At 43.9% G+C, this 57,671-nt stretch carries 56 protein-coding genes (2 of these 56 cut by a window edge); 27 read left to right on the top strand and 29 right to left on the bottom strand.

Going from position 1 to position 57,671, the window contains the following annotated elements:
* Nucleotides 1-916 carry the 5' end (the start) of a M9 family metallopeptidase gene (locus tag R8O11_RS13830; protein WP_054574450.1) on the bottom strand. 1,511 nt of this gene lie to the left of the window's left edge, so the window shows 916 of its 2,427 coding nt (coding positions 1-916); the start codon lies at nucleotides 914-916; its stop codon lies beyond the left edge, outside the window.
* 448 nt (nucleotides 917-1,364) lie between these two features.
* Between R8O11_RS13830 and R8O11_RS13825 the strand changes: the two genes are divergently transcribed.
* A complete protein-coding gene (locus R8O11_RS13825) occupies nucleotides 1,365-2,342 on the top strand; it encodes a hypothetical protein (protein ID WP_176311637.1) in 978 nt (325 codons plus the stop codon).
* Between the two features lie 31 nt (nucleotides 2,343-2,373).
* On the opposite strand, the gene accD is transcribed toward R8O11_RS13825, so the two are convergent.
* Nucleotides 2,374-3,237 (bottom strand): acetyl-CoA carboxylase, carboxyltransferase subunit beta, encoded by an 864-nt coding sequence (accD, locus tag R8O11_RS13820; RefSeq protein ID WP_213871222.1) that lies wholly within the window; start codon nucleotides 3,235-3,237, stop codon nucleotides 2,374-2,376.
* 141 nt (nucleotides 3,238-3,378) lie between these two features.
* Here accD and R8O11_RS13815 point away from each other — a divergent pair, with 141 nt between their 5' ends.
* The gene (locus R8O11_RS13815) at nucleotides 3,379-4,278 is read left to right on the top strand and encodes a LysR family transcriptional regulator (protein WP_115386754.1); all 900 of its coding nucleotides are present in this window, start codon (nucleotides 3,379-3,381) and stop codon (nucleotides 4,276-4,278) included.
* A 148-nt stretch (nucleotides 4,279-4,426) separates the two neighbouring features.
* Here the strand turns inward: R8O11_RS13815 and R8O11_RS13810 are convergent, their stop codons facing one another.
* Together R8O11_RS13810 and R8O11_RS13805 are read right to left on the bottom strand one after the other, a co-directional pair.
* Nucleotides 4,427-5,986 (bottom strand): methyl-accepting chemotaxis protein, encoded by a 1,560-nt coding sequence (locus tag R8O11_RS13810; RefSeq protein ID WP_031778895.1) that lies wholly within the window; start codon nucleotides 5,984-5,986, stop codon nucleotides 4,427-4,429.
* 549 nt (nucleotides 5,987-6,535) lie between these two features.
* Entirely contained in the window at nucleotides 6,536-7,612 is a 1,077-nt protein-coding gene (locus tag R8O11_RS13805; RefSeq protein ID WP_042521547.1) for a nickel/cobalt efflux protein RcnA, read from the bottom strand.
* Nucleotides 7,613-7,747: 135 nt separating this feature from the next.
* On the opposite strand from R8O11_RS13805, the gene rcnR reads away from it, so the two are divergent.
* The gene (rcnR, locus tag R8O11_RS13800; protein WP_005375370.1) at nucleotides 7,748-8,020 is read left to right on the top strand and encodes a Ni(II)/Co(II)-binding transcriptional repressor RcnR; all 273 of its coding nucleotides are present in this window, start codon (nucleotides 7,748-7,750) and stop codon (nucleotides 8,018-8,020) included.
* Between the two features lie 266 nt (nucleotides 8,021-8,286).
* Here the strand turns inward: rcnR and R8O11_RS13795 are convergent, their stop codons facing one another.
* The 6 genes from R8O11_RS13795 to ltnD form a co-directional block, all read right to left on the bottom strand.
* Nucleotides 8,287-9,780 carry a GntP family permease gene (locus R8O11_RS13795; RefSeq protein ID WP_005375369.1) on the bottom strand — a complete coding sequence of 498 codons (1,494 nt, stop codon included), beginning with the start codon at nucleotides 9,778-9,780 and terminating at the stop codon, nucleotides 8,287-8,289.
* The gene (gene denD / locus R8O11_RS13790; protein WP_005375367.1) at nucleotides 9,780-10,739 is read right to left on the bottom strand and encodes a D-erythronate dehydrogenase; all 960 of its coding nucleotides are present in this window, start codon (nucleotides 10,737-10,739) and stop codon (nucleotides 9,780-9,782) included. Before denD ends, R8O11_RS13795 begins: the two co-directional genes overlap by 1 nt.
* 61 nt (nucleotides 10,740-10,800) lie before the next feature.
* The gene (gene otnI / locus R8O11_RS13785; RefSeq protein WP_047101720.1) at nucleotides 10,801-11,577 is read right to left on the bottom strand and encodes a 2-oxo-tetronate isomerase; all 777 of its coding nucleotides are present in this window, start codon (nucleotides 11,575-11,577) and stop codon (nucleotides 10,801-10,803) included.
* A complete protein-coding gene (locus tag R8O11_RS13780; RefSeq protein ID WP_005385078.1) occupies nucleotides 11,577-12,224 on the bottom strand; it encodes an aldolase in 648 nt (215 codons plus the stop codon). Before R8O11_RS13780 ends, otnI begins: the two co-directional genes overlap by 1 nt.
* An 11-nt stretch (nucleotides 12,225-12,235) precedes the next feature.
* The gene (otnK, locus tag R8O11_RS13775) at nucleotides 12,236-13,492 is read right to left on the bottom strand and encodes a 3-oxo-tetronate kinase (RefSeq protein WP_031777204.1); all 1,257 of its coding nucleotides are present in this window, start codon (nucleotides 13,490-13,492) and stop codon (nucleotides 12,236-12,238) included.
* A 25-nt stretch (nucleotides 13,493-13,517) separates the two neighbouring features.
* Nucleotides 13,518-14,426 carry an L-threonate dehydrogenase gene (gene ltnD / locus R8O11_RS13770; protein WP_005375356.1) on the bottom strand — a complete coding sequence of 303 codons (909 nt, stop codon included), beginning with the start codon at nucleotides 14,424-14,426 and terminating at the stop codon, nucleotides 13,518-13,520.
* Between the two features lie 274 nt (nucleotides 14,427-14,700).
* On the opposite strand from ltnD, the gene R8O11_RS13765 reads away from it, so the two are divergent.
* Entirely contained in the window at nucleotides 14,701-15,459 is a 759-nt protein-coding gene (locus tag R8O11_RS13765; protein WP_005375354.1) for a DeoR/GlpR family DNA-binding transcription regulator, read from the top strand.
* Between the two features lie 177 nt (nucleotides 15,460-15,636).
* Here R8O11_RS13765 and R8O11_RS13760 read toward each other — a convergent pair whose 3' ends face one another.
* From R8O11_RS13760 to ppiC, 6 genes are all read right to left on the bottom strand, one after another.
* Nucleotides 15,637-17,391: an ABC transporter permease subunit gene (locus tag R8O11_RS13760; protein WP_372584766.1), complete on the bottom strand. Its 1,755-nt coding sequence runs from the start codon at nucleotides 17,389-17,391 to the stop codon at nucleotides 15,637-15,639.
* Nucleotides 17,392-17,395: 4 nt separating this feature from the next.
* Nucleotides 17,396-18,910, bottom strand: coding sequence for an ABC transporter substrate-binding protein (locus tag R8O11_RS13755; protein ID WP_213871223.1), 1,515 nt, complete (start codon nucleotides 18,908-18,910; stop codon nucleotides 17,396-17,398).
* Complete coding sequence (locus tag R8O11_RS13750; protein ID WP_042521553.1) at nucleotides 18,900-19,748, bottom strand: ABC transporter ATP-binding protein; 849 nt, start codon at nucleotides 19,746-19,748, stop codon at nucleotides 18,900-18,902. Before R8O11_RS13750 ends, R8O11_RS13755 begins: the two co-directional genes overlap by 11 nt.
* Nucleotides 19,749-19,768: 20 nt before the next feature.
* Nucleotides 19,769-20,530 carry an ATP-binding cassette domain-containing protein gene (locus R8O11_RS13745; protein WP_213871224.1) on the bottom strand — a complete coding sequence of 254 codons (762 nt, stop codon included), beginning with the start codon at nucleotides 20,528-20,530 and terminating at the stop codon, nucleotides 19,769-19,771.
* A gap of 172 nt (nucleotides 20,531-20,702) precedes the next feature.
* Nucleotides 20,703-22,007, bottom strand: coding sequence for an MATE family efflux transporter (locus tag R8O11_RS13740; RefSeq protein WP_042521555.1), 1,305 nt, complete (start codon nucleotides 22,005-22,007; stop codon nucleotides 20,703-20,705).
* Nucleotides 22,008-22,350: 343 nt separating this feature from the next.
* Complete coding sequence (gene ppiC / locus R8O11_RS13735) at nucleotides 22,351-22,692, bottom strand: peptidylprolyl isomerase PpiC (protein ID WP_080276970.1); 342 nt, start codon at nucleotides 22,690-22,692, stop codon at nucleotides 22,351-22,353.
* A 214-nt stretch (nucleotides 22,693-22,906) separates the two neighbouring features.
* Between ppiC and R8O11_RS13730 the strand changes: the two genes are divergently transcribed.
* A complete protein-coding gene (locus R8O11_RS13730; RefSeq protein ID WP_005385059.1) occupies nucleotides 22,907-23,821 on the top strand; it encodes a chemotaxis protein in 915 nt (304 codons plus the stop codon).
* Nucleotides 23,822-23,901: 80 nt separating this feature from the next.
* Here the strand turns inward: R8O11_RS13730 and R8O11_RS13725 are convergent, their stop codons facing one another.
* The 4 genes from R8O11_RS13725 to hutW form a co-directional block, all read right to left on the bottom strand.
* Nucleotides 23,902-24,438, bottom strand: a complete 537-nt coding sequence (locus R8O11_RS13725) for an ATP:cob(I)alamin adenosyltransferase (protein ID WP_213907580.1) — start codon at nucleotides 24,436-24,438, stop codon at nucleotides 23,902-23,904.
* A gap of 97 nt (nucleotides 24,439-24,535) precedes the next feature.
* Nucleotides 24,536-25,066, bottom strand: a complete 531-nt coding sequence (gene hutZ / locus R8O11_RS13720) for a heme utilization protein HutZ (RefSeq protein WP_005375331.1) — start codon at nucleotides 25,064-25,066, stop codon at nucleotides 24,536-24,538.
* 56 nt (nucleotides 25,067-25,122) lie between these two features.
* The gene (hutX, locus tag R8O11_RS13715; protein ID WP_005385051.1) at nucleotides 25,123-25,626 is read right to left on the bottom strand and encodes a heme utilization cystosolic carrier protein HutX; all 504 of its coding nucleotides are present in this window, start codon (nucleotides 25,624-25,626) and stop codon (nucleotides 25,123-25,125) included.
* 32 nt (nucleotides 25,627-25,658) lie between these two features.
* A complete protein-coding gene (gene hutW, locus R8O11_RS13710; protein WP_262591344.1) occupies nucleotides 25,659-27,029 on the bottom strand; it encodes a heme anaerobic degradation radical SAM methyltransferase ChuW/HutW in 1,371 nt (456 codons plus the stop codon).
* Nucleotides 27,030-27,189: 160 nt separating this feature from the next.
* On the opposite strand from hutW, the gene R8O11_RS13705 reads away from it, so the two are divergent.
* From R8O11_RS13705 to R8O11_RS13680, 6 genes are read left to right on the top strand one after another with little or no spacing between them, the layout of a single operon-like run.
* Nucleotides 27,190-27,936, top strand: coding sequence for an energy transducer TonB (locus tag R8O11_RS13705; RefSeq protein WP_085569329.1), 747 nt, complete (start codon nucleotides 27,190-27,192; stop codon nucleotides 27,934-27,936).
* Nucleotides 27,936-28,634 carry a MotA/TolQ/ExbB proton channel family protein gene (locus R8O11_RS13700; protein WP_145472135.1) on the top strand — a complete coding sequence of 233 codons (699 nt, stop codon included), beginning with the start codon at nucleotides 27,936-27,938 and terminating at the stop codon, nucleotides 28,632-28,634. Before R8O11_RS13705 ends, R8O11_RS13700 begins: the two co-directional genes overlap by 1 nt.
* Nucleotides 28,631-29,044 carry a biopolymer transporter ExbD gene (locus tag R8O11_RS13695; protein ID WP_318194224.1) on the top strand — a complete coding sequence of 138 codons (414 nt, stop codon included), beginning with the start codon at nucleotides 28,631-28,633 and terminating at the stop codon, nucleotides 29,042-29,044. Before R8O11_RS13700 ends, R8O11_RS13695 begins: the two co-directional genes overlap by 4 nt.
* A gap of 28 nt (nucleotides 29,045-29,072) precedes the next feature.
* Complete coding sequence (locus tag R8O11_RS13690) at nucleotides 29,073-29,942, top strand: heme/hemin ABC transporter substrate-binding protein (RefSeq protein WP_213885928.1); 870 nt, start codon at nucleotides 29,073-29,075, stop codon at nucleotides 29,940-29,942.
* A 9-nt stretch (nucleotides 29,943-29,951) separates the two neighbouring features.
* Nucleotides 29,952-30,989, top strand: a complete 1,038-nt coding sequence (locus R8O11_RS13685) for a FecCD family ABC transporter permease (protein WP_005375318.1) — start codon at nucleotides 29,952-29,954, stop codon at nucleotides 30,987-30,989.
* A complete protein-coding gene (locus R8O11_RS13680; protein ID WP_005385036.1) occupies nucleotides 30,989-31,771 on the top strand; it encodes a heme ABC transporter ATP-binding protein in 783 nt (260 codons plus the stop codon). The genes R8O11_RS13685 and R8O11_RS13680 overlap by 1 nt, the downstream gene beginning before the upstream one ends.
* 112 nt (nucleotides 31,772-31,883) lie before the next feature.
* Here R8O11_RS13680 and R8O11_RS13675 read toward each other — a convergent pair whose 3' ends face one another.
* On the bottom strand, nucleotides 31,884-32,345 hold the full coding sequence (locus R8O11_RS13675) for a TetR/AcrR family transcriptional regulator (protein WP_005385033.1): 462 nt from the start codon (nucleotides 32,343-32,345) through the stop codon (nucleotides 31,884-31,886).
* A gap of 607 nt (nucleotides 32,346-32,952) precedes the next feature.
* Between R8O11_RS13675 and R8O11_RS13670 the strand changes: the two genes are divergently transcribed.
* Complete coding sequence (locus tag R8O11_RS13670) at nucleotides 32,953-33,252, top strand: YfcZ/YiiS family protein (RefSeq protein ID WP_005375307.1); 300 nt, start codon at nucleotides 32,953-32,955, stop codon at nucleotides 33,250-33,252.
* A gap of 88 nt (nucleotides 33,253-33,340) precedes the next feature.
* On the opposite strand, the gene R8O11_RS13665 is transcribed toward R8O11_RS13670, so the two are convergent.
* A complete protein-coding gene (locus tag R8O11_RS13665) occupies nucleotides 33,341-33,613 on the bottom strand; it encodes a YnjH family protein (protein WP_005375306.1) in 273 nt (90 codons plus the stop codon).
* 318 nt (nucleotides 33,614-33,931) lie between these two features.
* Here R8O11_RS13665 and R8O11_RS13660 point away from each other — a divergent pair, with 318 nt between their 5' ends.
* On the top strand, nucleotides 33,932-34,531 hold the full coding sequence (locus tag R8O11_RS13660; protein WP_017821237.1) for a hypothetical protein: 600 nt from the start codon (nucleotides 33,932-33,934) through the stop codon (nucleotides 34,529-34,531).
* A 73-nt stretch (nucleotides 34,532-34,604) separates the two neighbouring features.
* On the opposite strand, the gene R8O11_RS13655 is transcribed toward R8O11_RS13660, so the two are convergent.
* Nucleotides 34,605-35,714, bottom strand: a complete 1,110-nt coding sequence (locus tag R8O11_RS13655; protein ID WP_017821238.1) for a 1-acyl-sn-glycerol-3-phosphate acyltransferase — start codon at nucleotides 35,712-35,714, stop codon at nucleotides 34,605-34,607.
* Between the two features lie 191 nt (nucleotides 35,715-35,905).
* On the opposite strand from R8O11_RS13655, the gene R8O11_RS13650 reads away from it, so the two are divergent.
* On the top strand, nucleotides 35,906-36,514 hold the full coding sequence (locus tag R8O11_RS13650) for an AraC family transcriptional regulator (protein WP_167415897.1): 609 nt from the start codon (nucleotides 35,906-35,908) through the stop codon (nucleotides 36,512-36,514).
* Nucleotides 36,515-36,641: 127 nt separating this feature from the next.
* Here R8O11_RS13650 and R8O11_RS13645 read toward each other — a convergent pair whose 3' ends face one another.
* Nucleotides 36,642-37,124: a hypothetical protein gene (locus tag R8O11_RS13645; RefSeq protein WP_017635276.1), complete on the bottom strand. Its 483-nt coding sequence runs from the start codon at nucleotides 37,122-37,124 to the stop codon at nucleotides 36,642-36,644.
* A gap of 14 nt (nucleotides 37,125-37,138) precedes the next feature.
* Complete coding sequence (locus tag R8O11_RS13640) at nucleotides 37,139-37,672, bottom strand: nicotinate-nicotinamide nucleotide adenylyltransferase (RefSeq protein WP_318194223.1); 534 nt, start codon at nucleotides 37,670-37,672, stop codon at nucleotides 37,139-37,141.
* 178 nt (nucleotides 37,673-37,850) lie between these two features.
* Between R8O11_RS13640 and nadE the strand changes: the two genes are divergently transcribed.
* On the top strand, nucleotides 37,851-38,681 hold the full coding sequence (nadE, locus tag R8O11_RS13635; RefSeq protein WP_005375299.1) for an ammonia-dependent NAD(+) synthetase: 831 nt from the start codon (nucleotides 37,851-37,853) through the stop codon (nucleotides 38,679-38,681).
* A gap of 100 nt (nucleotides 38,682-38,781) precedes the next feature.
* Here nadE and R8O11_RS13630 read toward each other — a convergent pair whose 3' ends face one another.
* A complete protein-coding gene (locus tag R8O11_RS13630; protein ID WP_213966348.1) occupies nucleotides 38,782-40,599 on the bottom strand; it encodes a hybrid-cluster NAD(P)-dependent oxidoreductase in 1,818 nt (605 codons plus the stop codon).
* Nucleotides 40,600-40,866: 267 nt separating this feature from the next.
* Here R8O11_RS13630 and R8O11_RS13625 point away from each other — a divergent pair, with 267 nt between their 5' ends.
* A complete protein-coding gene (locus R8O11_RS13625) occupies nucleotides 40,867-41,031 on the top strand; it encodes a YqaE/Pmp3 family membrane protein (protein ID WP_005375297.1) in 165 nt (54 codons plus the stop codon).
* A 155-nt stretch (nucleotides 41,032-41,186) separates the two neighbouring features.
* Nucleotides 41,187-42,215 (top strand): dihydroorotase, encoded by a 1,029-nt coding sequence (pyrC, locus tag R8O11_RS13620; RefSeq protein ID WP_206947057.1) that lies wholly within the window; start codon nucleotides 41,187-41,189, stop codon nucleotides 42,213-42,215.
* A 95-nt stretch (nucleotides 42,216-42,310) separates the two neighbouring features.
* Here the strand turns inward: pyrC and R8O11_RS13615 are convergent, their stop codons facing one another.
* The gene (locus tag R8O11_RS13615; protein ID WP_213867848.1) at nucleotides 42,311-43,216 is read right to left on the bottom strand and encodes a DUF808 domain-containing protein; all 906 of its coding nucleotides are present in this window, start codon (nucleotides 43,214-43,216) and stop codon (nucleotides 42,311-42,313) included.
* A gap of 172 nt (nucleotides 43,217-43,388) precedes the next feature.
* Between R8O11_RS13615 and R8O11_RS13610 the strand changes: the two genes are divergently transcribed.
* From R8O11_RS13610 to R8O11_RS13580, 7 genes are all read left to right on the top strand, one after another.
* A complete protein-coding gene (locus R8O11_RS13610; RefSeq protein WP_318194222.1) occupies nucleotides 43,389-44,309 on the top strand; it encodes a M14 family metallocarboxypeptidase in 921 nt (306 codons plus the stop codon).
* A gap of 761 nt (nucleotides 44,310-45,070) precedes the next feature.
* On the top strand, nucleotides 45,071-46,015 hold the full coding sequence (locus R8O11_RS13605) for an ABC transporter permease (RefSeq protein ID WP_033906772.1): 945 nt from the start codon (nucleotides 45,071-45,073) through the stop codon (nucleotides 46,013-46,015).
* A complete protein-coding gene (locus tag R8O11_RS13600) occupies nucleotides 46,012-46,965 on the top strand; it encodes an iron chelate uptake ABC transporter family permease subunit (protein WP_318194221.1) in 954 nt (317 codons plus the stop codon). Before R8O11_RS13605 ends, R8O11_RS13600 begins: the two co-directional genes overlap by 4 nt.
* A 53-nt stretch (nucleotides 46,966-47,018) precedes the next feature.
* Nucleotides 47,019-47,987, top strand: coding sequence for a siderophore ABC transporter substrate-binding protein (locus R8O11_RS13595; RefSeq protein ID WP_053307880.1), 969 nt, complete (start codon nucleotides 47,019-47,021; stop codon nucleotides 47,985-47,987).
* Nucleotides 47,988-48,081: 94 nt separating this feature from the next.
* Nucleotides 48,082-50,262: a TonB-dependent receptor gene (locus tag R8O11_RS13590; RefSeq protein ID WP_170890000.1), complete on the top strand. Its 2,181-nt coding sequence runs from the start codon at nucleotides 48,082-48,084 to the stop codon at nucleotides 50,260-50,262.
* A 264-nt stretch (nucleotides 50,263-50,526) separates the two neighbouring features.
* Entirely contained in the window at nucleotides 50,527-52,137 is a 1,611-nt protein-coding gene (locus R8O11_RS13585; protein WP_005375287.1) for an ATP-binding cassette domain-containing protein, read from the top strand.
* Nucleotides 52,134-53,825 carry an ABC transporter ATP-binding protein gene (locus R8O11_RS13580; protein ID WP_033906768.1) on the top strand — a complete coding sequence of 564 codons (1,692 nt, stop codon included), beginning with the start codon at nucleotides 52,134-52,136 and terminating at the stop codon, nucleotides 53,823-53,825. The genes R8O11_RS13585 and R8O11_RS13580 overlap by 4 nt, the downstream gene beginning before the upstream one ends.
* A gap of 203 nt (nucleotides 53,826-54,028) precedes the next feature.
* Here the strand turns inward: R8O11_RS13580 and R8O11_RS13575 are convergent, their stop codons facing one another.
* Nucleotides 54,029-54,817 (bottom strand): AraC family transcriptional regulator, encoded by a 789-nt coding sequence (locus R8O11_RS13575; protein WP_005385013.1) that lies wholly within the window; start codon nucleotides 54,815-54,817, stop codon nucleotides 54,029-54,031.
* A gap of 98 nt (nucleotides 54,818-54,915) precedes the next feature.
* Between R8O11_RS13575 and R8O11_RS13570 the strand changes: the two genes are divergently transcribed.
* The 3 genes from R8O11_RS13570 (at nucleotide 54,916) to R8O11_RS13560 (ending at nucleotide 56,869) form a co-directional block, all read left to right on the top strand.
* Complete coding sequence (locus R8O11_RS13570; protein WP_318194220.1) at nucleotides 54,916-55,821, top strand: DMT family transporter; 906 nt, start codon at nucleotides 54,916-54,918, stop codon at nucleotides 55,819-55,821.
* 145 nt (nucleotides 55,822-55,966) lie between these two features.
* Nucleotides 55,967-56,452: an acyl-CoA thioesterase gene (locus R8O11_RS13565; RefSeq protein WP_005375279.1), complete on the top strand. Its 486-nt coding sequence runs from the start codon at nucleotides 55,967-55,969 to the stop codon at nucleotides 56,450-56,452.
* A gap of 171 nt (nucleotides 56,453-56,623) precedes the next feature.
* A complete protein-coding gene (locus tag R8O11_RS13560) occupies nucleotides 56,624-56,869 on the top strand; it encodes a hypothetical protein (protein WP_005375277.1) in 246 nt (81 codons plus the stop codon).
* A gap of 367 nt (nucleotides 56,870-57,236) precedes the next feature.
* Here R8O11_RS13560 and malG read toward each other — a convergent pair whose 3' ends face one another.
* A protein-coding gene (gene malG / locus R8O11_RS13555; RefSeq protein ID WP_005375275.1) for a maltose ABC transporter permease MalG crosses the window boundary here: on the bottom strand, nucleotides 57,237-57,671 show its final stretch. It continues 456 nt past the right edge of the window; only the last 435 of its 891 coding nucleotides appear in the window; its start codon lies beyond the right edge, outside the window — the gene reads right to left on this strand; it ends in the stop codon at nucleotides 57,237-57,239.

The raw sequence follows: 57,671 nt of genomic DNA, 5'->3' as shown, positions 1-57,671 counted from the left end.
TCAGACCATTTAGGCCTTCTGGTGCGTAGTAGCTCATCATTTCAACGGCAGCAAGCCATAGTTTGTCATGCTCACTACCCAGTGGATAACGCTGCATCACCTGTTGCATTACTGCCAATGCTTTGCGTTTGGTCTCCTGATCTGGGCTCGCGAGCAAACGACCAGTTTCACGTAATGCATTGAAAACGATAAAGCTTGCATCCGTATCTAATGCCCAAGCATTATCAGATGCGAATTTCACCAACGTATCAATATGGTGTGTATTGTTTGCCATGTATCGGTAGAACGCATCGTTCGCCGCATGGCCTGCCATAGAGCGGAACAAGTTGTTTAAACCATCGACCCATTGCGTGTCCTGCGCGGTTTCACGATTAAAGTGCATCAACGCGGCCATCATGCTATCCATGGTCAGCGGCAACTGCTTAACGTTATCAACCATCAAAGTCAGGCTCTTCATTGCACCAACTTGTTCACGACCTTGATCCAAAGCATGAGGGTTGTTTAGGAATAGGTTCGTCGACTGAGCAAAACGCTGACTCAACGCTTGCGAAAACTCAGGTGTACCAGTACCAGCGTTGTAGCGAACGTAGTAGGCCGCTCGAATAAATTCGCCTAGGTTCTCTAGAATACGAGCTTGATCTGCTTCACCACGATAGCGAGCGATTTCTTGATCCAGCGCGACTTGGATACGGCTTAGGCTCGCTTCACTATAGATATCATTCAGCGTTTCTGAAGGTGCTGAAAACCAAGCGTGGTAGCAATCATACTCAGCACCAGAAACGGCAGTAGCCAGATCTCGCGATTGTTGTAAATCAGCAACAGCACACTGATTTTGTGCAAAAGAGAAGCCAGACACACTCGCTAGCATACAAGCAAGCGCCAAACGATGGCGCGGGAAAAAACGGATATGAGACATAACAACACTCATTGATTATTAACATACATTGAGTGGGGGTTTATATTCTTTACAGCTCAAACAGTGAAATCAGTGTCATAAAATTTATGAAACCGCTCCCAAAAATAGGTCTTTTACTCTAATTAAATGGGAGCAATCCCACTCCAAAAAAACTCACAATTATCAATAAAAACATTAATTTACCTTTTTCTAAATAACGACTTTATGAGGAAAATTGCCCTTAAACGCCCCCCTTAACTCTTCCAGATAGAGTTCACGACAATCAAAGGTTCTAAATTAAATTTTGATGCTTGATACCATCTATTTTTATTTGTGACTCATTCCCAATAAGTCATAGAGTGCATATCAAAAGGTTGGCATTAATGGTAAATTCTCCGCCAAATCAAACACATTTACTCCTCCAGTCATTGATGAGTGAATAAAGCAGATATTTGGCTAGGGATAATACATGTCACTTTGGGGATTTTGGGGAGCGGGGATTGCCTACTTCATGACAACGTTTGCCTTTGTTTTTGGCGGCATTTTTTGGTTATGTTCTGAAGGTAATACATTAAGAGAAACAAAGCGCCAATCATCAATAATGTCCGGGGTTATTGCTTGTACTATTGGAACTTGGGTGCTTGCTTTTGGTGTTTACGTTTACGGTTACTTTTGGGATAACTCTTCTCACTATTATTTTTATTTGCTCGCTCCATGGGGACTTGCCATTTTTGGGGTAAAACTTCGTAACCGCTGGGTTAAGCAATACGCGCGTGTAAAACACGCAAAAGAAGAACAGTGGCAAAAGCACTGGCGAGAATTATTAGGGGAAGATACTGAAGAGCTTCCACCATATACACATGATTACGAGCTCTACTCGGGCATTTGGCAAGCCAATGAAGCGCTTCAAGAACAGTGTTTTGCAGCCCTTCCTCACGGGAAAGCAGTCTACGAGAGAGTGAAAGCCTTCCAAACGATGGCCTCCCCCGCTGGTGACATAAACAATCAAGTTTTGCTGAGTAAACTCGATCAACTAGAGGATGAAATCATTCAAGTTCTTGAGCAACACTCGCAAAAGAAAGTAAGCATTGAAACTGGCGCAGGTACTTTACACAAAGAGTCAAAACGCAATGTTTATCACCATGAGAATGGCCCAACAGAAGAGCAACTGTACGACTCAATCAACCTCCAACATGATTTGGATCGAGAGCTACGCAACATTATCTATGATCGGCTCGGTTACGATGGCGAAGATGAGTACTTTTTCCTCCAAGCGCCACTCGAAGAGCTTACCGAGAATGAAACCGCAATCAACTGGATGCTCTGGGGGTTAGTAAGCGACCATTTTGCTGTTGACCCATACCAAACGGCGTTGGATCTCAGCCTAATGAATGCGGAACCAAGATGGGGGCAAAATGAACGGTTTGTAATGATTACGGCTCAATAAACGCAAGTACTAAGTCTAACTTTAATACAACCTATTCTGAGACCACCCTCGCGTTGGTTAACTTAGCCAGTAAGCGGCCAACGCGATCGCGCATTTCACGTCTATCGACAATCATATCTAGCGCACCATGCGCTAGTAAAAATTCACTTCGCTGAAACTCGTCTGGTAGCTTTTCACGTACCGTTTGCTCAATGACCCGTCTTCCCGCAAAGCCAATACTTGCTTTAGGTTCACCAATATTGATGTCTCCTAACATGGCTAAACTCGCCGAGACGCCACCATAAGTTTGGTCCGTCAATACTGAGATATAGGGTAATCTGTGCTCAGATAAGTGGTTTAACGCGGCGCTGGTTTTTGACATTTGCATGAGAGCCACCAAAGACTCTTGCATGCGCGCCCCTCCGCAAGCGGAAAAACATACTAACCCAGATTTTGTATTAATTGCGCTTTCAACTGCTCGGACAAACTTCTCGCCAACCACTGCGCCCATTGAGCCTGCCATGAAAGAGAATTCGAATGCACACGCAACAACAGGCAGCCCCAATAACTTGCCCTCCATCACCACCAACGCATCTTTTTCTCCAGTCGTTTTCTGTGCTAAAGCAATTCGCTCTTTATATCGCTTTAAGTCTTTAAAACCCAAAATATCTTGTGGCTCCAACTCACTTGCCAACTCTTGTTGTGTTCCATGGTCCAGAAAAGAGATCAACCTTTGACGCGCAGCCATTCTCATGTGATGTGAGCATTTAGGGCATACTTCCAAATTTTCTTTTAACGCGGCACGATAAAGTATTTGTTCACACTCAGGACACTTTGTCCAAACGCCCTCAGGGATAGACGCTTTGCGCGAACCTATTATATTTTTATTCTCAAATAACCGTTCTAACCAGCTCATAAATTCACCACTATTGATTACGTTCTAGCGCGATATCTCGTTGTTTGTTCGCTTAAACTTGTAAATAAAATTGTATGTAACTTAGTACAGGGATAAAGTGCGATATGCTGGCTTGATAATCCAATAAAGTGGGATAATGAAATGTTTGATAACGTTGACCAAATCTGGTTAAAAAGTTTTCACTGTGTTTATGAGAACAACAGCTTTAAGCGAGCCGCTGAGTGTTTGAATATACCAACATCAAATATCAGCCGACACATTGCCCTGCTTGAAGAAAAGTTAAACATTAGGTTGTTCAATAGAACAACAAGGCGAATGACGCCTACCGAGGCTGGAGAAGAGCTCTATAGCAGCACTCGTCCGTTATTGGAGCAACTCAACGCCGCACTAGAAACGGTAACGCGCCACTCGCACACGGTAACAGGGGAACTGCGAATTCTTATGCCAGACACACCTGTACTGGCCAAAGCGGTTGTCACCTTTTGCACGCAATACCCGTCAATCTCTTTGTCTTGCGATACAACGCTAAACCCTAAAGATGATGTTATTGATAGCTTTGATGTCATTTTGAGTTTTCATAGAGGGACTTTGTCAGACAGTAACTGGGTGGCGAGAGAGATAAAACGCTGGCCCAGTGCCATTTTAGCCGCGCCTCAACTAATTGAGAAATACGCCACCCCTTACAAAATTACGGATCTAAGTCATGTTCCCTGCATCACGACGCTTACCGCAGTAAATGGTGCACCATGGGTATTCAGAAACCCTGTTGGGGGCCATATTACTCAAACTGTGCAATCTTCATTCAAAGTAAACAGCGGTCATCTCGCCAGATATGGCGCGTTATCAGGGCTTGGATACGCAATATTGCCAATTGAGTCATGCCAAAATGAGATCAAAAATGGTGAGCTAGAAATAGTCACTCTAGAGTACGAACCTGAGGATTTAGTGCTTTACGCTTTTTACTCGTCTAGAAAACATGTAGCTAAGAAAATATCTATGTTTGTTGAACATTTAAAGCAAAACGCAAAACTTAACGCCTAGCTAAGCTTTACTCAACTAATTTATCGTATTCTGTTTTATCGTCTAGAAAGGACAAACACCGCTAAGCGATTTGAGACTCGATTTTTTCAAATAAAAAAGCCAGCAATTAACATTTACTGGCTTTTTATTAAAGAGGGTCAGTTGGCGTTTAGATTCTAAACGCTCCCACGTGACGATCGAGTGTTCGCGATAGCTCCGCGAGTTGTTGACTTGATGCTTCTAGTTGCTCACTCGCCGTTAGCGCACTTTTCACTGAGTGGCTGACGGTATCCATGTTCATATTAATTTCGTTTGCTACCGTTGATTGCTGTTCTGTTGCGGTTGCTACTTGAGTATTGATATCTGAAATAGTCGTCACTTGTGCAGCTATTGCTTCTAAAGCCTGTCGAGCTAACTCAGTTTCTGCCGTTCCTTCTTCAATAAGAGTCTTACTATTACTCATTGAATTCACCGCACTTTGAGCTTCAGTTTGTAGCTGGTGAATCATATTGTCAATTTCATCGGTAGAATGAGCCGTTTTAGTCGCTAGGTTGCGAACTTCATCAGCTACGACTGCAAAACCTCGGCCGGCATCACCAGCGCGTGCAGCTTCGATAGCCGCATTGAGAGCCAATAGATTGGTTTGCTCCGAAATACCTCTAATCACCTCTAGAATACTACCAATCGACTGAGTATTTTCAGCAAGACTCACGATAATGTTGGAAGTGCTGTTCATCTCGTTTTCAAGATTAGTCATCGCCGTTTTGGTTCTTTCTAGCGTCGTGTAGCCATCTTGCGCTTCATTACTTGCTGCACTCGCAGCATTTGCCGCTCCAGCAGCATTGGAGGCAATTTCATTGACCGTCGCAATCATTTCGTTCATGGATGTGACAACCAGCATGGTTTGCTCGTTCTGCTCTTGCCCTCTTGTGAGCGCTTGTTGAGATTGCCCACGCAAAGCGACAGCTGAACTATTAAGCTCCACACCAGTATTTACAACTTGTGTAATAATCTCATGTACTTTCCCAACAAAAACGTTGAAAGCAGAAGAAATTTGCGCGACTTCGTCATTACCTTTCGCTGGCAAACGAACGGTTAAGTCTCCGTCTCCTTTTGAGATGTCTTGTAGAGCGTCTTTAAGCGCAGAAAGCGGTCTCATCAGTTTATTTAGCAGAAGTGACAGAATCAAAACACACATAACGAAGATCGCCACCATAGAGATCAACTGGTAAGTAATAATTCCATTCGTCGCTTGGCTCACTTCGGTAATAGGAATACCAATATCAAAAGTACCGTATAACTGACCATCCACATAAATTGGTGCCATGATGTCAAACACCCATACTTTCTGTACATCGGCATACCACTTTGAGTACTGTTGAACACCTCTCGTCGCGCCTTCAACAGTATATTCATCGTTATAGGTTTTGTTCAGCTTGTGCTTATCACTGTGGGCTACTGCCGTCACGTTACGATCAATTACAACGGCATAACTCACGTCTGAACGTTGTTTCAGCCCCTCAACAAGCGATTGTAAATCTTGCATTGGATTGGCTGAGTTCTCCAAAATATAACTCGCATTTCCCGCTAGAAACTCAGCTTGAACTTGGGATTTGTTTAAGATGATGTCATCGATTTTCTGACTCGAAATTAGGTACGTTGATGCCATACTCGCCACGACAGCAATACCAAACATGGCGCAGACTGCTAATAAGATGATTCTTTTCATTATAATTGTCTCAATACAATTCAATTGATGCTCATTAATCGAGCGCTAAGCCTTTCTTCTCCAAAACCAACCAAACTGCATTTTGGGTCTGTTTGGCAGAGCAAGACATAACTTTATAACTATGTATCTGCTTGGTTCCCGATTACTTTAGACAGAAGGAAAAAAAGTCTTCAAAACGTCACATTTCTACGAGGTTTGGCGAAGGGACGAGTACGCAAAAGGAAACGTTTGCATAGTTAAATTTAACTATGCGACCAAATTGGTATCGAACATTAAAGAAAAGAGTTCTAATTAGCGTTTTGCCGTCGGGAGCGCTGTGGTCAGTGCTCCCGTTTTATCATTTAGTATCTCAGGTTCAGATATTAGAGCCACAATTGCAGCGGTTGTAATCCGAGATGCTTGGTGAAGCGAGAATGACTTGGTTTGTAGATATGGCAGCGATGTCGGATCGAGTGATTCTCAATCAAGAACCGGCAGCAAAACATGCAAACCAAGGCATGAAGCCATTACCCATACAAAAAGAAAGGAAAAGAGTCTTTATCACAGAGTTTAACTCGTCAGCGATATGTATCCATGCATACCCATGTATAAACCAACTGCACTGATCAAGACGCCCGATAAGTAAGGAGCTCGACGTGCAACATCATTCAAACCGCTCCATTTAGATGTCGCTTTTTGCACGCCCACTGCTGCCACAACGCCAACTGCAACCAGAGTCAAGGCTAAGCCAATACTGAATGACACAACTAAAGTCGCACCAAGAGTCATTGCCTTAAGCTGCAAACAGATAAGCAAAACCGTTACCGCAGCAGGGCATGGAATCAAACCACCCGTTAATCCAAACAGCAGAATTTGCCCATTCGTCACGTCTCGATTCTCAAAGCGTTTTTGAATGTCTAAAGCGTGAGCGCGTTCGTGAGCATCTTGATATTCCTTATCTTCGCTTTCTAAATGAGAACCAGGACGAAAATGTACATCAAAGTCATGGGTATGATCATGGTGCCCGATGCTCAAAGTGACAGAAAGTCCATTAGAGACTTCAATGCAAGACGCCGATTCCAAGTATCCATCACGCTCTATAAAGTGATAAATATCAGCAGGTTGATAACCATCACTCGATACCGAAACCTTGATACCTTCAGCAGTTAAAGGTTTACCGCTGAGTGTTCGCAACTGGAAACGGTGATGCTCCCCTTCCTCTGTAATCGAAAGCGAAACATGCCCATGTCCTGTATCCACAACTTGCGTCGTCCAATCGCGAGCATGATCCTGAGCTTTGTTCCAAGCTCGCTCATCGCTCCATGTCCGCCAAAACATCCATACGCCGGTTGTCACGATAATGACCCCAGAGATAAGTTGCATCCATGGTTCAGCCGCTTCAGCGGTGAATTTCTGGCTAATATACATCCCGCCAACAGCGATTAACCATACAATTGCAGTGTGAGAAAGTGTGGCAGCTAAACCCAGCATCACGGCTTGTTTGACCGTTCCTTTCACCGCGACAATGAACGCCGCCATCATCGTTTTAGAGTGCCCAGGTTCTAAACCATGCAAGGCGCCAAGCAAAATGGCACTGGGAATAAAGAACCACCCATTACCTTGTTGTAGTAACGCGACAAAATCCATTGTTGTTCTCTGTTATTGATTCTAATTTATCGCAAACTATACTCCCCCCTAGTATTAAATACTACCCCCCAGTATAAATTGAGTGCTACATTATCAGTTAGAATAACTCGGCCCGTAACTTAAAGAAGATAAGACATGTCGCATACAACCAGAGATCAAAAGAAGCTCAACACTCGAGTCAGTAAAATACAGGGTCAGGTGAATGGACTTAAAAAAATGCTGGAAGAAGAGCATGAATGCCAAGATGTGTTGCAGCAGATTGCCGCTATTCGGGGAGCAGTAAATGGTTTGATGCGAGAAGTAATTAAAGGTCACTTACTTGAACACGTCGTACTTGAGGAAGACAAAACTCAACGTGAAAAAGATATGGAAGTCGTATTAAAAGTACTGGACTCTTATATAAAGTAACCCTACTTCGCTAGAGTAAAATCACTAGAGTTAAACTCGAATAGAACCTTTATAGGTAATCTCTTACTAAGCGGGAAATAACAATTCCATTTCATATTGATTAAGTTGAAAACGGAACCTATATCGATTCAATTTAAATAGTTTATTTATAAGAACTAAAACGGCCCAAACATAGGGCCGTTCATATTATTAAAAAACTCTAAACTATCTGATAAAAATACATATTGTGATAGGTTTTTACTTTATGGAAGAGTACAAGTAAACCTTTATACCTCTTGTAATTCGACGTGCTTAGCGCTGTAAGATTTTGTAAATGCAACACACCCCAAAAGTACAGCAAGTGGTAACACAGGATCAAAGATTGAACCATGAGATCCGAAGAATAAGTTAAGAATCATGACTAATGAACCACCAATAGCCCAAGCAATTGTTGTTGGAATAGTCCAAATAATGAGTTGTTTCTTAACCTCAGTCACCCCCATTAATCGATTAACAATATGGAATAGCGAGTCATTAAAGTAGCCAGCAAATAGAGATCCCATCGTAGCTGCCGTCGCTGCGAATAAAAGGTTAACGTCAGGAATATTTACTAAAACTGGGGCAGATATAGAAGCAGCGGTTATCATGGAGACTGTACCAGAGCCCTGAATAATACGAACTAACGTCGCAATAATAAATGGAATCATAACCGCAGAAATAGGAAGCCCTGCAACTTGGTTAGCAATCTCTGCGCCCGCACCCGTTTCACGCAATACGGCACCTAACGCGCCACCAGCTCCTGTTACTAACAAAATGATGCCACAAGTGGAGATTCCTTGTTCCATCTTTTCATTCGCTTCTTCTTTGGTAAGGTTATTACCCAATGTGTAAACCGCTAGTAACGTCGCTATTGATAGTGCAATAGTAGGGCTGCCGATAAAAGCGATAAATTGACCAAATGTTGTTGCAGTCAGCCCTTCGAAACCGAAAGTCCCCTCTAATAAACCCATCACTGATTTCGCAAGTATAAGTAAAATAGGGATAATAATTGGAGCGATAGATTTACTTAAAGATGGTAGGTCTTTCGCTTCTTTACTTGCAATGTACTCTTTGTGATCATTAATCAGTTGCTCACTAGACTTCGAGAAATGTTCGGTTGGAATGAATTCAGGAAACTGCTTTTCTAACCATCTTGCATACCAAACAATACCCATGACACAAGGCGCTGCGATCATCAAACCAAAACCTAACATGCTGGCAAGATCGACACCAAAGATACCAGCAACGCCCAAAGGCCCTGGAGTCGGCGGAATAGCGTGATGCGCTACGACCAAGCCGCCCGCCAGAGCAACCGTAAGCGTTAAAATCGAGCGATTGGACGTTTTTGACAAAGACTTCGCAATTGGATAAAGAATGATAAGCGCGCTATCCACAAAGATTGGGATGCTAACAATATAGCCAGTTACAGCAAGAGCGGCCTCTTCTTTCTTTTTTCCTAACCACTTTATAAAATTATAGGCAATACTTTCTCCTGCTCCAGAAGCCTCTAAAATAGCCCCCATCATAACGCCGAGACCGATGACAATCCCTATACCGCCTAATGTTCCACCAAATCCTTTGCTAACGGTCGCAATCGTGTCGTCAACACTTAACCCACCAATAATACCTGCGATACATGCCGCAATTAACATCGCAATTAACACATGTACTTTTGTACGTAATACAAGAAAAACAAGGACTGATACGGCTACTATTAGTCCAATTACTGAGGTTGGTAACATTAGACAATCTCCATATTGTTAACAGAAATAAATTGTTGTAATACATCCTTGAAATTACTGTCTGATTTAAATCCAAGCTCCAGTTCTTTAGTACAATCAATTTTTTGTGGCCAACTACTCACAATACGATCAATACCCGCATCATGCTCATAGGTAATATAATTAGAAAGTTGTTTACCCATTAGAGTGTCCATTGTTTGAATCATCTCAGCTGGTGTAGTTTGAATACCAGGTAAATTAAGCGTTCTATAGGACAGATTATTTAACTGCTCATAAGGCATTAGCCCTGCATATTGAATATTGTCCACCACTCTAGACGGGCTCGATATCCAAAGTTTTAGCGTAGGGTCTACAGGACAATTTGATTCTTGAGCATTCAAAGGCTCACGAATAATTCCGCTTACGAAAGAGCTAGCGGCAAGGTTTGGTTTCCCAGGGCGAATACAAATAGTCGGTAAACGTACGGATACAGCTTTAACAAAGCCTTTACGGGCATAGTCGTTCACCAATAACTCACCTATAGCTTTTTGCGTCCCGTAGGATGACTGAGGATGAAGTGCTGTTATTGGTGTAATCGTTTCCGGAAGATCACCACCAAATACAGCTAAAGATGAAGCAAACGTAAAACGAATATTAGGGTTTACTTTACGGCAACGCTCAAGCAATAACTGTGTGGTCGTCAGGTTTACAGCTACGCCTAAATCAAAATCTTGCTCAGCATGGCTCGATACAATTGCCGCTAAATGAAAAATGTGTGTCGTTTCGGCAGTAATAACTTGGTCTATATTTTCTCGCTTTGTCATATCCATGACTAAAGAAACGACTCGGTCATCAATGCCCTCTAAGCGCGACTTTTGAATGTCGACAATAGTAATACTTTCAGCTTTGTTTTCTTTTAGTAGTGATTTGGCAAGTAGGGTTCCGAGAAAACCCGCCCCTCCAGTTATGATAATATTCATAGTCACGACCCTTTGTTTTTGTAATTGGTTTCAAGTTATTTATGGATAGAAATTAAAATTGTTATAGGTATGGTTTAACCCAACTAAGGCCCAGCTGCGTGCTATGCCTTGGGTTGTATTCACAACCGATCCAGCCTTGGTAACCAGAGTCATCCAAAACATTGAATAGGTGTGGGTAATTCAGTTCGCCTTCCGATGGTTCGTGCCTTTCAGGCACAGAAGCAATTTGAATATGGCCTGTGTATGGCGCCACATCGCGAATCAACGTACTCAGATCACCGTCCATAATTTGTGCGTGATAGAGATCGAGCTGCAATTTCACGTTTGGACGAGCCACTTGTTTGATGAGTTCCACAGCTTCACGTTGATGTGCAACAAAGTAGTTCGGTACATCGCGATTGTTGAGTGGCTCGATCATCAGCTCAACACCTTGCTCGGCAAACTTATCCGCTGCATAACGAATGTTTGAGATAAAGGTTTCAATATGCTGATCACGAGTGAAGCGTGAATCAACAATGCCAGACATAGCGTGAACCTTTTTACAGTTCAGTGCCTTGGCGTACATCAGCGCAGTCTCGACGCTCGTTTTAAATTCATCCTCACGCCCCGGAATAGCTGCAAAACCTCGTTCACCTGCATCCCAATCACCTGGAGGCATGTTGAATAACGCTTGCTCAAAACCAAACTGCTGTATCTTGCTTGCTAGTTCTTGCGCTTCGAATGCGTATGGGAAAAGGTATTCCACCGCTTTGAAGCCCGCTTGGTGTGCTTTTTCGAAACGATCTAGAAAAGGAACTTCTGTGAATAACATTGTCAGATTTGCCGCGAATTTAGCCATTACTTACCTCTCCCTTTTAGGTCTTGAATCTCAGTATCCGTTAAGTAGCGGATGTTGCTGTCTTTAAGAATGAACGCTAGCTTCGCTGTCTCTTCTAGCTCTTCTGCGTTATCCACTGCATCTTCAAAGTCCGTACCCGTGATCACTGGACCATGGTTCGCCAGGAGGAAAGCTCGGTAGTCACTTGCCCGCTGCGCAAGTTCTTCAGCAATCTGAGGGTCGCCCGGGCGCAGGTACGGAATCACTGGCAGTTCGCCAATGCGCATTACAAAGTAAGGTGTGAAAGCTTTGATGGCATTCTCGCGATCTAAACCTTCAAGACAAGAAAGCGCCGTCAAGTAAGTAGAATGTAGATGCACAATCGCATTACACTTTGAGTTATTTCGATAAATCGCCAGATGAAAAGCCACTTCTTTTGATGGCTTTTCACCAGAGATATGGTTGCCATCAATATCCACAACCGAAAGCTCTTCAGCAATCAAGCGGCCGAACGAAGAACCAGTTGGCGTTGCCAGAAAGTGTCCATTAGGCAGTTTTAGAGAAAGGTTGCCAGCGCCGCCAGTCGCATAGCCACGTTCAAACATAGAGCGCGCCATAGTGACCATTTGCTCTCGCAGTTGTTGTTCTGTCATCAATTCTTTATTCATCACAACCTCACCTATTCAAAAAACGACTGTGCTTTGGCAAAGAAGTGTTCATCGCCGAAGTTGCCCGATTTCAGAGCCAAAGAAAGCTCGCCTTCAAGTGACTTCACCCAAGGTACACCTGGTGCGATTTGAGGACCGATATGAAAACCTTTTACGGCTAGGCTTTGGGTTACAACCCCTGAGGTTTCCCCACCCGCAACGATGAAATTTTTCACACCGTGCTGCTGAAGTTTGATTGCAAGTTGGCTAAAGAATTGTTCAACCGCGTGGCTTGAAGCATGCGCGCCAAACTCTTGTTGAATCGCTTTTAACGCCGCTGCATCTGCGGTTGCGTAAACCAGTGGTGCGAACTCGCTTTCGATGTTGGTCATGACCCAATCAAACACTTGATTTGAGTAGTCTTCTTCCGTCAGACACGCCTTCACATCAATAGCAAAGTGTGGCGCTTTTTCTTTGTAAACAGCGACCTGTTGGTTGGTCATGACAGAACAAGATCCAGATAACACAACGGTTGGTGCTTTTTTAGGGTTCCCCTCTTGCTTCGCATCACTTTGATCTTCAAGGCTCTCTATCCAGTTCTTAGCAATACCCGCAGCCAAACCAGAACCACCAGTTACCAGTTTTAGAGACTTCGCCGCTTGGCCAAGTGTGACAAGATGCTCTGCATTGAATGCATCAACCACTGCGTAGCGGTTGCCTTGTACTTTTAGCTCTTCAAAGCGCTCAATTACCGCTTTTGGACCTTGTTCAATTATTTGGAAGTTCACCAGGCCAGATTTGCCTTGAGATTGAGCATCCATCATACGAACTAGGCTTGAATCAGTCATTGGTGTCACAGGGTGATTACGCATACCTGAGTCGCTTAGCAAGTCTTGGAATACAAATAGATGGCCGTTGAAAACTGTGCGACCATTCACTGGTAATGATGGGCAGACAATGGTGAACGCTTCACCTAGCTCTGCAAGCAGTGCATCCGTTACAGGACCAATGTTACCTTCTGCTGTGCTGTCAAACGTTGAGCAGTACTTGAAGTAAAACTGCTGACAGCCATTTGCTTGCAGCCACTTAAGCGCCGCTACTGAATCCTCGATTGCCTCATCTACAGGACAAGAGCGAGATTTAAGACTGATCACGACCGCATCTGCGTTTACATCAATCTCTTCTTTTGGAATACCGTTAAGCTGAACTGTGCGCATGCCGTTTTCTACAAGAAAACCTGCGATGTCTGTTGCGCCAGTAAAGTCGTCTGCGATAACGCCTAATAACATCATTTTTTCTCCGTTTTACGTGCGCTTATTTCTGTTTGTTTTCTACACCTGGAAGCTCAATACCATCAAAAATCTTGATAACGGCACTGTCGTCCTCCTGGCCAAAACCAGCATTGCTTGCACTCAAAAACATGTTTAGTGCTGTGCTTGATAGAGGAAGTGGAAATTTGAGATCTTTTGCTGTGTCCGATACGAGGTTTAAATCTTTCACAAAGATGTCGACCATAGATTTAGGGGAGTAATCACCATCAACCACATGCTTCATGCGGTTCTCAAACATCCAAGAGTTACCCGCTGCATTCGTCACCACGTCGTACATCAGGTCAAGAGGAATGTTTGCACGTGCCGCTAATGCCATTGCTTCAGCACCAGCTGCGATATGAACACCTGCTAGCAATTGGTGGATAATCTTCACAGTTGCGCCTAGGCCAATCGCTTCACCGATGTTGTAGACTTTAGCTGCCGTTGCGTTGAGTACTGGTTCAAGTGCATCAAATGTGCTTTGCGCTCCCGACGCCATAATAGTCATCTCACCTAATTCTGCTTTTGCAGCACCACCAGATACCGGTGCATCAAGCATCACAAGATTGTGTTCTGCCAATTTCGCTTCAATTTGTTTTGCGTCTTCTGCTGAGATGGTTGCTGAAACCATTACTGGCGTATTCGGCTTAAGCGCTGTAGCAAGACCGGTTTTGAACAAGACCGTGTTAACTTGAGCTGCGTTCACAACAAGAACTAGAACCGAATCAAGCTTATCTGCAAACTCAACTGCATTTGTAGAAACAGCTTTTGCACCGAATGAACCTAACTCTTCAAGCGCTTGAGAATTTAAATCGAAACCATAGACATCTAGGCCTGCACGCACACATGACTTTGCGGCGCCCATTCCCATAGAGCCTAAACCGATAACACCTACAGATTGAACTTCACTCATAAAAACAATGCCTTCTGGTCTATTAAACTTTGTTAATTCTTGTTTGGTTGATGTGATTATATGTGAAGATTAATACTAAGACCTCGCTTTGAATCACATTTTTTCACACAAATTAACAATGTCGTGATATATACCTCTTTATGGGCAGAGATATTCCGAGCAGTTAACACAAGCGAAGGCTGTTCTTACAACGTTGAGAACATAATTCACAGATATTCACAACAAATGAAAAGATTGGTAGGATACTGAAAAACAAGAATATAGAAGTGAAACTATGATCCCAGCAGAACGTCAAAGAACCATATTATCCCTGTTATCACATCAAGAAGTGTTAAGCATTTCAGATTTAACCGACCACCTTGGCGTATCACATATGACCATTCGTCGTGATATCGTGAAGCTTGAATCCTCAGGTAAAGTCGTTTCTGTTTCTGGTGGAGTGCAACTCGCTCAAGCTCTACATTCCGAACTTTCCCATGATGCGAAGGTCGAGCAACAAGCGGATGAAAAAATTCAAATTGGTAAGCTGGCGGCTACGTTAATTGGTCAAGACGCTACGATTTACTTGGATGCGGGAACAACCTCTCTAGAAATCGCCCATCAAATAGCAAATCGTAATGATCTTTTAGTGATCACCAATGACTTCTCTATTGCTGCTTTCCTTATGACGCACAGTGAATGTGAGCTTTACCACACTGGGGGAAAAATTGACCGCGAGAACCAATCCACCATTGGAGGAAAAGTCGCAGAGTTCTTGAATGGGCTAAATATTGATATCGCCTTTATTTCGACTTCATCTTGGAGCTTGAAAGGCTTATCAACACCTAATGAAAATAAAGTTCTCGTTAAAAAAGCAATCATCAAGGCGGCACAAACCAATTATCTGATCTCAGACTCAACTAAATACGGTCAGATAGCGAGCTTTCATGCATTAGACATCGAGCAATTGGACGGAATTATTACCGATCGAAACCTATCCGAAGTGGTCACTCAAGAATTAACGGATAAAGGATTACGTGTGTATAAAGAGTAACACTACCTAAACATCTGAGTTCGCGTAACTTTTATACTCGTTAATTTATAGGTGCTTCCAATATACATAGACCGTGCTGTGTACTTTCTGGCAGAAAACACATCCTTTTGTTTTCTAAATTACCAAATTACTGATTACATCTGGATATGGAAGCTCACTTCGCTTTATCGCTGCTCGTCACTTGTCATCAAAAATCAAATTCACCGCAATTGCCATCAAAACCAAGCCTGAGATTGGTAGTAAGACACCTAATGGCGAGCGCTCAATGTAAGGCAGATTCTCTGCAATCAATAAACCCCACTCAGGTTCAGGCGGCTTAACGCCAAGTCCGATAAAACTCAGAGACGTCAGGCTGAGCGTAATGTATGGCAAACGCAGAAACGCGTGACGAATCAATGGCGGCAGCACATAAGGCAACAAGTAGTAACGGAGTACTCGCCACTGACTAGCTCCCCAAATAGGCGCAAGATGCGTGTAAGGCTGCGCTTTGGCTTCCATCAACAAACTTGAACAGTGCGCTGCTAATGGTGCCCATGACACCATAACAATAGCAATCAAGGCACTGTTTGGGTTCATCCCCGTTAGACCAGCAATCAACAGACCCGCCACAATGTATGGCACACCTTTGGTGAGCTCAATTAAGCCTTGGCTATAACGAGTCACGAAGCCGAGCAGTAAACCAATCACTAAACTTAGGAACGTTGCGATGATGCCCATTTTGATTGTCGACATCATACCGCCGCCAACGCGAGCAAGCAGATCTCGCCCGACCGCATCAGCACCAAACGGTGCTGTTAAGCTTGGCGATTCAAGGCGGGTAAATTGGATAGTGTAAGGATCGCGCATTAACGCCCATCCTGCACAACCAATCAGCAAGGTAAAGATTGTGGCACTGACGATACGTTTGGTGGTGCTTTGGGTAAAACGGAACGTACTGTGACTGCTGATCAACTTACCACTTGTGACACTGTGCCCGAGTAACCAGCGTTGCAATAAGATGCTCGCACTGCTGATCAACATCGAGAACACCAGCAACACCAACAAACCACCTTGCAGCATCGGCAGATCTTGTGATTTCGCTGCGCCTAAGATTAGTCGTCCGATACCCGGAATGGAGAACACTTGCTCCACAGCAACCGCGCCGCCGGTCAAACCAATCACCGTCATTGCGATTTGAGGAATCAAGTTACTAACGGCGCGCCACAAGGCAAAGCGTAAGATTTGAAACTTACTGACGTTCGCCGATAGCCAAGTGATCACCCAAGGCTCATCTAATACTCGCTTGAGGCTGTCATTGAGCAAGCGCCCGAACAAGCCAGCCGCAGGCAATGCCATTGCCAAACTTGGTAGCCAGAGGTTTTGTACGCCTTGCCAACCATAAGGCGGGAACCAACCCAACCAAATGGAAAACACCATGATCAGCAATGAAGCAATCACGTATTCAGGCAATGAGACCAACACCGAACTGAGCGTGTCATGATGCTTGTCTAAACGATTCTGTTGCCAACGACGCACAGTGTAAAGTACGCTCGCCATGCACATTACAAATGCCATGCCTAGCGCTGTAAGCATCAGTAATAGCGACGTTTTTGCGGTTTGTTGAACGCTCTCCATCACGGATGCGCCACTCACCCAAGAGACACCTAAGTCACCTTGCATGGCAAGCGTCAACCAATCCCACAATCGCTCAGCAGCGCTGCGGTCAAGTTGAAGATCTTCTCGAATTGCTTGCAGAGCTTCTGCCGTCAGCAATTGTTGAGCACCCGCACGAGCACGGAGGATTGATTGGCTTGGGTCGATACCGGCAATATCCGGCATCAAACCCACCAGCACAACCACTACCCCGAGTGACAGGAAGCGCGACAAAAAACGCGTAAACCATTCAGGCATACAAGCGCTCCAACGAGAACGCATGTGGGCAACAGACGACATCGAGTTAGTTCACCTCAGTAAACTGGTCGATCAGGCGACGCTCACGTGGGTCACGTTGTGCGTTCTTCACGCGGTCACTCTCACCTTGGATTACACGCTCGTGAAGCAGTGGAATCACAGCGTATTGCTCAAGGATTTTGCTTTCTGCTTCGATGATCGCTTGTTGGCGTTTCTCACCCAACGGCTGACGATCAGCATGTTTCAATGCTGCGTCCACCTCTTCAGAGCAGAACTGACCTAGGTTGTAAGAACCTTTACAGCTAAAGTCACTTTGCATGTACGCCACTGGGTCACCAGAATCCAGCACCGTTGCACGTGACAACAAGAACGCATCGAACTTACCTGCTAGTGCATCGTTTTCGATTTGTGCGTATTCACGAACGTCTAGTTCAACCACAAAGCCAGCCGCTTCAAGTTGTTGCTTTAGCAGCACCGCTACTTCTGGCAACTCAGCACGGTCGGTAAATGTACCGATGGTGATCTTCTCACCGTTCGCGTGGCGCATTTCCATGGTTTCCATACGAGGGTTCGCATCACGAATTGGTTGAGCCCATGCCAATGCTGGACCTAACAGACCTTTTGCTGAATCGGCGTGGTTCTCGTAAACCGTTTTGATGATTTGCTCACGGTTAACCGCTTGAGCCGCTGCTTTACGCAAACCAAACTGGCTAAACACATCTGATTTATTGTTTAGGTAAAGCGTGTTGGTACGTGGCATTGCGACTTCGTGCAGCTGTGAAGATTCCATCATCGCGATTTGCGATACAGGAACGGCTTCGACTACATCCGCCTCACCGGTACGCAGTGCAGCAGCACGAGCAAAACCGTTTGGTACGTATTCAGCGAAGATGCTGTCTACTTTCGCTTTTTCACCCCAGTAACCGTCAAAACGTTTCAGTTTCGCGCTGGTTGTCCCGTTGATTTCTGTCAGAACGAATGGACCCGTACCCGCATTGATTGGCACAACACGACCGTTTTCTTGATATGCAGCACCCGAAAGGATCGCTAACTGTGGGCTAGATAGACGGCTTGGCAACAATGGATCGTTAAAGGTCGTTTTGATTTCAACAGTGAAGTCGTCCAGTGCGCGAACTTGCCATTCGATACCATCCAAAATACGTGGCTTAGGTGCGGCATCTAATGCTGTTTGTAGAGAGTTCACAACCGCATTGGCATCAAGGTCAGAACCATCGTGGAATTTCACGCCCTTACGTACCGTAAATTGCCACGTCATCGGGTCAACTTGTTCCCACTCTGTTGCCAGCATAGGCTCTGCTACCGACTGATCGTTTAGGTTCACCAGCGTTTCTGCCGTGCTCCAACGTGACAGTTTGAACGCGTCATCTGAAAGTGGCGACAAACCTGTGCGTGGTGGTTGCATCATGGCAACGCGAATTTCCGTTGCTTGCGGTGCAGCTGCTTTTTCCGCTTCTGGCTTGCTTTCGCCAGAGTCAAAACAACCCGTCAACAGTGCGCTTAAAGCCAGCGACAAAGCTAACTTGGGAGTACTAAGGTGCATAAGAAACCTCTCCAATGGTTTTTGTGAATTCATTACTTTTGTGTTGAGCGCTCATCAAGGCTCTCGTGATCAAGTGTGATGGGTTATTTGTCACGTTTTGTGCCGTTCCGTGCTCGACAACGCGTCCTTTGTCTAACACCAGGATTTCATCGCATAGGGTTTGTGCCGCATCGAGGTCGTGTGTCACCAAAATCAGGCGCATCTGACGACTCTTTTGAATGCCTGCCAACAAGTCGAGAATCTGTTTACGACTGACGGGATCTAGGCTGCTGGTTGGCTCATCGGCAACCAACACGCAAGGCTCAACAATTAAAGCTCTGGCGATAGCCACACGTTGCGCTTGCCCAACCGATAACTGCTGCGGGTTACGATCCTGCAATGTGAGATCCAAACCGACATCCGCCAAGACCTTTTCCACCTTCTCATTGAGCTCTTGCGTCAAGCCAATATTGCTTAGCGGCTCCAGTAAGATCTGGCGAACGGTGTAGTACGGATTCAAGCTCGATTGCGGCTCTTGTGGGATCAGCTGAATGTGCTGACACAACTCTTGTCGCTGCTTAGCCGAGCTACGCGATAACGGATAACCACACACATACACTTCACCAGATGTGGGTTTACGAAGACCAAACAGAAGCTCAATCAAAGTCGATTTACCCGCGCCAGAAGGACCAACAATCGCAATGTTCTTTGTGTCGATGGCAAGATCCAATTGTTCGAGCGCTTTGAACGGTTTGCCCCCTAACCAACTTGGTTTGGAGTAATAGTGAACACTGGCTTGCTCAAAGCGAACTTCCGCCGATTTAGGCTGCGTGTGCCCGCTCAAGTTGTGCTTAGTCAAAATAGGCTCCAGAGATGAGGTTAAGGCAGCAGTTGCGCAAGTTGTTGGCAGAAAGGATGCGAACTTTGCTGAATGGCTTGCCATGGTGCGCCATAAGCCACCATGGTGTTGTCCGCTATCACCAAGACTTTGTCACACGCCAAAGCCGCAGATAGATCGTGCGTGATCAACAAACCACTGATGTTGCGTTGCTGAACACTGCTGCGGAACAACTCAAGGATCTCCGCTTCGGTGATTGGATCGAGCGCACTGGTGGGCTCATCAGCGATGATCAAGTTGGCACTACCAAGCAATGCAATGGCAATACAAATACGCTGGCGCTGGCCACCAGATAGCTGACTTGGATGCTGCGCCAATGCTGCTTTTGGAGCCGCAAATCCGAGTTGAGACAGCAAGGTCGTCACCGTTTCTCGGTTTGCTGAAGACAAACGTGTTTTGTTGCCCGTCAATGCCAAACACAGTTGTTGCTCGACAGAGGCCAATGGATTCAGTGCTTTAAGTGCATCTTGGAAAATGACCGCAGGACGCTGAGATTGACTCCGTTGCAGCATGGCAGTTTGTGCTACCTCACTGCTGTTAAGCTGGATACTTCCGTCTACCCAAATATCTAACGGCAAAAAACCTGCGACGGCTTTCGACAACATGGATTTACCAATGCCGGAAGGTCCCATAATGGCAAGAACTTCACCTTGAAACAGCTCAAAAGAAATGTCTTTGAAGAGTGTGCGCTCTGAGTCTGTAAGGCTGAGATTATTAACGGAGAGTACTGGTTGAGAAATCACGGCATCAAACTAAATGTAATAATATAACATCACAAATAATATCATGCGGGTTAAAGCAAGGAAACCAGTCGGAGGGGTTATTTCATCACCTTTTTCAGATTTATCAACAAGGGCAGATGGCTCCACCCTTGTTATAAGAACATCTAAATTAGGTCTTTTGTGACAGTGTGAATTACTGACACTTTTGTTTGACTTGTTCGAGGTATGGGAACAAGAAGACAAAGCGCCCAACGTAGAACAGAGTGAATGCCAGCCATAAACCGTGGTTGCCCCAATATTGCACCGCAATAAATTGAGTCACTAAGAACAACACCATGGTTAGAAAGGTAGAGTTACGCACTGGTCGCGTCGTCCCTGTACCGGTAAAGATGCCGTAAAACGTAAGACCAAAACCAGCAACCAACGGGAATGCCAATAACCAAGGGCTCATGTCTAGATACAGTTCAACAAGGTTTGGCAAGGTGGTAAACAACATCACCACTTGGTGTTTGAACAGCACTAACAGCAAGGTCAAGACAACAACGAACGCCGCGGTCCATTGCGTGTTTAGCTTAATCACGTTATCAAGCAATGTCGTATTCTTCTGGCCTACCGCTTTACCTGCAAAGACGCTCGACGCGTTCGCTACACCGTCGAACATGTAGCTGACGATAAAGGTCACTTGCATCATGATTGCGTTCGCAGCAAGCACATCAGAACCAAGCTGAGAGCCTACACGCGCCATCATGTTGAAGAACACCAATAGACACACAGTACGAAGCAGCAGATCCATATTGGAAGACGCAATGACTTTGAGATCTTTACGCGTCATTTTTGCGGTCTGAATGTGATCAAACAGCGGGAAGCGACAGGTTTTCAACACCAGCACCGCACCAATAACAAACGTCGAGATTTGCGCGATAAGTGTCGCCACCGCAACACCAGCAATGCCCATATCAAAGTACAACACAAATACGATATCCAGCACGATGTTCAGAACATTACCAAACACTTGCGTGAACAAGGTTTCTTTGGCTTTCGCCTGCCCCATCAACCAACCAATCACGGTGTAGTTCAGCAGTACAAACGGCGCACCAAAGATCATGATATCGAAGTAAGTCTTAGCGTTTTCGGCCACGACTGCATCAGGGGAGATAATCAGCTCTGCCCCCATCCAAATCACGGACTGCAACGCAATGAAAATCAAGCCAAGGCAGAGCGAAAGCACGAAAGGACGCAATAAGCTACTCGCTTGATCCTCTGGGCTATTTTTACCTAATGCGATTGCACTTTGCCCGGTAGTACTGACGCGGAAGAAGCCAAACAGCCAATACAAGGTATTCATGATAACGGTGCCGATCGCTACACCACCAATCATCTCAGCCACACCGAGTTTACCGATCACCGCGGTGTCCACCGCCCCCAATAATGGTTGGGTAACAGTAGAAACGATGAAAGGAAATGCGATTTTAAAATAGTCTTTATGAGTCAGGGACATCTTAAATTATGAACAGGATTAATTTTTATAAGGTCGCTATCATATGCGAATGGCGCCCGAACATGAACCAAAGTTCGCCAGCAAGGAATAGCATTGATAATTGATACAACCGGCAAACGTATCCTCATATCAAAGCTTGAAATAGAATAACGACTTATGAGAAAAGCCAAGTTAACTGCATATAAATGAGTTTCTAGTTTGGAAAGATTGGCGTTTGGTGGAGCATGGCAGATCAGAATGTATCTGCCATGTCATAACGGTAGTGATTGGTGAAAAGAGACCGTACAGATGATATTTAATGCTTGTGGGTTTCATCTGACAATGTTTAGGTCGATACCAAGCCTTATGTTCTGTAAAGCACCTTTACAACATGCCAACCGAACTTGGTTTTAACTAGATGCGGCGTTAACACTTCGCCAGAAAAGCACACTTTGTCGAATTGAGGTACCATTTGACCACGGCGGAATTCACCAAGGTCACCACCGCGTTTGCCTGACGGGCAAGTTGAATACTTCTTCGCTAATGTCTGAAACTTTGCGCCTTTTTTCAGTTGCTTGATTATGTCTTCCGCTTGCTCTTTGTGCTTCACAAGAATATGTAATGCGGCTGCTGTATTTGCCATTGATCTATCTCTCACTATTCTGGTCGCGCAAGTGTACCCAATCCTTTTTAACAGACCAAACATTTCTTAATAATAGCTCAGCGGTAAAGGCCCAAATACACGAGGAATATAAAATCGTCTACATAATGAGTTTAAAATACAAACAAGTTTTGCTCAGTTAATCACTATTCTCTAAAAGATTGTCTAAAAAGCTCACATTTGTCTCTCCGATGGTTGAAGCCTTCGTCTGATAAGATTAGATTAGACACAATTCGGTGGTATTTATAAGGTTATTTTCATGGCAAAAGTCGTTAGCAAAGCGAATCAGTCTCAGGGCATGTTGATGTTTAAGCTCACCCTGCAACAGAGTTTCGCTATCGGTACGCTAAAAGTCCGTGAAATCGTCCCATACATGCCAACGACGAAGATCCCTTACTCGCATCATCACGTCATTGGAACCGTTACGATACGTAACTTAACAGTACCAGTGATCGATATGTCAGCGGCTGTTGGCTTTCGTCCTATAAGTGAAGAAGAATATAAAAGCTGCTACTTGATCGTGACAGATTGCTTGCGAACCGTGGTTGCTTTTATGGTTCGTAGTATAGAGAAGATCATTGAGTGCGATTGGAAAGCTATTGAAACGCCACCTCCGAGCGCTGGAAAAAATATTTTCGTGACTGGAATTACTCGCTACGAGGACAAAACTGTTCAAATGCTGGATGTGGAACTGCTACTTTCCAAAATTTATCCGCAGTACGAGAATTCAAAGATACCAATGCTGACAGATATTGAGCGAGAACGCCTAAAAGCACTCAGTATTCTATTGGTGGATGACTCTTCCATCGCTCGTAAACAGCTGTGTGACGCACTCGATAGCATCAATATTGGGTATCAAATCTGTAAAAATGGTTTAGATGCATTGGAACTGATGAAAAGTGACGCTGCGGCTCATCGCCCAATTGATATTCTGGTCAGCGATATTGAAATGCCCGGATTAGACGGTTATGAGTTAGCATTTGAAGTTCAGAATAATTCCTCTCTGAACCATTCATACCGCATTTTACACACATCGTTATCGAGCGAAATCTGTGTAGACAGAGCTCACCAAGTTGGCGCGCATGAGGCACTTGAGAAATTCAATGCAGGAGAACTAATCGAAGCGATGCTTCGCGGAGCAAAAGAGCTAGAAGCCAAAGCTATGACTTCTTAACTCTTATTGGACGAGTTGATTTGAGAATATAATGCAGTGCTTGTCCTACCCCTGATGCTCACATCCGCTAATTTCTCAGCTCACTTCTTTGGCATCGCGTAACTACGAGAAACGAATCCCGTCTCTTTGACTTGATGAGTATGATTAATATAAGAAGCTAGGCTGTAAAGTACATTCGCTAATAAGTTCGCGTATCGAAACAAAATAGGTGCGGGCTGCTTCTTACCTGTATGTTCAACGGCAACTAATGCTCGTACCGTTTTTTTAGCTTGGCAACGGCACAAATGCAATTGACTGGCTGCCGGGTGCCCTCCGGGTAGAACAAAGCCTTTGAAGCCACCATCAATGCGTTGCTTGAGCAAAGCATAATCGGCCTTTAACTCTTCAACTTCCGTCTCTGTAATCGCTAATTTTCCGCGAACCGAACCATTTAGATGATAAACATTAGGCTGTATTCTTGTCAGTATATCACGGCTAAACTCGTCCAACTCCATAGCGAGAACAAGGCCAATACGACTACAAAGTTCATCTGCTGTAATTTCAAAGTCACAAACCGGACTGTCCTCGTAAATAAACGGATAGCAAATCTCGCTCAATTCCTTGCTTACAGGTTTCATGCTTTTGTTCCAATATAAAAAAGGGAGTCAGTATAACCTAACTCCCTTTAAACGTTCATTATGCCAAATAATCGACATTCATATGATCGGTTTACAATCAGGCACTTTCGACTTTCTTGTGACCTTCTTGAAGGTGAACAAAATCGACTAAATCATCACCAGACACTTGATACGCCTGACCAAAACCTTTAACAAATAGCCCCGATTCTGGCTTTAAGTTGAACAAAACGAAATCCTCTAGCTGGCTTAGACCATCAATAATCTCACCAAAACGCTCTTTCATTTGTCCAACAACTTGTTGCCACATCTCTGTGTCTCGCTCAACTACATTTGCTACCGCATCAAAAGTTAAGCGCTTACGAGCAAACAGCTGCTTTGAAGACTCTTCATCTTCGATCATCATCAATGAAACATTTGGATTTTCTAAAAGGTTACGGGCATGACGAGCGATTTTAGAAATGAGAACGAAATAACCTTCCTGGTTTTGAACATAAGGCGCGTAGCTTACATTCGGGCGACCTTCTGCATCGACAGTTGCAAGCTGAAGTGTACGGCGCTCCTGACGAAACTCTTTGATCTCTGGCCCTAAACGACCTTGCAAACGCTCTTGTTTAACTTGTTGATCCATATTGATACCTGACTTTACTAATTAGTATTCGAGTTAAGCCTCGATTATGTTTGTGATTACTTTTTTAATTCGGCTTGTAGGGCGCGAAATGCGGTTACTTGCTCTTCAATCAACTCGCGCTTTTCGTTACGGCCTAAATAAACCTTGAAAATATTGCTTCCGCACTCCGAGAAAAAACCAAAATAGTGACTCTCTCTACCCATAAACGGTTTACTGACTAATGCGACATTTTTAACGTTATCTAATTTAAGGTGGCCGTGCAGTTCACCTTCTCTACCCATTAAATTGTAATAGCCACGCGCCACTTTTCCTTTTGGAAACGGCGCTTTAACTTCAAAGATAGAACCAAAAGAGTGGACGATGGTCGTCACCGGGCCAAAACCAACCAAACTTTCTAGGATGCTTTGCGCTTGCTCTCCTGGTGCAATAGCCACCATTTCCTGAGGTAGAGCCGCAACAACCTCAAACTCGGAAATGCCAAGACGCTCTGCCATCGCAGCTGGCAATAATTGTGGTTCTTGCTCTAGTAATACTTCAACTTGTTGCTTGATTGATTCCATTGTGTCTTCCGTTTTTGTTCAATTTGTTTTCATTAATTATTGGATGCTTTCGGTACGGTTTCGTTCATCTCCGACGTGAGTACCTGAATACAACTTTGAGCCAATGACACTGCCCAGAAGCTGCCTGCAAGAGTAAGGACTGCGCTACGTTCATGTAGTTGTACTAAGCCTTTCGCTTGCCACACTTTAAATAGAGGCAATAAAAACCCGAACGCGTCCTCTCCCATAAATGATGGAAGTTGATTTGCTTGAACAATGCCACGGTCAAACGCAGATTTGAGTGCAGAAAAAAGTGGTTCTAGAGGGCTTTGCTTCATCATCATCGCGATGGTGCTTTGACCTTCTTTGACCGCTTTAATATAGGTCTCTAGTGTGCGGTGTTGCATCATCCCGTAGCCACCGATATTACCTCCAGCACCACAGCCAATTGGCAATACCTCTGCATAAGTCTTGGCTAAACTATTGTATAAACTACGCTCGCGGTTATCGATTGCCCAATGGTTCACACTCAGTTGCTTCATATGGTGTTTGGCCATAAAGTTCACACCGAGCTCATACATTCCCGCTTTTTCTGGTGTGGTCGCAGGTGGCGGGATTTTTCCCTTTTCTACGAGGTTGAGCATGGGAGCTGACCCGCCAACCACTAACTGATACAAATCTAGTCCGTGTGCGCCAGTCGAGAGGAAATCATTTAAATCTTGCTCTAATACTTCTTTGGTTTGATAAGGTAAGCCATAGAGTAAATCGATAATGACCGGAATTTTGTCTTCTTTGGCGATCTCGCTCACTCGTTTGAGGACATCTTCCCTATCATCTAAACGTTTTGCGCTGCGGCGCACTTGTGTATTAAAACTTTGCACACCAAAAGAGAAACGATTAAACCCACCCTCTAAAGCGCCTTGATACAACTCATCAGAAAAGCGATTGATGCGGCCTTCTAAGGTGATTTCGCAGTCTGCGGCCAAAGGAAAGTGGTCTCGGATAGCCTGGCCTAACACACGAACCTGTATTGGAGATAAATCCGTTGGCGTTCCGCCCCCGATATATACGGCGTGAAAAATACCATTTTGTGTCCAAGGTAATGCCGCTTTCTCTCTAAGCTCCTGCATTAATGCTTCAAAGTACTCATCAACCAGTGTGCGACTTGCAGCATTTTGAAAGAAGTTACAAAAAGTGCAACGAACGCGACAAAACGGAACATGAATATAAAGACAGCGTTTATTGGTCGCTTTAATTGAGTTAGCCGTAATACTCGAAAAAATCGCCTGTTGTTGAGACGAGGGCACAGGTACGCTCGCTCCCCCGGCATGTGCAGAATGCTTCTTAACAAAAGCAAATCGCAATGGATCAGGACTATCACTGCCCAACACTGATTCATCAAGCTTATCGATATCGACGCTCATATATACTCGCTTAACTCCCATCATGTAAGGGATGGAAGCTGATCTTGAAAATTCTGCAAGAATCATAATTTGAGCGTAATGATAATGCAATTGATAATTGATCTTATTTCCATTGTAGGTAATAATCTGCCCAAGTTTTCATAGTTTCCCGAGATATTCCGTGAACGTACAAAGATATGTCATTGCAGGAGGTGCTTCCCTTGCCATCCATGCCGCACTTCTTTTTGTTTCTCAAGAGACAAAGGTGTTCGCGATGCCGGCTGGAAACCCAGCAAGTTCGGTAAGTCTAAATCTTGTGTCTGCTCCTCCCGCTGTCGAAAAATCTACACCAGAAAATGTAGCGCCACCAAAAGAGCAGCAGCCTCAAGACCAACCTGAACCAGAAAAGAAGATTGTAAAAAAACAGGTCGTCAAGAAAGACGCTGTTAAGAAGAAGGTAGTAGAGAAAAAACCAGAACCGGTTAAACAATCTAAACCTAAAACGGTCGAGCCCACCAAAACCGTAACAAAGCAAAAGGTTCAGCCCGAAGCGAAACCAAAGAAAAAAACGGAACCAGTGAAGAAAGAGACGGTAGCTCAACAATCCGCACCTGCGAGCCAATCCAAAGGGGCAACGTCTCAGCCTGTCTTGGTCGACAAACCAACGTTTGTGAGTCAACCAACACAACCCCGTTACCCAAGGTCTGCACAAAGACGCGGTATTGAAGGTGTAGCCTTGTATGAGATATGGCTAGATGAGAATGGTAACCAGATTAAACAGGTTTTGATTGAGTCTTCCGGCACAGAGTCGCTAGATGCCTCAGCACTTCGTGCGATCAAACAGTGGCAATTTACACCACATATTTCAGGTGGGCTAAAAGTCGCTCACCGAGTACAAGTACCTGTTCGTTTTAAGTTGGATGGATAATGGAACAACTACAAGAATTACAAACTCAATTTGGGCTGATGACATGGCCTTTGATCATTTGCTCAGCTCTAACCGTGATGATCATCGCCGAGCGATTATTCCATGTGTTAATTAGCCTTGGTGTAGGAAAGCGAGCCATTCGCCAAAAGCTCACAGGATTAGACCCAACAAATGGGAGCGAGCTTGAAGCACTTGCTGAAGAGTTGTCGAATAAGAGGCCGCTTCTGTACCGTGGTGTTGCGATGTTGCTTGCTCATCATTCTTTCTCGAAATCTTTAAGAGAAGATGCCGCAGGTATTTGGCTGCAAGAAAAACGCCATCAGCTGCATTCCGGCCTTCGTTTGCTGACGCTGATTGGTGTCATCAGTCCTTTAATTGGCTTGCTTGGTACGGTGCTTGGCTTAATTGACATGTTCAAAGGCATTGCGGTTTCAACGGGGAATATCACTCCGAATGATTTGGCTGACGGCCTAGGTCTTGCTATGCGCACCACTGCCGCAGGTCTCATTATCGCACTTCCTGCTATTTCAGGAGCGCAGATCATTGGTTTGTGGGCGGATCGTGTAATCGCCAAGCTTGAGCACACTTTAAACTACGTCAACTTATGGCTTGAAGGTATCTCGTTACAGCATGTCTCGCCAGACCACTCAAAAGTAACACTGCGCTCTTCTGGGAAGATTGAGGCTGCAACTCAATGATTAAAACACCACAAGAAAATAGTCGTAACGGTTTAACCCCCGATTTAACACCGCTGTTAGACATTATTTTTATCGTCATGGTTTTCCTGATGTTAACCGCAGCGGTCAAACTCGATTCATTAGACGTCAATTTACCGAGCACAGAATCTAAGGCTGTTGCAGATGTCGATAAGCAATCCATCACGGTAAATATTCTTAAAGACGAGCCTTACTGGGCTATTAACGGCAAGACATATATCGATTGGGACAACTTTACCCTCGCGCTGTTAGAAGAGAGTAAGTCAAGCGATAAACCGATTGTAATTGGAGCAGAAAAAACCGCGAATATTCAGTCGCTAGTACAACTTCTCGGCTTTTTACAAGAAAACGGAATTCAAGCTACTCAGTTACTCACTGAAGAGCCATCATAAAAATAAGTAAGATAGAGATCCTTTCAAAATGAAGAACATACGCATCACTATTCAAGCTGTTGTCACGGCAGCTCTTTCCCTACTTGCGAGTAGTCAACTTTTTGCCAATGAAACGCCATCCTCAGAGCGCGTTGTTAGCGCAGGCAGCGCCGTCACTGAACTCTTGCTTGAACTCGACGCTAAAGATAGCTTGGTTGCTATCGACGTCACCAGTCAATTACCAAAAGGAATGGAACTGCCTAAAGTGGGCTACCATCGTCGTCTTTCAGCGGAGGGGTTGCTCGCCTTACGTCCGACAAAAGTCATTGGTTCTGATGAGATGGGGCCGAAAACAACATTGAGCCAATTGAAATCGGCTGGCGTAGATGTAGAAATCGTTAATACTGATGCAAATGTCGAGGGCCTTTATCAACGTATTGATCAAATTGCGAACCTTATGGATCGCAAAGCTCAAGCTGAAAGCTTAAAGCAAGATGTCCAGGCGCAAGTACAAGCACTCAATGCAAACCAACCTGTTCAAGCGAAGAAAAAGAAAGTGCTCTTTCTGCTGATCCATGAAGGGCGACCTGCAAATGTTGCGGGCTCACAAACAACACCCGATGCAATTATTCAACTCGCCGGCGGACAAAACCCAGCCGCTACACAACTCTCGTCTTACAAGCCTCTATCCACAGAAGCGATGGTAGAGATGCAGCCTGACGTGATTCTTGTTAGTGGTCGCAGCTATGAAACGTTGGGTGGTGCCGATGCAATTTTAAAAGCAATGCCGCTTCTTGCTGCAACACCCGCTGGAAAGAACAAAGACATCATAACGATTGATGGCCATGCTCTGGTAGGTGGTTTGGGCCTTAAAAGCCTTGCAGAAGCTAAACGCTTGAATGCACTGCTTTACCCATAGAGACATGACATGTTGTTAAGACGCATCCCCCTTTCAACGACGTTATCAGTGCTTAGTGGATTTTTAGCATTTATTGCTATCGCCTCTATTACCGTTGGCCCAATGAACATTAGCTTTGCTGACAGTTTGCGTAGCCTAACGGGAGGCAGTTCTGATCTCGCTCCTCACATTCAGTTGGTCATTAACGAAATCCGATTGCCTCGCACCATTTTGTGTATGTTCATCGGCGCCATTTTGGCAATTTGTGGTGTGGTTATGCAGGGCTTGTTCCGTAACCCATTAGCCGAGCCTGGTATCATTGGTGTGTCTGCTGGCGCTGCTCTTGGTGGTGCATTCGCTATTGTTGTATTTGCTGAATTTAGCCAAAACTATCCGCAACTAATGAACTTAGCGGCTCTGCCTCTTTTTGCTTTCCTTGGCGGTGCACTAACGACTATTCTCGTTTATAAACTCGGCACAAGTAAGTTTGGTACCTCAGTTACAATTATGTTGTTAGCCGGCGTTGCCATCAGCGCGCTCTCGGGTGCTGCGATTGGCTACATGAACTTTATCGCAGATGATCAGATGCTGCGAGACTTGACGCTTTGGTCGATGGGCTCATTAGCTGGTGCAAATTGGTCAGGGATTGCTCTATCTGCTGTAACACTCGTCATCCTATTGCTCTGGTTTCAGAAGAAGTCGATGGCGCTGAATGCTCTGTTGTTAGGGGAATCAGAAGCAAGACACTTAGGAGTTCCGGTTCAAAAACTCAAACGTCAGCTTATTTTACTTTCTGCACTGGGTGTTGGTATTACGGTGAGCATCAGTGGTGCAATTGGCTTTATTGGGCTCGTGATTCCTCACTTAGGGCGCATGCTCGCTGGGCCTGACCATCGAACGCTATTACCAATATCTGCCTTAATGGGAGCACTGCTTCTTACTGCCGCAGATATGTTTGCTCGTGTTGCCGTGGCACCAGCTGAATTACCAGTTGGAATCGTGACCGCATTGATTGGCGCGCCCTTTTTCATCTACTTATTGTTCCAGCAAAAAGGGAAGATTTTGTAATGAACCAGATCGTTTTATCGGGGAAAAACATTTCGATGACGTATGGCAACCGTGTGGTGCTCGATGACATCAACATTGATATCCGAGCTGGTGAAGTGACCGCCCTACTCGGCCCCAATGGCGCAGGTAAAAGTACTTTGCTCAAGCTTCTATGCGGTGAGATCTCTTCGAATCATCACATCACCTACTTCGGTAAACAAAAGCATGATTGGGAGCCTGAAAAAAGCGCCAAACATATTGCAATGCTCCCGCAGCACAGCACCTTAACCTTCCCATTTCTAGCCAGAGAAGTCGTAGAGTTGGGGGCAATACCGCTATCACTGTCCAATAAAGAAACCACTAAACTGGCTTTACATTACATGGAACAAACCGACGTATTGCATTTAGCAGAAAGCCTGTACCCGTCTTTATCTGGTGGAGAAAAGCAACGACTGCATCTAGCACGAGTGATGACACAACTACATCAATCTGGCGAAAAACGAATCTTAATGCTTGATGAACCTACCTCAGCGTTGGATCTCGCCCACCAACACAACACGTTAAAGATTGCTCGTGAAACGGCAAAAGCACAAAACGCAGCGGTGGTTGTGGTGTTACATGACTTGAATCTAGCCTCTCAGTACGCAGACCGCCTTGTACTCTTGCATAACGGGAAACTAGTTTGTGATGACACGCCATGGAATGCACTAACGTCAGAGCGCATTGAGCAAGTTTATGGCTATCGATCTATTGTGACAAAACATCCGACGCTAGACTTCCCTCAAGTGCATGCCGCAGCATAAAGCGTATCTCCTCTAAGCCGTCTCTAAAACACTTTGATACGACAAAGGCCCGCAATATGAGAATTGCGGGCCTTTGCTTTGATAGTGGCAGAATTTGGTGCTTTAAAGGCTATTACTTGCTCATTTGGATCAATGATCGACCAATCAACCACTCAAGCTCTTTGTCACCACCCGCACCAAACTGGCTTTCAACCATTTTGTATAAGCGGTCAATACCATTAGCAGCAAATTCTTGCGCATTTTCAGCGGTGACAATGTGATGGAATAGCAGTCGTAAAATCGCGAGAAACTCAGCATCTTCCAGCGCTTTAATCCAACTTTGTGAAAATGCATTTAATCCTTTATCAAACTCTAAGTGTTCAATAAACATTTTAAAGATACGGCCATCCAGTGCGGCGGTGAAGTCCGTTTTCTTAGGGAAGTGATGGCTAATACCGGTACGCGATATACCTGTCTGCTGGCTTAGCGTCGTGTACGACATTTTGTCGTAACCTAATCTGAGTAGCTGATCAATAACGGCATCCATGATCTTTTGGATAGTGATTTCGGTATCTTCTTTACTACGCTTTGGCATATTTTAAGCTCTTCTCTTTGTAAATCCATCTAACTCACTATTAAATGAGGCCAGAATGAAATCATTCTTAGCATTATACCCGGCTCGCCGATGCGGTTCGATTAGCGAAAACCTAGAAATCAGGTTGCTAAGCGCTGCACTTGAAAGCGCTTTGGGTATATGTATTGCGACTATTTAATATCATGTCGAGTTCCAAACCATAACGTCTTTACACTGCGTAATGTGTAATTTTCAGTTATGTTTTTGTCAATACATGCTACTCAAAATAAGGCGAAAAGTTAGTCTCATCAAAACCTTGCGCCAATTATTCATCGAAACTATTCAAAGACCAAGAATGATAATTATTAAAAATAATCAATCAAGAAATAGTCTTATAAATTAACCATTAGTTCAACTGGACTGAGCAAAATCTCGTCACTATGTTCGTTAATTGATTTTAAATGTTGATATATATCACATTAACGTTCTTGATGATTTAGTAATCCAATCTTTAACCCTTACTTAACAAGTGCCTATTCTGTTCCTTTTTTACGCAAAAGTCGTCATTTTTGTAGATACAGATCAAATACCTGATAGAATACCCTTAGTATTTACAAGAGGATTCGTTATGAGTGTCGAATTAGAAAAAAACCAAGTATGTGAGGCCTGCGGCTGTGCTGGCGAGATTGGCTTTATCATCAAAGAAGGTGACGAAGTTGCCGACGTAACGGTTTTCGCACAGACAAAAACAGAGCTAGAGTCTGAACTACAAAAATACATCGAGCTCGCTAAATCAGTATGTGCTGATGTTGAATACAATGTTTCAGAAATAACCGAAGAATCGAACCAAGCGACGGCTCGATTCAAATTTGAAGTAAGTGCTGAAAAACTTATCTTTGAATTAAAAACTCGCTCACTCGCGCGTTAATGAAAAAAGCGAGCATGATGCTCGCTTTTTATTTTTCCAATCTCTTAATCTTAAACCGCTCTAAATGAAACAGACAACTTCGGCGCGTTTATTTATCTTTTTTGAACACGACCCACTTTAACGAGCCATTGGTTTCAAAATCGTTCTCAGCGGTACACATCAGTAATACGCCTTCAACATTAATCACGGCCCCTGTGGTGTAGGCTTTATCATCGTAGTAACAGATACGCTGACCTACCTTACCGTCAGCAACTATTAGCGCTTTGTTTTCTGGTGTACTGTATGATTTAGCAAAAACGGAACCCGACAGCAGTACTGCAAAAACACCAGCGGTAAAAATAGATACACTTTTTAACTTCATGAAAATCTCCTCAAACCTCAATAATACTAACAAGGACCCTTGTGAAGTTCTTGGAAGAATCTCATATTATTCAAATATCTACTGATATTTTTCTCACCTCTACACTTGGGTCTGCTTCACATTCAATCATTTAATTTATCTCATTTTAGTAAGCTTGAAGTTACTTAGCTCAGTAAAGAAGCGCACACTTTTAACGTGTATCTCTAATTTGAATATTTAAGTTATGAATCAAAAACTGTGAGCAAAAAATGCATAATAGGTTTATTTAAGTATAAGATAAGCACCTGTTGATCTCGGTATTTAACTAACTCTTTGACTATGCGTTTTGTTTCCCTATGCCTTACTTCAATCCTACTCTGCTCGTCTCCTTTGGCATATGAGCTAGATTACTATTCTAAGTTTGGTCACATCGATAATTACGGCAATCTTGATCTTAGAAACAAGCCTTACACCCAACTACCCTCTGGCCTAGTGGTAAAGGGCAACTTAAACATCTCACAAACCCCTATCAAAACCTTGCCTAAAGGGCTTGATGTTGAAGGCAGTCTGGAAGCAACTAACAGCGCACTCAAAGTTATTCGCTCAGGAACAAAGATAAAAGGCTATGCAAACCTACTAGGTAGTAAGATCGAAAACTGGCCTAAAGGCATCAAACTAGGCGGTTACCTAAATCTGACAGATACACCGTTAAAAGCGCTTCCAGCTAAACTTCGAGTAAAAGGTGATCTAAGTGTTATTCGCACTCCCATTTCTGAACTTCCTGAAGGATTGGTGGTTGATGGTAATCTTTATATTGGAGGATCAGCGCTGAAAGTATTTCCAGACACAATGACGGTGAAAGGGAATATCTATTTAGGTGGTAACAGGATCACCAAATGGCCTAGCAATTTAACCCTTGGTGGCGCCGTCGCACCTTAAAGAGCAGATAAACAAAAGCCCCGGCAGACCGAGGCTTTAAGGCATTCTGAATCAACGAGTTCAGTGACGAAAGTTACTCTTGGTTATTCACAGGATTGGCATAGCTCGCCACCAAATAAGGTCTTGCTCCTTCAGGTAGCTGATCCAACTTATCCGCGAGATGACGCTTAACCGCTTCCGTAATGATGCTCGAATCTTCATGCCCAGCAGCTAACAAGTTGATTGGGTACAATTTGTAGTTGTTGTGAATTTGGCGGTCGATTTCACCAGCAAGAGCTTCCGGCGTTTCAAACTCTTGCTCAATCACATCACCAAACGCAACATGTACACGGCCTTTATAGCCAACGATACCTTGAATGATGCTTTCGATATCTTCAAATTCGCCTTTTTCATAGCGGCCATTTTCTGCTTTTTCGTACAGCTCTTTTGCTTTGGCAATGTCACATGGATCATTTTCATAGGCAATCGAGACAGGAACGATTTTCAGAGAACGCGTGTACTCACCAAAGCTGATCTTTTGTTTACGACCTTCAACATGGAACATTTTTAAAATCGCAGGATCAGTAAAGTCGTTTCCATCTTTAGCACGGCCTTCCTTTTGGGCAATCCAAATTGAATTGCCAGTATCAAGCGAATGTTTGATATAGCTTGACAGTTGTCCCAATGCTTTCATCATTTCTCTAGGCGCTTTAGCAGAGCGCTTAACGATGAAGCTCTTATTGAGTCGCATCAATTCTGTCGCACATGGCTTCTTCAGCAGGTTATCGCCAATCGCTATACGAACTGTACGGTGCCCACTTTGGTACAAGCCATAGTTTACGAGCGCAGGGTCCATCGCAATATCACGGTGGTTAGAAACGAATAGGTATGACGTGTTTTTATCCAGCTTATCCAAACCAGAAAAAGTGACGCCATCCGTTGTCTTATTCAATGTATCTTTCAGATACTTCTTCACTTCAATCTGAATTGCTTCGACAGAATCAAGCTTGCTCCACTTAGCTTTCAGGTAGATGCGCAGGATCGGGCTCATTAGCGTTTTGAACCATGCTGCTTTATTAGCAAAGCGATGTTCTAGGATAGCAGTGATAAATTCATCATCTTGGATTAGACGATCCAGCGCTGCTGGAATTTCTTCGTCGTTGTAAGGACGAATTTCAATATAAGGATCGGTATTGGCTGTCATTGTTCATTACATATCAAAAAAAGCTGGCACATTTTACGCATAGTTTTGCTGACAAGCAGCATTTCAACCCATACTTTTAACATGGTCATACCAGTTAAGCCACCATTTATCATGCTAAAAAATTCTCTCAGCAGGTTGGAATCGTATGGGTTTAACGTTACCCTTAGCGCCAAAAAACACTGGTACTCATAATGAACTACGCAATTGAATTTCACGACGCTAAATACCCCTTTCTTGATGTAGCTGCGCGTAAAAAAGCATTGAAGCACAGTCTACTGTCTGTCATCGAAGGGTTAGCCGTCATTAAATTGGGTAAGCAGGAGTATGCCATTGAACCAGGCCAATATTTTTGGATTCCTCAAGGATGTTTGAGCTCCCTCACCTTTTTACCTAATTCTCGTGTATATCGTTGTGATTTTTCTGTGCGTTTAAATGACGACTTCTCACAACAGGCGGGCTTTGTGAAGCCTTCACCGCTACTCAAAGCGCTCGTCGAGAAGCTAGCAACAACTGCCGAACGCTCGGATCTGCAAACCGATCTACTGACAGTAGTAAGACATGAAATATTGACGCTGTCTCCTAAACTAGCGCACTCAACGTTAACGAGAACCATCAATCAATGGACTCCTGGCTGTGACATGAATATTTCTAAAGAGCTTTGCTTGGTACTAACACTACGTGAAGCAAGAAAAATGAAACTGTCGGGGAAGAAGGAAGAGCAAATTGTTGACTCTCTTTTTGCTGGTAACACCGAAGAATATGAACAGCTTTGCTTTTTAGTCTTTGGAGAAGCGCTATAATTTGCTCTTCAACAAGCTACGTGTTCAGCATTACGTAGAGTTACGGATACAGAAAGTAGAGATTCAAGTAAAAACAAAAAGGGCGTACATTGATAATGTACGCCCTTTTTTCATTTGCTTGAGGTGTCTAGAAAGGTACCTCTATTTGCATCATCCAGTCAGCGTCATAATATTCGTGCCAACGATAATCAAACCGCATTCTTGGCTGTCCGTCGGATTTATCACCAAAACCGACGCTGAACATCAACCCGTGACTACGAAGCCACTCTTCTGTATCCATTTTACTCTCTTCGTCTCGGAGCTCTTCCGGCATCCAAAAACCAAGACCAAAGTAATTCTTTTCTAAGTTTTGAGTTAGAAGTGGGGTGTCTTCCGGCTTAATCGCCCACTCCTCCCAATAGTTTTCTGTTGGTCCTTCAAGCTTCGCTTCCGCTGCATACCAAATCAATGCTTCAGTACTTAACACGCCGATGGAATCTAAAATTTCTTCACAGATTGGAAGAGTGTTATCTTCAAACACCACGGAACGATCAGAAAAATAGTTACACGCGGAATGAGCTTGTGTCACCACAAGCAGCGCACATGCACTAAATAAAACGACTCTGACCATGAAAATCTGACCTCTCAGTTCCCAGACAATGTTTCTCTGTATAAGCCTTTACTAAGTAATAAATCACGTACGGAAGGTGTTGTATAGACACCGATCTCTTCACCCTCGGCCAATGCTTTGCGAATATCTGTGCTTCTGACTTTTACTTTTTCAGGACATGCCATAACAGTCCAACGTTCCGTAATCTCTTCAGCTCTACTAAATTTAGCAAATTTGAAGAAATTATCAGGACCAATGACAAAAGTTATATCGGCAGTTGGGTAGATTTCTTGAATTTTTTCTAACAACGCATAGGTCGTCACACTTTGTCCAGGTTGGTATAAAGCTTGCTCTGCATCAGAACGCTGAACATTAGAAAGCCCCATATCCTTGATGAACGCGTCAACCATTTTGCACCGAGTTGGGTAATCAAGCATGTTCTTGCCCCAAGCGTGTGCAATGCTTGGCTCAAGTAGCACAAGATCAAAGTGGCTCAAAGACTCAATAACACTTTTATGCCCTAAACTAGGTGGGTTAAATGCACTACCAAAAATGGCGATTTTTTTCATATCCGGTGATTACCTGGTTGAAGAGAGTTTTCTAATCTGATGATTTCGGTATGATACTACTAATCTTTACAGCTTTTGACCCTAAAGTCGCGTTTAATGAGCCTCAACTGTATGGTTTATCACCATTTGAGCAAATGTGCTTTAGAGTCTGAAATATTTGCAGGAAAAGGAACCCTAAATGGAACAATCCATCCGTGACGAAATGCGCGTACTCCCTTCAATTGATCCGCATTTTGAAATTGAACGCCGTGTCGCTTTTATTAAGCGTAAATTGCAAGAAGCGGGCTGTAAGTCTCTTGTTCTTGGCATCAGCGGTGGCGTTGACTCAACGACATGCGGTCGTTTAGCTCAATTGGCTGTAGACCAGCTGAACGAAGAAGCGGGCAACAATAGCTACCAATTTATCGCAGTTCGCCTGCCTTATGGGGAGCAAAAAGATGAAGATGAGGCTCAGCTCGCTCTGTCTTTTATCCAGCCAACCCATTCTGTATCGGTGAACATCAAAGCAGGTGTTGACGGGCTTCATTCGGCTTCTCACGTTGCATTAGAAGGCACAGACCTTCTACCAACTGATGCAGCAAAAGTCGACTTCGTAAAAGGCAATGTAAAAGCGCGTGCTCGCATGGTTGCTCAATACGAGATCGCGGGCTACGTAGGCGGCCTTGTTCTTGGTACTGATCACTCAGCAGAAAACATCACTGGTTTCTACACTAAATTTGGTGATGGCGCTTGTGACATGGCACCATTGTTCGGATTAAGTAAGCGCCAAGTTCGTGAAGTAGCTGCTACATTGGGTGCACCTGAGCAACTAGTGAAGAAAGTGCCAACAGCAGACTTAGAAGAGCTTGCTCCACAAAAAGCAGACGAAGATGCCCTAAGCCTAACTTACGAGCAAATCGACGACTTCTTAGAGGGCAAACCCGTTCCACAGCAAGTGAGTGACCGTCTGGTAGCGATTTACAAAGCAACGCAGCACAAACGCCAGCCAATCCCGACGATTTACGACTAATCGATATTTTCAGCTCTCTTTAAAACTCAAAACGCTGCTAAAAATAGCAGCGTTTTTTTGTCTAGGAACAGTTTTTGTCGAAGGACAAAGACGTTCTCGCCTAGTTGGTTACTGTTACGTCCGTCTCTGGCACAGCACAACACGCCAATACGGTTCCCATTGCACGTTCCTCATCAGTCAACGCGGGCACGTCCGGATGATGTACTTGACCCGACGTAAGCTGAACCTTACACGCGCCGCATAAGCCAGCACGACAGCTATTGCTGATGACCTTCCCAGCATCTTCGAGCTGATCTAACAACGTTTTTTGGTTGTTGCCTACGACTTTAGTTCCATTAAAGTCAATAGCGAGACTTTTCTCTGGCTTTGACGTAAGAGAAGAAACTCCAAACGCTTCTTGATGGTAGTTTTCCTCTGGCAGCCCTTTTCTTAGTAGAAGACTTTTTGCTTTATCCATAAAGCCATCCGGGCCACACACAAACACCTGCCGCTGTTCAACATCTTTGATTTGCTTAATGTGTGACAAACTTAAACGCCCTTTCAAACCAAACCAATCAACAGCAGGTTGCGTTAAACAGACTTTTACTTCTAACCCCGGGTGCTCACGCTTTAACTGCTCCAACTCTGAGCGACAAGGAATATCATTTTCGGTCCGACATTGATGGTAGAAAACCACGTTCTCCAACTGATTATGATCCGCTAAGTAACGTACCATCGATAGCATTGGTGTTACTCCGCTACCCGCAGAGAGTAACAGCAGAGGCTGCGCTTCATGCGTTTTAAGGTGGAACTGACCGTCAGGTTGTTCTGCCTCTAAAAAATCACCGACTTGTAAGTTGTCTAAGAGTGAGTTAGAGACTCTTCCACCCGCGATACGCTTTACAGAAATAGCATAACGACCCGGGCGAGAAGGACTGGATGACAAGGTATAGCGTCGACCCACTTTCTTACCATCAATATTCACCTCTATTGGCAGGTGTTGTCCTGGCAAGTAATTAGGCAAAGAACCTTTGTTTGGCTCTAACCATAAGGTCACAAAGTCTTGGGCAATTTCTTCACGCTCAACACATGTAAGCTTCATGCGCACTGGCGAGTTATCTGCGTAAAACTCCGGCTCTTTGTACTCCAATACTTCAACTTTATCGCCTTGACGAATAATGCCTTCATTTCGCGCGACAAGATTCTGGCCAAAGAACACACCACCGACATCGTTTGCACGGAACTGTTGCAAGGTTTTGAGCGGCTCTTTGCTCTCACGGAATGTGCCTCTTTGGGTATTCACCGTAGTCAGGATACAGCGCTCGCAAGGTTTGAGCGACTCAAACTCTACCTCACCGATTCGTATGCGCTTCCATGAATCTTCTTCAAATGGCTTAGTATCAGAGACAACTAAGTTAGTACGAAACTGATCCATTGAGTGTAGCTCTGAACTTCTTCGGTTTAGCTCATCAAGTGAAGCTTGGCTGATCACTAAAACCGGATAACCATCAGCAAAACTGACGTTTTGACCTAGCTTTTCACGGACACGATTCGATTGCTCGCCACTAAACAACAACTCAACGCGTTGCCCCAACACACGACTAAACCAGTCATCTGCATCATCTGTCGTGGTATAGGCAGTAAATGTATCTTTCCAAACCGTTGCAGGTGTCTCCTGCATTTTGAAATCTTGGTAACGGATTTTAAGTGGCTCCATACCCAAACTACTAAACACCACTCCATCGGACAATAGGGCAGACTTAATGGTTACCATTTGCGGATACTTTCGCGCAGTGATCATCGAGCCATCAGCTTTCGCAATCATAAAGCGACGATCGAAGCTCAATCCTTGCTTCTCAACCCATACGGACGACAGCGATAATCCGCCAACTGACTTAACCGGAAAAACATTAATTTGGGATAAAACGGGTTGCGACATGGCCTTCTTCCTACGGGTGTTTTTTATTTGTTGCGGTATTGTATACTCAAATCACATTAAGTTGCAGAGTCTGCTGCCTCTTCATCCATTTCAACTTTCTCGAAACCATATTCTTATAAATTTGGTTTTAGTGACAAGTATTTACTACACTCAATATTCGCGTTTTTTAACACCGTTCTGACCAAATACCGTTTGATAAAGTGTGATACGACACACATAATTCACCCAAGTTATCACTACTCCCATTTATCGATTTGGAGCTTAATTATGGATACAAGAAAACTGGTTCTGATTTTGTTATGTATCTTTCTTCCGCCTGTCGCGGTGTTTATGGAGAAAGGTCTAAATAAAGACTTTTTGATTAATCTAATATTGACGTGTTTCTTCTTTCTACCAGGTACGATCCACGCGCTTTGGTTAACAATGAAGTAACCACTTACACTCTCACTCTTTATAAAATTGAAAAATGGGATGAAATATGAGGGCAATTCCTCTATCATCCTGTCGCCTAAGCGCAAGCGTTTGCTCAAAAGCAAATACGGCGCTTAGGCTCCAATCAGACAACTTTTCAATGGTGGGAGCAATTAATGACAACACTGACTATCACTCGTCCTGACGACTGGCACGTTCACTTACGCGATGGGGAAGTTCTTAAAGACACCGTTCGCGACATCAGCCGCTACAATGGCCGTGCGCTGATTATGCCAAATACCGTCCCACCTGTTACTACAACTGAGCTCGCCCTAGCCTACCGTGACCGAATTATTAAAGAGCAACATGGCGAACAGTTTGAGCCTTTAATGGCGCTTTACCTTACAGATAACACGACACCAGACGAAATACGTAAGGCTAAAGCCACCGGAAACATTGTTGCTGCCAAGCTTTATCCTGCAGGCGCTACCACAAACTCAGATTCCGGTGTGACCAATGCGAAGAACATTTATCACGTTTTAGAAGCGATGGAAGAAGTCGGAATGTTACTTCTGGTTCATGGCGAAGTAACACATCACGATGTTGATATCTTCGACCGAGAGAAAGAATTCCTTGATACTGTCCTCGCTCCTATCGTCAATGACTTCCCTAATCTTAAAATCGTACTAGAACATATCACCACCGCCGACGCAGCAAACTTCGTTAGCAACGCCTCAGACAACGTAGCGGCTACCATCACTGCCCACCACCTTCTTTTCAACCGTAACCACATGCTTGTGGGTGGTATTAAACCTCATTTCTACTGTTTGCCAATTCTTAAGCGCGGAACCCACCAGCAAGCGCTGATCGAAGCAGCAACTAGTGGTAGCAAGAAGTTTTTCCTAGGTACAGACTCAGCGCCACATGCGAAAGGGGCAAAAGAATCGGCTTGCGGTTGTGCTGGTTCTTACACTGCACACGCAGCGCTAGAGCTTTATGCAGAAGTCTTCGAAAAAGAAGGCAAGTTGGAAAACTTGGAAGCTTTCGCAAGCTTCAACGGTCCTGATTTTTACGGCATTGCACGTAACAAAGATACGGTAACGTTAGAAAAATCCGCTTGGGATGTGCCAGAAACGATGCCATTTGGCAATGATATCGTTGTGCCTATTCGAGCAAATGAACAGATCGAGTGGAAAGTGAAGTAAGTACTTTACTGACGTTTCACCCATAAAGCAGGGTCATGCTTTTTGTAAAAAGAAGTCATGACCCTTGTTATTATCGTCTCATGTTTTAGATGTGATTATTGACCACGAAGCTTTTCAACCATCGTCCATACCGCAACCACAACCACCCCCGCCACAAAGCCGATAATACCGTTCAGTAAAATAGGCAAAATGGCTGTAGCAACCGAATGACCACTAAAGTTCATAATAATCGGCTCTACAAAGTGATGAATGGCTGGCACGTTGTGCACCACAATTCCTCCACCCACCAAAAACATCGCAGCAGTTCCTACAATGGTTAACAACTTCATCAACTTTGGTGCAAAAGCGACCAAGGCCCCTCCGACTTTCGCCACCCAACCTTTACCGTTTGAGCGACTTTCAAGGTAAAGGCCTAAATCATCTAGCTTCACAATCCCAGCGACTAGTCCATAAACTCCAACCGTCATAATCACTGCAATTAAACTGACAACTAAAATTTGCGTAACAAGACTGGCTCCGGTCACGGTACCTAACGCAATCACGATAATTTCTGCTGAAAGGATAAAGTCTGTTCGAATTGCACCAGAAACTTTACGCTTTTCATACTCTTCTATCGACTCGCCAGTATTAACTAGCTCATCTTCTTCTTCGTGCGGATGCGAGTGAGGAAACACTTTCTCAAGTACTTTCTCTGCCCCTTCAAAGCAGAGAAATAAGCCGCCAATTAGCAATAATGGCATGATAAGCCATGGAATAATCGCGCTAATAAGTAAAGCTGAAGGAACTAAAATCAATTTATTTTTGAATGAGCCTTTTGCAACCGCCCAAACCACTGGAATCTCTCGCTCAGATGCAACACCAGACACTTGTTGAGCGTTTAACGCTAGATCATCTCCCAACACACCTGCGGTTTTCTTTGCCGCCATTTTTGACATTAAGGCGACATCATCAAGCACCGTGGCAATATCGTCCAACAGTGTGAGTAAACTTGCTCCAGCCATTTTTTGTCTCTTATATGAAATTGAGTAAGTAACAAAATGTAACACCAATGAATCACTCATCAAAGTGATGATTTTGCAAAGAATACCACCCCAAATGGTGTTTTATATTGCCGTAAAGATAAGACGGGTCTAGTCTTGTGATACCTTTCAGCAGTCAAAAGAAAAAGTATAGATGAAAAGTGGATACATTTACCCGATCGGTACTCCTGGCCAACCTTGGAACGAAGAAGAACGTAAAGCTTGGTTAGCAACGCAAGAAGTAAAACGTAGCTACCAAGATGAAGTCGTCAGTAAAATCGATGCCCTACGCGAGCGTTTTGATGTTGAACAATATGGTGCGCTCTCATACAACGAGGCACGCTTCCCTCTGTTTTGTATCAAAACACACAATTGGGATTCAACTAAACCTGTTGTGTTGGTCACAGGCGGCGTGCACGGTTACGAAACCAGCGGTGTACATGGCGCATTAAAGTTTGTAGAAACAGAAGCAGAGCGCTATGCAGAGCATTTCAATATTGTCGTTGCACCCTGCGTAAGCCCTTGGGGTTACGAGGTGATCAACCGCTGGAACCCAAACGCGATTGATCCAAACCGCTCTTTCTATAAGGATAGCCCTGCCGAAGAGTCCGCTAACCTCATAAAGCTAGTTGCAACTTTAGGCGATGTGTTAATGCACATTGATCTACATGAAACGACAGATTCTGACGAAACTGAGTTCCGTCCAGCCTTAGCTGCTCGTGATGGTATTGAGTACATTGAAGGTATGATCCCAGATGGCTTTTACACGGTGGGAGATAGTGAAAACCCTCAGCCTGACTTCCAAAAAGCGGTCATTGAGTCAGTTGAAAAAGTGACTCACATTGCACCAGCAGATGAAAACGGCGAAATCATTGGTTCACCCGTCGTACAGTTTGGCGTTATCAACTACCCAATGGTAAAACTGGGCCTGTGTGGCGGCGTAACAAATTGCGTTTACGGCACGACAACGGAAGTGTACCCAGACAGCCCAACGGTGCCCGACGAAGAATGTAACGATGCACAGGTTGCAGCCGTAGTTGGTGGTTTGAATTACGTACTAAGTAAGCTCGAATAACACAGGTTAACAATAAAGCAACTGACGATGTCTTTGAATTGTGAATCAGCTTTACTTTGCTCCAAAAGCAAGTTGAGACATTAATCCGCTAGTTTATTAGAAATTACCGCATTAACATCGCTAACACTGAAGATGCGAAGCATCACGACTTTATGACGCTATTTTAATGCGGTATCTAATAAATCCTAAAATACAAACGACATCTAGACATCATCGTCACTACTAACTCCTCTTCCTGAACAAACTATCGTCATACCATTTAAATCAAACCTCAACCAACGAGCTTCTGAAGCGAAAAACATCCTTAAACAATAAGAAAGCTTAATGCTCTTTGGCTTTATTTTTTAATCACTTACCCAAAAGCACATGCATTAGCCATTGCCTTGTTTTTTATACGCGATTGATCTTTTTAGAGAAACACATATGAACTTCATTGCCTAACCGAAAAAACAAAGATATAATGAAAATAATTATCATTTGTATTTTAATTTTAAATCGAGAACCTCTTTCTCTTTGCATTGAAAGCGGCACTTTTCTTTTGCTAGTTAATCCAGTTTTAAAGCCAAATCAGCACGTTGAATTTTTAGGTATGGCCTAGTGATACTTTGAGGGCTGGATTGTGACCTTAATGTTTATAAAAAATAACTTGGTTATGTTTTGTTGGAATTTAGAACCTATATGCGAATAGATATTCATTATTCGTATTCCATCCCCAAGTCATAAGTTAAGAGAAACTCATTTTATTTTGGGGCAGATTCTGTATGAGTATTCACGTAGTAAGCCTGTTTTTTATACTGTGCTTAACTTCAATTTTCGTCGGCGCAAACCAACTAGATTGGTCGTTATTGCTGACCATGGATGACAAAGCTTGGCTACCGATTACTGCTAGCAGATTACCAAGGCTAATCGCACTAATTCTTACCGGATCTGGTCTCGCAATATGTGGTGTTATTCTTCAACATATTGTTAGAAATCGTTTTGTTGAGCCAGGCACCACAGGCGGTATCGATGCGGCAAAGCTCGGTATTTTGGTATCTATCGTCATGCTTCCATCCTCAGACAAGCTTGAACGTATGCTCTTCGCCGTACTATTTTGCTTCGCCGCTGGCCTTATCTACATTGCCATCGTACGAAAAATTAAATTCAGTAACTCTGCGTTAATACCTGTGATTGGGCTTATGTTTGGTAGTGTACTAAGTGCTATAGCGGAGTTTTATGCTTATCAAAACAACATCTTACAGAGTATGTCCGGTTGGTTAATGGGAGATTTCTCCAAAGTGGTCCAAGAACACTATGAAATAATTTTCTTGATTTTACCCATCACCCTACTGACTTACTTATATGCACATAAGTTTACTGTGATGGGAATGGGCGAAGATGTTGCGTCCAACTTAGGAATTAATATTGCGTTCACTGCCGCCTTGGGTCTAATGCTAGTTTCCGTGACAGTTGCTATAACAGTGGTGACCGTAGGTGCCATTCATTTTATCGGTTTAGTCATACCTAACCTAGTCGCACTAAAATATGGCGATCACCTTAAAAACACCCTACCAATCGTTGCACTAGGCGGCGCTTCGTTACTTATTTTTTGCGATGTCATAGGCAGAGTTGTTGCCTTTCCTTTTGAAGTCCCAATTGGATTAACAGCCAGTGCTATCGGGGGAGTCATGTTTCTTGTGTTTCTTTTGAAAGGAGCACGAGTATGAGATCACATTACTCAAACATGCGAGTGAGCATTATACTCGTTTGCATACTGTCTATCGCCTTTATCTTTACAAGCTCTGGGTGGGATTTTGATTACGTCATCCCTAAGAGGCTGATTAAACTTGGTGCCATAGTTATTGGGGGCAGCTGCGTGGCCATCTCTGCTGTTATTTTCCAAGCTTTAGCTGGTAATCGTATTCTTACGCCATCCATTATGGGATATGAGTCGGTTTATCTGGTTTGGCAAACCCTACTCTTATTACTAGGGGGCACTTCTGGCATTGCTACATTAGGTGTTGTCGGTAATTTCGCTGTCTCTGCAATACTCATTCTGTTGTATTCCTTAGCGATTCAATCTTGGGTACTCAATAGATTTAAACATGACATGCACCAAGTTCTGCTGATTGGCTTTGTTTTGACAATGGTGCTGACAACTCTTGCTCAATTTATCCAGCTCAGAATAAGCCCTGGAGAATTCTCTATCCTTCAAGGGCTCAGCTATACCTCGTTTGAGCGAGCGAAACCTTCTACGTTACTTTTTTCCAGTATTGCGTTAAGCGTTTTGGCACTCTTTGCTAACAGATGGTCACGCGAGCTAGATGTGATAGGTCTAGGTCGAGACCAAGCGATGTCATTAGGACTAAATGATAAGCAATATGTACCAAAGTTCTTTGCTGTAATCGCCATTTTAGTAGCAATTTCGACGAGCTTGATTGGCCCAACGGCTTTTATGGGAATTTTTATTGCCAATATTGCTTATTCCGTTACTAGCGCACCGAACTACAGACACATATTGCTCGTTGCTTGTGCTATTGCAATTGTCATGTTCTTGTCTGGTCAACTTCTGGTAGAGCACTTATTTAACTTTAAAACCACCGTCTCTATTTTGGTGAATGTCCTTTGTGGGAGATATTTCCTAGCCATCACGATAAGAACAAGAAGCCAAATATGAAAACTGTTACTCGCCTGTTTAAAGACAACTCACTGACAAAAAGGAAATACCCCATGTTTAATAGCCCCCTACGCTTGAGTATCGCGCTTGCTTGCTGCGCTCTAGGAACCTTATCAGGTTGCGAGCCGGAAATAACTAAAATTGAAGATACTCAGCCATTAGAAAAGCTCATCGTGATTGAACACAATCTCGGAGCAACTACTATTTCTCATCGCCCTCAACGAGTGGCAGCATTAGATATGAACGAAGTGGACTTTTTAGATCAGTTAAATGTTCCAATCTCAGGAATGGTGAAAGACTTTGTTCCTCACTTTCTAGCGAAATACAAAGACACACCTGAGATAGCGGATCTTGGTGCGATAGTTCAGCCTAATATGGAAAAGATCTATGCCCTAAAACCAGATCTCGTATTGATGACTCCGCTACATGCTAATCAGTATGAAGAACTCTCTCAACTCGCTCCGACTTTACATTTTGACATCAACTACCGTAATAGTCGTGACCATCACGTCGATACCATTAAGAAACACCTTGTAGAGCTTGGTGAGATCTTTGAAAAGCAGGAGCTAGCCCAACAGAAAGTTGCCGAAATCGATGCAAAAGTCGCAGAAGTGCGCGCTGTTACGAAAGAGCGTTCTGAAAAAGCTTTGGTTGTCATGCATAACAATGGTGCTTTCAGCTCATTTGGCGTTGAGTCTCGTTATGGCTTCGTTTTCGATGTTCTGGGGGTAAAACCAGCGAGTGAAAAAGTGGAGACAGGTTTGCATGGTCAGCCAATTTCTAGCGAGTTCATTAGCCAAGCTGATCCAGACATTCTTTACATCATTGATCGAACAGCAGTAATGGAAGGAAAGCCTGTCATTGATGCGGAACACTTAGCAAACCCACTACTCCGTCAAACCAAAGCATGGAAAAACGACAACGTCGTTTTTGTTGATGCCGATGCTTGGTACATCACTTCAGCAAGCATCACATCTCTAAAAATCATAATTGAAGACATCCTAAAAGGTTACCAAAGCTAAATCTAATAACAATGAGTTGGATCTTAAGTAATTCAACACTCAATCGACGTCAGAACGGATGTGAGCTAGCCCAAACAAAGAAAAGGAATCTATAATGACTCATGACTATCATCAGATAGCGATGGACTCTTCACAGAAAAACAAACCAAGCCCATGTCATATCGCCCTCTTTATTTCACTTCAATTTAGTACTTTTGTCGTACCAATTAGTATCGCTCAAGCTGAAGAAGTCGTAGATGAATCAATGACAGTTTATGGTGAAGCAAACAGAGTTTATGCCGCTGGCAAAGTTTCTCACGCGAGTAATATAGGAATGCTTGGCGACAAAAACTTCATGGAAACGCCTTTCAATACGATTGGATACACAGAAAAACACATTCAAGACCAACAAGCACGCGATATCTCAGATGTAATCTCAGCTTCTGATCCCTCTGTTTTCACCAGCGGTGAAACCGGCTTAAACAAAGAAAGTTTCAAAATAAGAGGTTTCAACTCAGACATTAGCGACGTTATGCTTAATGGATTGTATGGTATCGCTCCTTATTACCGAACCTCTCCTGAAATGTATCAACGTATTGATGTACTTAAAGGTCCTGCTTCTTTGCTCAACGGTATGCCACCGAATGGATCTGTTGGTGGCACCATCAACTTAGTGACAAAAAGAGCACAAGAAACACCAATCACATCTTTCACCGGCAGCTACTTATCGGACACTCAATTCGGAGGACATATCGATATTGGACGTCGCTTTGGTACAAATGAAGAATTTGGTATTCGTTTCAACGGTGCATTTAAAGATGGAGACACCGCGATAAACAACCAAAGCAACAAAACTCAACTTGCATCATTAAGCCTTGATTGGCGTAATGACATTGCTTTCCTTGAAGCAGATTTTTACTACAGTACAGAGCGAGTTGAAGGTGCAAACCGTGGGTTAAGCATCGCTTCTGGTCTCAAAATCCCATCACCTCCTCCATCTGACACATTATTGACGCCAAGTTGGGCCTACAATGATAGCGAAGATAAAGGGATGATGATTCGCGGGGAGCTAAGCGTTAGTGACTCTGTAACTGTATACAGCGCATTGGGTGGTAGCCGTACAGATTTTCATTCAAATGTACCGCAACGAATCAAAATCATCGATAACGAGGGTAACCTAGAGGTATCTCTCGGATCAGTTAAGCTTGAGAACAAACGGACTTCAGGTGAGATAGGTGTTCGTAGCAACTTTGACACTGGCCCAGTAGAACACCACCTTGTACTGAATAGTACTTACTTTAGAGAAGATAAAAATGATTCTCCAACAGGTAATAATAATCCAGCCCCTTGGAACTCGAATATTTATGATCCTGTTTGGGGACCAGAAAATTCAGTTTACGACAACTACTATGGTTTACCTATCGATTCAACTCAGGTCAGCTATGGCATTGCCGATACGTTATCTTTTGTTGATGGGAAATACCAAATCACGCTCGGCTTGCGTTACCAGAGCATTGATTATGAATCTGGAATAATAATGAACGGAATGTCGCTTCCTACCACCAAGTTTAAGGAAAGTACTTACACTCCCGCACTTGCAGCATTATACAAAGTTTCGAGCTCAGTTTCGCTTTATGGTAACTACACCGAAGGCTTAACGAATGGGAAAACAGCAGGCTCTAGCGCTGCAAACGCAGGAGAGGCTTTTGAACCCCAAAAAACCAAACAGACTGAAGCAGGCGTGAAGCTTGACCTGGACGGCTTTGCTCATACGTTCAGTTTATTTGAGATTAAAAAGCCAAATGGGTACCAAGATCCGGATACCAACATTTTTTCTTTCGGTGGTGAACAGCGCAATCGCGGTATTGAATGGGGGTTCTACGGCACACTATCAAAGGACTATACACTCATCGGTGGTATCGCCTATACAGATGCAGAGATTACAAAAGCAACAGATGTGACAGAGGAGGGGAAACAAGCAACTAAGCTACCCGATTTACAAGCTAAACTCGCATTAGAATGGAACCTCCCTGCGATGCGTGATCTCACGCTTATCGGCCAAGCGAACTATATGTCTGAACAATACATTGATGCACAAAACACTCAGGCATTACCTGCACAGACTATTCTTGATCTTGGCGCACGCTACAACTCAAAAATTGCTGAAACAAGCGTGGTTTGGCGCCTTAGCGTAAACAATGTACTGGATGAAGATTACTGGACAACCACCCACTATGCGGACCTAGCTCTTGGCGCATCACGTACAGTGATGCTGTCAGCTACTGCGGATTTCTAATCCCTCCACCTCCCCTTTAGCCTGCCTTCTAAGGGGGACTTACTCCCATTTGGCTGTTCATGAAAATTCACAACAAATCAAAGGAAGTACTCATCTTCAACATTCAAGCAGACAAAGAGCTCGCAACACCTACGGCCAAAGTTAATTCAAAACATAATCCATCAACGTCCACTTCCATAGGCTTTATATGAAAAACGATAAGAGCTCAATATGCTCTACCACGTTCTCCTTATTTTCGCTTGATAGGCTAGATAAGGTGACAATATGATAAGTAAAATCAGCCAACATTACGTTACGCCTAGCTTAATGCCAGCCTTAAAGCCATCGATTAAGAAGCTTGCTTTGGGAACGTTTTGTGAAGCACTTGCCGCTGTGGCAAAAGTTGGTGCACTGCTATGCTTGATAAACCTTATCGATAAATTTGCAAACCAATGGATTTACGGTGCCATAGGACTTTGGGCGGCTAGCGCACTTGCCTCATCAGTGGGCTCGTGGTTAGTTCATGATGCCGAGTCGCAGTTTTCCACTCGATTACGTCGCCAAGTTGCTCAGCACTTGACGCGCTTGCCAAGCAAGACCATCTCTCAATATGGTGATAATCAACTGCGTCGCATAGTTTCCGAAGACATCAGCACGCTTCACCACATGGTTGCGCATTTGCCTTCAGAACTCGTGACATTCATTGTCGTACCCGCAACTTCTATTTTTATCATGTTGAATCTCACAGGTCCGGTAGCGATGCTTACTCTGCTCCCTGGTCTAATTGCATCATTGTACTACCTACTCTTTTTACCTAGGTTCGCCGCTAAACATGGCAAAGAGCGCATGACAATAATGGGTGATATCGTTACCGCAGTAAACGACTACACAAGAGGTATCCGAGTAAATCGAATTTACGGCACGCAAGCAGGAGCACTCGACAGCTATAATGATGCCACAAGACGCTTTACTCACGGCATAGTGAAATGGGTTGGTAGCGTTGCCCTTCCAGCAGCAATTGCTACCGCATTACTTCAAGCGGTTTCGACTTTCGCAATGGCCTATACCATTGGCTATGAATTAAGTCCCGTGGCAATGGCGTCGCTATTCTTTTTTGGTTTGGCCGTCGTATCACCCGCACTGAAGCTTGGCCATGGATTGGACTACGTTAACGCAGGAAAGAATGCTGCAAAGAACATCAGCGACTTTTTACAGCAACCACAAATAGAAAGTGGCAGTTTGAGCGCGGGAGAAAAACCGCTATCACTACAAGCATCAAATATCGTAGTGGCTAATGGAACTGTTAATATTATTGATAACTTCTCCCACTACTTCCCACGGGGTTCATTTACAGCCATCATGGGGCCTAGCGGAGCAGGCAAAAGTACGTTACTACGTCTATTAGCAGGTCAAGAAACACCTCTTTCAGGCTTCGTTACCTTAGGAGGCAATCAACTGTCTAAACTCTCTGAGATATCCCGATACTCCGCCATACGCTATGTACCCCAAGATATCGGTGTACTCAAAACTACCATTAGGCAGAATTTGAAACTATCAACGCCAAGTTCAAGTGACGACGAGCTGAACCAAGCTTTGCAACAAGCTCAATTAAAGATTGACCTCAATTCTGATGCAAGCGTGCTTTCAGGAGGCGAGCAACAACGTGTCGCAATAGCTAACACATTTCTAACTCAAGCCAACGTTCTATTACTGGATGAACCAACCAGTGCTCTCGATAAAAATACGGCCTTCACTGTGATCAGAAATCTCGCGAAGTTTGCGAAAACACAAGACAAGATATTGATCATAATTACTCACGACTCAGAACTCGCGAAACTTGCAGACACTACATTGATGCTCAACAGAAAGGCTCAACGACAGGATGAAGAAGTATGACGGCTCACAATACCCTCTATTCCAATTCGACAATTCCACAAAGTGCAAAGCACCGTCTATATCGAGTCGCTATAGGTTGGGGACTAGTTGCATTATTTGAGGCAACGGCTTACACATTTCTTGCAATATCTATTGTCGAACAAGCTTCACCATTGAACGTCATAATAGCTGCTGTTCTAACTGTGATAGTTACCGTTATTGTAACTCGTTCTGGATTTCTCTCTGGTGCGAAACTGGCTGGGGATCTTTATTCATCAGTAGGTCATTCGCTCAGTAAAGCAAAGTTAGCTTGGTTTAATGATCAGCATAGAACTCAGCTCACTCAACTAGCAGAACGAGGAATACCTGGCTTTATGGCCATTCCTGCTCATCAGCTACAAACATTTTTACACGCTCCAATGTTACCCATATTTTTAATTATCGGTATTGGGGTCGTTGGAGGAGGTGAAATTGCACTACTCAGTGCCGTACTGTTACTAGTTGCACTGCTCGTTCAGTACAAGGCGCAAAGATACCTAAGTCGCTCAGATAGCGACCGACATGACGCAGAGCTTCAAGCGACTAAATCAACACTTGAGCTCATAGATCACCTTGAGTTACTTCGCTCAACAGCGGGGCCTGAGCGCTCAATCGAGCGTATTGAACAGAGTTGGCACGCACAAGAAGAAGCTCATTCAACTATTAATCGTAACGCTTCTATCGCAACCTTAGTATCAGGATTGGCAACGATTTTACCCCTTGCAGGTATCGCCATCTATCTCGTCTTAGAGCCGATTACTCAACCCTTATTAGTCTTGGCTTTATTGATATTGATTACCCGTGCAGCTGCACCTTTGGGTGAACTCGCGTTGGCAGGCTTTGCGATTAACGACGTAAAATCCTCAATTAAAAATTACGCTCAGTTAACGAATGTCCCTGTTCTGCCTGAGCCTAATCCTCAATTTGCAACCTCCCCCAAAAACCATAAGTTCGAACTGAACCTTGTGGGCCATTTAGATCTCTTTGAAGATGCTAGCACGGAGATCAAACAAGGTGATACCGTCGTCATCAATGGAGTCAGTGGCAGTGGCAAAAGCACTTTACTGGGCCTGTTTCTAAGGTTTGATGATCCTGACCAAGGTCTTATTTCGCTCGGAGGGATAGATCTAAAGAATATCCCTTATGACGTGCTCACCCAGCATATAGCCTATGTTGCTCAAGAACCGGTCATTTTTACTGGCACATTGGCGGATAACATTCGGTTAGGTAATCCCAATGCAAGTGATTATGAAGTTGAGAGCTTTGCAAGACACGCACAATTGGACAAACTTATTGACTCATCTCCTAAAGGAATACATCAAACAGTAGGACAAAGAGGCTCAGGGTTGTCAGGAGGTGAAAGACAGAGAGTCGCAATTGCGCGAGCTCTCATTAAAAAGGCGCCAATCCTCATTTTCGACGAAGCGACGGCAGCATTAGACGAAGCAACCGAAAAAAGTATTGCTCAACATATTCAAACATTGAACTCGACCGTGATTATTGTGACGCATCGCGATCAGAATATATGGTCACCCACATTGGAACTCACGATTGAGGGTAGAAGAGTTATAGTTGCACAGTACAACTCTACTTCCTTGAAAAGTAGGGACAAATTGGCGGCTGAAGAAACTAATAACAATCAATACTTAAATCTAAGCGGTGTCAATTGAGTTTTTTGTCACTTTAGCACATTGTATCATCTAAAGAATCTTACAGGCATGTTGTAAAGCAATGATAATAAAGCGAATTCTCAAGGTTATAATTCTGACTCAATCTGACACAAGATAGACGTAGGTCTTTCCAATACCATCAGCTTTTCGAGTCGGTCATCATACAGCGCATTGTCAATTTTTTTAAAATAGACTCTACACTTTTACAACAATCGATTCTTGTATTGCTCCGGTGTCATGCCGGAGTATTTCTTGAACATCGCGATAAAAGGGCTGGCTTGGTTATAACCTAACGTCAGAGCGACTTCTTTTACGGTCTGCCCTTTACGCAGCAACTCCATAGAATGTAAATATCGCACACGTAAGCGCCACTCAGTAAAGCTCATGCCCAACTCACTCTGGCAATGTCTCGCTAACGTGCGTTCTGTGGTATGCACTTTTGCCGCCCACTCCGCCAAACTGATCTCATCCGTCGGCGATTCTTCTACTGCTTTTAAAATCGGTTCAAGATACTTATTGTCGGTAGTCGGTAAAAAGTGATGTTCGACTTCTTGCTTTGCAAGCTGGTCCAATAACACTTGTACCAAGCGCTTGTCTTCATCAGTTTGCGCCACGTTAATGTCTCGCTGACGAAAGTCCTCAATAATAGATGACACGATTGGAGTCACTTTGATCAAGCTCGTTTTAGTTGGAAAATGCGCCGTCAATTCAGGGGCAATATTCAAAGAACAATATTCGATTGGCTTACGGTTGTAGCTAGTGTGACGAATTCCGGCGGGAACCCAAATAGCAAGATGTGGAGGTGCTAGAAATCTTGTGTCTTCTGCATCCATCTCCAGAATCCCACCGCTGATCAGTTGCACTTGCCCCCAAGGGTGGCTATGAATTCGTGTTTCTGTATTAGAGAGAAACGCTTCGAAATTCATAAATACATCTGATGGCGCACGATCGATTGATAAGGAGGGGTGAAGATTTCTGGCGCTCTTTTTCAAAATTGTCTTCCTATCGCTTACGATGTCTTTTAAGAGATACTTTTTATTATAAAGACCTGCCAGACTAGCGCCATCAATAATTGTGCTATAGGGTTCTCATGATTTATTTACTTCCGTTTTTCACCGTTATGATTTGGGGTGGTAACTCAATTGTGAACAAGATGGCTGCGAGCGCCATTGAACCAAGTGCGATGAGTTTCTACCGTTGGTTTGTCGCAATGGTACTCCTAACGCCATTTTGCCTGCCTGCAATCATCAAACAACGACACATTATTCGACCTTACTTAGCTAAGTTGGCGTTTCTTGCGTTACTTGGTATGGTTCTCAACCAGTCACTTGGATACTATGCCGGTTTAACAACAACGGCCTCTAATATGGCCCTGATCACCTCTTTAGTTCCTTTGATCAGTGTGTTTTTAAGTGTCCCATTGCTCGGTAAATCTATATCAATGTTAAGTATCGTCGGTGGTGTCATTTCGCTCGGCGGCTTGGCATTTATGCTTGGTCACGGTGATATCACTTACTTTTTACATCAAGACTTAACGCAAGGTGACAGCTTAATGCTCGTTGCTGCCATCGTATACGCGGCTTATTGTGTTCTGCTAAAACGCTGGAAAATGCCATTCAGTAGTTTGACTCTGGTTTACATGCAGGGCTTCTTTTCTGTTTTGATGCTCACACCACTTTGGCTCTCTAGTGAGCAACTGTTACCAAGCCAAGACGCGCTACCATTAATCGCTTATGCTGGTATTGCTGCTTCCATTTTCGCGCCGCTGATGTGGGTCAAAGCGATTGATTCAATTGGTGCTGATTCAAGTGCTATGTTCATGAACCTAATGCCTGTGGTTTCCGTCATACTTGCTTCAACACTAATTGGTGAGAAAATTTACGCTTACCACATTATTGGTGGGTTGTTAGTCATCTCTGGCGTTATCCTGTCGCAAATAAAAGTAAGACAGAGAAAACCATTGTCCAATTCTGAGATTGCCTCTACCGCCAATTAACATCTACACCTCAAGCCATAGAACTACGCTGTGGCTTGTCACTTCCAGCGTTCGAATAAAAGTTAATGTTTTGTTTCATTCGCTATTCCCGAAAATTCATCTTGCTGCTAAATTGGGAAAACAATAACCCATCAAGGAAAGACAGATGAGCAGTGGTCAAAGAGACATTACCCTTCGCTTTTTAGCAGAACCCAGCGACGTAAATTTTGGCGGAAAAGTGCACGGCGGCGCCGTAATGAAATGGATCGACTTGGCAGCGTACGCCTGTTCTGCAGCGTGGAGTGGTAAATATTGCATTACCGCATATGCTGGCGGCATTCGGTTTGTTGCGCCGATTCATGTCGGCAACTTAGTCGAAGTTAGCGCGAAAGTCATTTATACCGGACGAAGCTCAATGCACATTGCGATTGACGTGCAAGCTAGTGATCCAAAGCAAATGAAAAACAGACTCACCACTCACTGTATCGTTATCATGGTTGCTGTAGATGAAAACGGAAAACCAACCGATGTACCGAAATGGATTCCAGAGTCAGATGAAGACAAAGCCTTAGAGCAATCCGCTATCCGTCTTATGAACATGCGTAAAGAGATTGGGGAAGAAATGGAAGCACACGTTAAATATCTCAAGTAACTGGCATCCGTTAAGAACGCTATTAAGTACCTCAACGTTACCTAGACCCAGAGTGTGGAGCAACATCATGGTTTTGCCATTTGTTTCACGCTCGCCCTTCTCTGTCATAAATCCTTCACCTAGCTTTGCTTAAATCCATCCATTATTTTAGAGTTGGATAGAGTTTGGATCTTGAGACTAAAAGAAACGACCTTAAGTGAAGAGACGTTGACCAATTTAAAAGCGGTCGAGTACCAGTGGGTGAGAACCATGTACGTCGAGGGGTATAACGAAACAGAAATTAATCATTACATTCAAACTTGCTTTGGCGGTGACGTTACCTTTGCTAATCTATTTCGTCGCGTCGCACTGCAGCAAGAAAGTTTGTACACGCTGCTTCAATACGTTGGATGCGCACCTTCCAGCCGAGAGTTTTAATCTCTTCCTTCCCTACCTCAATTTAGCTTTTTACTAAGCTCTAGTTATTTATGTGAAGTGCTACGCAGGGCATTATTCAAGCCCTGTGTAATCCATTGCAAAGCCGCTAATCTCTATCTACTTATTGCACAATTGCCTTTAACAGGCATAAAAAAACCTGAGTCTAAACTCAGGTTATGGTTACAAAAACTGTTAGTGATTGAATCGTAAGGAACTAAGCTAACAGCCAGCTATGCGTAACGCCAATAAAAGCCAAGATATTACTGATCGGCGGCCAAACCAAAATTGTAATATCCGTGCTAAGTATAAGGGCGACCATGTGGTCGCCCTTTTCTAGTTATTCTTATCAATCTCAGACCACAAGAGATTATCCTTTCACACCACCAGCGGTTAGACCACCAACCAACCAGCGCTGCGCAAGTAAGAATACGGCAGTGATTGGCACTGCTGAAAGTACAGCAGCTGCGGCAAAGTCACCCCACAAGTAGTTTTGTGGATATAGGTATTGCTGCATACCCACTGCAAGTGTGTACGAGTCTACATCAGAAAGCAGTAGTGACGCTACAGGAACTTCACCAATTACCATGATGAACGACAAGATGAAGACTACCGCTAGGATTGGCACAGACAGTGGCAGCAATACCAAACGGAATGCTTGCCATGGTGTAGCACCATCAAGAGCCGCTGCTTCTTCTAGAGACGAGTCAATACTTTCGAAGTAGCCTTTAATGGTCCAAACGTGCAGTGCGATACCGCCTAAGTAAGCGAAGATCAGACCGCCATGCGTGTTCAGACCAAGGAA

Source organism: Vibrio sp. 1288, assembly GCF_033344475.1.
The sequence above is the reverse complement of the archived record's forward strand: the minus strand, read 5'-3'. Positions and strand labels throughout refer to the sequence as shown.

Coding starts and splice junctions, on each gene's coding strand:
- R8O11_RS13825 (WP_176311637.1), top strand. CDS start 1,365: ATGTCACTTTGGGGATTTTGGGGAGCGGGGATTGCCTACTTCATGACA.
- accD (WP_213871222.1), bottom strand. CDS start 3,237: ATGAGCTGGTTAGAACGGTTATTTGAGAATAAAAATATAATAGGTTCG.
- R8O11_RS13815 (WP_115386754.1), top strand. CDS start 3,379: ATGTTTGATAACGTTGACCAAATCTGGTTAAAAAGTTTTCACTGTGTT.
- R8O11_RS13810 (WP_031778895.1), bottom strand. CDS start 5,986: ATGAAAAGAATCATCTTATTAGCAGTCTGCGCCATGTTTGGTATTGCT.
- R8O11_RS13805 (WP_042521547.1), bottom strand. CDS start 7,612: ATGGATTTTGTCGCGTTACTACAACAAGGTAATGGGTGGTTCTTTATT.
- rcnR (WP_005375370.1), top strand. CDS start 7,748: ATGTCGCATACAACCAGAGATCAAAAGAAGCTCAACACTCGAGTCAGT.
- R8O11_RS13795 (WP_005375369.1), bottom strand. CDS start 9,780: ATGTTACCAACCTCAGTAATTGGACTAATAGTAGCCGTATCAGTCCTT.
- denD (WP_005375367.1), bottom strand. CDS start 10,739: ATGAATATTATCATAACTGGAGGGGCGGGTTTTCTCGGAACCCTACTT.
- otnI (WP_047101720.1), bottom strand. CDS start 11,577: ATGGCTAAATTCGCGGCAAATCTGACAATGTTATTCACAGAAGTTCCT.
- R8O11_RS13780 (WP_005385078.1), bottom strand. CDS start 12,224: ATGAATAAAGAATTGATGACAGAACAACAACTGCGAGAGCAAATGGTC.
- otnK (WP_031777204.1), bottom strand. CDS start 13,492: ATGTTATTAGGCGTTATCGCAGACGACTTTACTGGCGCAACAGACATC.
- ltnD (WP_005375356.1), bottom strand. CDS start 14,426: ATGAGTGAAGTTCAATCTGTAGGTGTTATCGGTTTAGGCTCTATGGGA.
- R8O11_RS13765 (WP_005375354.1), top strand. CDS start 14,701: ATGATCCCAGCAGAACGTCAAAGAACCATATTATCCCTGTTATCACAT.
- R8O11_RS13760 (WP_372584766.1), bottom strand. CDS start 17,391: ATGTCGTCTGTTGCCCACATGCGTTCTCGTTGGAGCGCTTGTATGCCT.
- R8O11_RS13755 (WP_213871223.1), bottom strand. CDS start 18,910: ATGCACCTTAGTACTCCCAAGTTAGCTTTGTCGCTGGCTTTAAGCGCA.
- R8O11_RS13740 (WP_042521555.1), bottom strand. CDS start 22,007: ATGTCCCTGACTCATAAAGACTATTTTAAAATCGCATTTCCTTTCATC.
- ppiC (WP_080276970.1), bottom strand. CDS start 22,692: ATGTTTGGTCTGTTAAAAAGGATTGGGTACACTTGCGCGACCAGAATA.
- R8O11_RS13730 (WP_005385059.1), top strand. CDS start 22,907: ATGGCAAAAGTCGTTAGCAAAGCGAATCAGTCTCAGGGCATGTTGATG.
- R8O11_RS13725 (WP_213907580.1), bottom strand. CDS start 24,438: ATGAAACCTGTAAGCAAGGAATTGAGCGAGATTTGCTATCCGTTTATT.
- hutZ (WP_005375331.1), bottom strand. CDS start 25,066: ATGGATCAACAAGTTAAACAAGAGCGTTTGCAAGGTCGTTTAGGGCCA.
- hutX (WP_005385051.1), bottom strand. CDS start 25,626: ATGGAATCAATCAAGCAACAAGTTGAAGTATTACTAGAGCAAGAACCA.
- hutW (WP_262591344.1), bottom strand. CDS start 27,029: ATGAGCGTCGATATCGATAAGCTTGATGAATCAGTGTTGGGCAGTGAT.
- R8O11_RS13700 (WP_145472135.1), top strand. CDS start 27,936: ATGGAACAACTACAAGAATTACAAACTCAATTTGGGCTGATGACATGG.
- R8O11_RS13695 (WP_318194224.1), top strand. CDS start 28,631: ATGATTAAAACACCACAAGAAAATAGTCGTAACGGTTTAACCCCCGAT.
- R8O11_RS13690 (WP_213885928.1), top strand. CDS start 29,073: ATGAAGAACATACGCATCACTATTCAAGCTGTTGTCACGGCAGCTCTT.
- R8O11_RS13685 (WP_005375318.1), top strand. CDS start 29,952: ATGTTGTTAAGACGCATCCCCCTTTCAACGACGTTATCAGTGCTTAGT.
- R8O11_RS13680 (WP_005385036.1), top strand. CDS start 30,989: ATGAACCAGATCGTTTTATCGGGGAAAAACATTTCGATGACGTATGGC.
- R8O11_RS13675 (WP_005385033.1), bottom strand. CDS start 32,345: ATGCCAAAGCGTAGTAAAGAAGATACCGAAATCACTATCCAAAAGATC.
- R8O11_RS13670 (WP_005375307.1), top strand. CDS start 32,953: ATGAGTGTCGAATTAGAAAAAAACCAAGTATGTGAGGCCTGCGGCTGT.
- R8O11_RS13665 (WP_005375306.1), bottom strand. CDS start 33,613: ATGAAGTTAAAAAGTGTATCTATTTTTACCGCTGGTGTTTTTGCAGTA.
- R8O11_RS13660 (WP_017821237.1), top strand. CDS start 33,932: ATGCGTTTTGTTTCCCTATGCCTTACTTCAATCCTACTCTGCTCGTCT.
- R8O11_RS13655 (WP_017821238.1), bottom strand. CDS start 35,714: ATGACAGCCAATACCGATCCTTATATTGAAATTCGTCCTTACAACGAC.
- R8O11_RS13650 (WP_167415897.1), top strand. CDS start 35,906: ATGAACTACGCAATTGAATTTCACGACGCTAAATACCCCTTTCTTGAT.
- R8O11_RS13645 (WP_017635276.1), bottom strand. CDS start 37,124: ATGGTCAGAGTCGTTTTATTTAGTGCATGTGCGCTGCTTGTGGTGACA.
- R8O11_RS13640 (WP_318194223.1), bottom strand. CDS start 37,672: ATGAAAAAAATCGCCATTTTTGGTAGTGCATTTAACCCACCTAGTTTA.
- nadE (WP_005375299.1), top strand. CDS start 37,851: ATGGAACAATCCATCCGTGACGAAATGCGCGTACTCCCTTCAATTGAT.
- R8O11_RS13630 (WP_213966348.1), bottom strand. CDS start 40,599: ATGTCGCAACCCGTTTTATCCCAAATTAATGTTTTTCCGGTTAAGTCA.
- R8O11_RS13625 (WP_005375297.1), top strand. CDS start 40,867: ATGGATACAAGAAAACTGGTTCTGATTTTGTTATGTATCTTTCTTCCG.
- pyrC (WP_206947057.1), top strand. CDS start 41,187: ATGACAACACTGACTATCACTCGTCCTGACGACTGGCACGTTCACTTA.
- R8O11_RS13615 (WP_213867848.1), bottom strand. CDS start 43,216: ATGGCTGGAGCAAGTTTACTCACACTGTTGGACGATATTGCCACGGTG.
- R8O11_RS13610 (WP_318194222.1), top strand. CDS start 43,389: ATGAAAAGTGGATACATTTACCCGATCGGTACTCCTGGCCAACCTTGG.
- R8O11_RS13605 (WP_033906772.1), top strand. CDS start 45,071: ATGAGTATTCACGTAGTAAGCCTGTTTTTTATACTGTGCTTAACTTCA.
- R8O11_RS13600 (WP_318194221.1), top strand. CDS start 46,012: ATGAGATCACATTACTCAAACATGCGAGTGAGCATTATACTCGTTTGC.
- R8O11_RS13595 (WP_053307880.1), top strand. CDS start 47,019: ATGTTTAATAGCCCCCTACGCTTGAGTATCGCGCTTGCTTGCTGCGCT.
- R8O11_RS13590 (WP_170890000.1), top strand. CDS start 48,082: ATGACTCATGACTATCATCAGATAGCGATGGACTCTTCACAGAAAAAC.
- R8O11_RS13585 (WP_005375287.1), top strand. CDS start 50,527: ATGATAAGTAAAATCAGCCAACATTACGTTACGCCTAGCTTAATGCCA.
- R8O11_RS13580 (WP_033906768.1), top strand. CDS start 52,134: ATGACGGCTCACAATACCCTCTATTCCAATTCGACAATTCCACAAAGT.
- R8O11_RS13570 (WP_318194220.1), top strand. CDS start 54,916: ATGATTTATTTACTTCCGTTTTTCACCGTTATGATTTGGGGTGGTAAC.
- R8O11_RS13565 (WP_005375279.1), top strand. CDS start 55,967: ATGAGCAGTGGTCAAAGAGACATTACCCTTCGCTTTTTAGCAGAACCC.